Origin of the sequence: Microvirga aerophila (genome assembly GCF_003332305.1) — a bacterium.
GTDB lineage: Bacteria > Pseudomonadota > Alphaproteobacteria > Rhizobiales > Beijerinckiaceae > Microvirga > Microvirga aerophila.
The window spans coordinates 1-57085 of sequence record NZ_QOIO01000034.1; the positions used below are offsets into that span (position 1 = coordinate 1).

Genomic DNA, 57085 nt, shown 5'->3' on the forward strand with positions numbered 1-57085 from the left:
GCCCACACCTTCTTCTCAGCCATCTGCATCGCAGCGGCCGTCGCCTTCTACCTCAATTAACGAGTCCTGAGCCTAGACTTGGCAATTTGGACGGCAAGGCGAAACCGCCGAAAGTCTAAGCCAGCGCTCGCTAACCTCATACGATTGATAGCCTTTCCGCTACGTCATCCGCGAATCCCGCAGGAGTGCCTGATGGAACGCTGCGCTTGTCCCGCCCACCGAACTGATCTACAAGCAAGATGTCTCACGGGGAGCCCAATACGAGGCTGAGAGACGGCATGGCCGTCGACCCGTCGAACCTGATCCGGATCATACCGGCGGAGGGAATGAGCATGCGATACCGCAGATCTAGCTGCGCCCCTGCAAGTTTGCCGCCGATCCGGCTTGTCTCAAGCATGGGAGCATCCTTAGATGTTACGCCGCCTCCTCCTTGCCTGTCTTTCGCTGTGCTTCGCGACGGGCATCGCCCACGCGCAGGCCAAGCCGACTTTGACGGTCTACACCTACGGCTCCTTCGCGGGGAAATACGGTCCCGGCAAGACCATCAAGGAGCGCTTCGAGGCAACCTGCTCCTGCGAGCTCGTCTGGGTTACGGCAGAGGACGCAGGCAGCCTGGTCGGACGTCTGCGCCTCGAAGGCGAGACCACGAAGGCCGACGTCGTCGTCGGCCTCGACATGAACCTCGCGGCCGAAGCAAAGGCCCTTGGCGTCTTCGCCCCACACGGTGCGGACGTGAAGGACCTGTCGCTCCCCATCCGGTGGGCCGACGACACTTTCATCCCCTTCGACTGGGGGTATCTGGCCTTCGTGTACGACTCCACCAAGCTTGCCAATCCGCCCAAAAGCCTGAAGGAGCTCGTCGAGAATCCCAACGGCCCCAAGGTCGTGCTGCAGGATCCGCGCACCAGCGCGCCGGGCCTCGGCTTCCTGCTGTGGATGCGCCAGGTCTACGGAGACAAGGCGGACGACGCCTGGGCGCAGCTCAAGCCCCGCGTGGTCACTTTCACCAAAGGCTGGTCGGAAGCCTACGGCCTCTTCATGAAGGGCGAAGCCGACATGGTCATGTCCTACACCACGTCTCCCGCCTATCACGTGGTGGCGGAGAAGAAGGATCAATATAAGGCAGCGGCCTTCTCCGAAGGTCATTACCTGCATGTGGAGCTTGCCGGCGCGACCCGCACGACGAAGCAGCCCGAGCTGGCCCGCACCTTCATGGTGTTCGTCCTGAGCGAGCCGTTCCAGTCGGCGATGCCGGAGGGCAACTGGATGATGCCCGCAAAAACTCCGCAGGCGGGTTTGCCGGGCGCCTTCAAGGACCTTGTGCAGCCAAGCAAGGCCCTTCTGTTCACCCCGGAAGAAGTCCAGCAGAACCGCCGCGCCTTCCTCGACGGTTGGCTCAACGCCGCGGCGCGCTGAGCTTCATGAAATTGCGATCCAGGCTGCCCCATCCCGGGAACGTGACAGCGCTCGCCATTGCGGCGCTCGTTGCAGGCAGCTTCATCGCTCTTGCGACAGTCGATGGTGGAAAGCCGGCGCTTTTCTCCATCGGTCCCTATCTGATCCGCGTTCTGGCGTTCTCGGTGATTCAGGCCGGTCTTTCGACGATCCTGTCCCTGGCGCTCGGCGTTGCCCTGGCGCTGGCCTTGGCGCGGCGTCGCTTCTTCGGGCGCGATGTGGTGCTCTCACTGTTGAGCATCACGATGGTGATGCCGACCATTGTGGCGGTGTTTGCCGTATTGGCCGTTTATGGACGCAGCGGATGGCTTGCAGAGGCGCTTGGGGCGCTTGGCTGGAACGGCAGCTTCACCATCTTCGGTTATCCGGGCATTCTCATCGCGCATGTCTTTCTGAACGCGCCTTTCGTGGCGCGCATCACGCTCGATGGCCTTGACCTTGTGCCGGCCGAGCAATGGCGTTTGGCCGCCTCTCTCGGCTTCACCCCCGCCCAGACTTTCCGTCATCTCGACTGGCCGGTCCTGCGAGCGGAGCTGGCAGGCCTCGCGGGCCTCGTGTTTTTGATGTGCTTCAAGAGCTTCGCGATCGTGCTCGCCCTCGGCGGGGGCCCAAGTCGCGCAACGCTCGAAGTGGCGATCTACGAAGCCCTGAAAATCGATCTCGATTTCGGCCGCGCGGCCTGGCTTGCGCTCATTCAGCTCGCGATCTGCCTGTTCATGATGTTGGTTCTCGACTGGGCGTTCGCAAGGCCCCCTGCCACCCATACGATGCGCGCGCAGGTGCGCCGACCCGACGAAGCCAATCGCCGCTTGAAGATCATTGATGCGCTCATCCTGGTCGGTGGCGGGCTGTTCATCGCGCCGCTCGCCCTGAGCGTCTTGAGGGGGCTTCGAAACATCTTCGATGTGGTCGATGCCGATCTGCTCCAGGCGTTCGCGACCAGCGCCGCGATCGCTACAGCGGCTGCCTTGGTGGCATGCGGCCTCGCCCTCTCGCTGGCCAGTGCGGCCCGCCGGCGGATGATTTCACGCTCGCGTCGCCTTGCGGCCGTCTATGATTTCCTGCCCAACTCCTTGTTGGCAGTGCCCCCCTTCGCACTGACGGCGGGCCTCTTCCTGATGATCCGGCCTTTTGTCGATCCAGCGATGGCGGGATTGATCCTCCTGCCGCTCATCAATGGGCTTGCGGCCCTGCCATTCGCCTACCGGTATATCGCTCCCCGGCTGATGACGACCGAGGAGCGCTACGGCCGCCTCGCGGCCTCCCTGGGCATGACCGGCCTGACGAAGCTGAGGATCGTGGACTGGCCGGTGCTGAGACGGCCCCTTGTTGCGAGCTTCGCGCTGGCTATGGCTCTTTCCTTCGGGGATTTCGGCGTCATCGCGCTCTTCGGCGGCGCAGAGCTGCGCACCCTTCCTTATCTTCTCTATGAGCGCCTTGGATCCTACCGTCTGGATGAGGCCGCGGCCGTCGGCCTTATCATCGTTCTGGCGGCCTTCCTTCTTGCTCATGTGTCCGGTCGGATGTCCCATGCTGCTGATTGAAAGCTGCCGCCTCACCTGGCCCGACTTCACGGCCAATTACTCCCTGAAGGTGCCGACAGGCCATCTATGCGCAGTCGTCGGTCCTTCGGGGGGCGGAAAGACCACCCTGCTGCACATGATTGCCGGCTTCGAGGTGCCCGAGAGCGGAACGTTGGCTTTTGCAGGCCAAGACCTTCTGCCGCTCACGCCGGCGGAGCGTCCCGTCGCCATCGTCTTCCAAGACCATAATCTGTTCCCGCACCTGACCGCGTCGCAGAATGTCGCTCTTGGCCTGCAACCGTCGTTGCGTCTCACCGGCCGGGAGCGCGCCCTCGTGACCGATATGCTGGATGCGGTTGGGCTGAGCGGGTTCGATCAACGCAGACCCGGGGAGATGTCGGGCGGGCAGCGGCAACGCGTCGCCTTCGCCAGGGCCCTGATCTCAGGACGTCCGCTCATCCTTCTCGACGAGCCCTTCAGCGGCCTCGATCCTGGGCTGCGCCGCGACATGGTGCAGCTTGTGGACGAGCTGCGTCGCAGGCGTCCCGTCACTATCGTGATGACGATCCATACGCCGGAGGATGTTGCCGATCTGGCCGACCAGATGGCTTTCGTAACCCACGGGGAGGTCGCGGCGTCTGGAACGCCTGCGGATATCCTCCAAGGCCCGCTCGCCGCAAGAGTCGCCGCATCCATTCTGGATGAGTGACGGGTCATATATCGCCGATCAAGCCGTCCACGGCCCATACCTCGTCATTATCGACACAGGGCAAAGTTTCGGCCGAGGCAAACTTTATATCCTTGGGCGGGTCCTCGGACATCCGATAGGATTAACGTTCCTCGGCAGAGACGATCGTTAACGAGACCTTCAGCCCTGTGTCATATTATGACGTTAATGTCCTCACCCAATCTGACACCTTTTGGCGGCGAGTTTCTCGACCCTACGCGCGAAGCGGCGTTTCAGTCCGAGCGCCTGCCCGAGACCCTTCGGCATGTCCGGCTCCTGTTTCTCCTCTCGGCCATTCTCAACACGCTTTTCTTCATCAGCGACTGGCGGTTCTATGGAGAGCCTCATTTCTATATCGCCGTACAGGCACGCTGCATCGTCGTGCTGGTCGCGCTCGGGTGTTCGTGGATCGTTGGGCGGGCGACCACTTTTCAGCAGGCCCAGGCGACGATGATAGCCTGGGAGTGGATTAACGCGGCGGCGGTCGCGGTTCTTGTCAGCTCCCACAGCGATCTGGCCCTCTTCGTCGTGCTGATGTTGCCGTCGATCTATTATCTTGCGGTTCCGACCTCATTCCGCTGGTCAGTCGCATCCGGTGTCGGATGCAGCGGCATGATGCTCATCGGGTATCTGTTCCATGACCATACAAGCCCGACGACGGCCGGGCTCATCCTTGCGATGATCATGCTGAACGTGGCCTTATTCCTGGTGGTGGCGCGCTCGAACCGTCTCCAGCGCATGGAGTGGTCGGCCACTCAGGCCCTACGGGATGCCAACAAGGACCTTGCCGACAGCAGGGCAATGTTCGAGATCATGTTCAAGACGGTGCCGATCCCGCTGCTCGTCACGAAAATGGACGGCAGTCTGGTTGCAACCAACGACGCTACCGCGCGCTACGTAGGAGCCGCACTCGAGACCCTCGGCATTCGATCAACGGACGAATTCTACGTCAATCCCGATGATCGGAGCGCGTTTCTCGCCCGCGTGATGAAGGACGGGCAGACGAGCAACTTCGAGACGCAGATCCGCTTGGCCGACAACTCGGTTCATACGGTGCTTCTCGCTGGCATGCCGATTTCCTTAAGTGGCGTCACGCATATCCTGTCGGCGGTGGTCGATATTACGGATCGCAAGTCCGCCGAGGAGCGGGTCTGGCGCGTGGCAAGCCATGATCCCCTGACGGGTCTTCCCAACCGAGCCTTCTTCCAGAGCCGGTTGGAGCAGGTTCTGGCTCAGGCCGAGCAGGGCGGCTCCAGCGTGACGCTCCTTCTTCTCGACCTGGACCGGCTGAAGAGCATCAATGAAACGCTTGGTCACGATGTGGGAGATGCTCTCCTCAGGCATGCGGCCAGCCGCATAAGCCTTCTGGCGCGCGATTACGACATCGTTGCCAGACTGGGCGGCGACGAGTTCGTCATCATCCTCACCGGCTCGGCAAAGCCAGAGGATGCGCAGGCTCTGGCGGACCACATCCTGACGGACCTGAAACAGCCCTTCGAGCACGGGGGTCGTGTCCTGACCGTACAGGCCAGCATCGGCATCGCTAGCTATCCGGACCATGACAGACAGCCCTCTGATCTCCTGAAGGATGCAGACCTCGCCGTTCAAGCCGCCAAGTCGCTCGGGCGTAACAGAGCCGTCGTCTACGCTCCCGGTATGCGGCAGCATCTCCAGCAGGAGACGGAGACCGACGAGATCTATGAAGCTCTGCGATCCGGGCAGATCGTTCCCTTCTACCAGCCCAAGGTGGACCTTATGACCGGCGAGGTCGTGGGCTTCGAAGCGTTGGCGCGCTGGCGGCATCCTGTCCAGGGCGTCCTGTCGCCAGCCTCGTTTCAGGCCGCTTTCGCAGACCCAGAGCTGTCGATCGCATTCGGCGAATATATGATCAGACGCATAGCCGCCGATATCCGGATATGGCTCGACCACAATGTCGAGTGCGGCCGGATCGCCGTGAATCTAGCGACGGCTCAGTTCAATTGGGTCGGCCTCACCAAGCGCTTTCTCGATATCCTGCAGGCAGCCGATATTCCATTTGAGCGTTTGGCGGTGGAAATCACCGAAACGGTCTTTCTGGAGCGCAATGCGTCGCACGTCCTCATGGCCCTGAAGCAGTTTCAGGAGGCTGGCGTGAGGATCGCGTTGGATGATTTCGGCACGGGCTACGCTTCGCTCATCCATCTCAAGCGCTTTCCGATCGACGACATCAAGATCGACCGAAGCTTCATCCAGGACTTGGCGGAGGACGCCGACAGCGCGGCCATTGTCCATGCAGTGATCGACCTCGGGAGAAGCCTGGGCATGGTCGTGGTGGCCGAAGGCGTGGAACGGCTCGATCAAGCCGAGCACCTGCGGTCCAGAGGCTGCCCGCAGGCGCAGGGAAACCTCTACTCCCCTCCGATGGAAGCCGCGCAGGTGCCGTTCTTTCTGGAGCGCAGAACGAGCAGCCACACCCAGCATTCACCGACATGAATGGCAGTGCCGATGAGGTCGCCCAGCCGGCGGGGCCCGCCCTTCGGAAGCGACCACGAGGTAGCCATCAAGACGTGCTTCTTGCTGCCACCCGGCTTTGGATCTGAACTGCCTGACCCGACGCATCGAACACATGCAGGGCGCCGACCGGAACATGAGCCGCGAACCGCTCTCCCGGAGATGCGTCGATGTCTCCGGACGAGCGCACGATGACATCGTCGCCGCCCGTCAGTTTCATATAAACGAAGCTTGCCTCTCCGAGCCGCTCGACGGCGTCGATCTCTCCCTCAAGAGGGATCGTTTGAGGTCCCTCGCTCGCCATATGCTCTGGTCGAATTCCCAAGGTGATCTCATCGCCTTTCGCAAGCCGGCCGTGAGCCTCCTGCACCAGGGCCTCGGTTCCCGCAAAGGCGATCAAGGCGCCGCGCTCATCCACGGATCGCACCTGCCCCTTGATGAAGTTCATCCGCGGCGAGCCGATGAATCCAGCCACGAAGAGGTTCTGGGGAGCATGATAGAGATCGAGCGGAGCTCCAACCTGCTCGATGCGACCATGGTTCAAAACCACGATCTTCGATGCCAGGGTCATGGCCTCGATCTGATCGTGGGTCACGTAGATCATGGTCGCACCCAGCTCTCGATGGAGCTTGGCGATCTCGAGACGGGTATTGACGCGCAACGCCGCATCGAGGTTCGAGAGCGGCTCGTCGAACAGGAAGACACTGGGCTCCCGCACGATCGCGCGTCCAATGGCAACGCGCTGCCGCTGGCCGCCGGACAATTCCCGCGGCTTGCGGTCGAGAAGATGGGACAACTTCAGGATCTCGGCCGCCTGGCGGACGCGACGGTCCACCTCCGCCTTGTTGGTCTTTGCGAATTTCAGCCCGAAGGCCATGTTCTTGTAGACGCTCATGTGCGGGTAGAGCGCGTAGGACTGGAACACCATCGCGATCTTGCGGTCGGCCGGCGGCATCTCGTTGACGCGTCTTCCGCCGATCCGGATCTCGCCTGCGCTCACCGTCTCAAGACCGGCGATAATCCGCAGCAGGGTGGACTTGCCGCAGCCGGAGGGTCCGACGAAAACCACGAACTCCCCGTCGTTCACTCTCAGGTCGATATCATGCAGGATTTCGACTGGACCAAAAGACTTTGCAATGCCGTGGAGAGAGACGTCAGCCATGAAGGTCGAACCTGTCAAGAACCGCCATCACTTGACCGCACCTGCCGTCAGGCCACGGACGAGATAGCGCGAGAAGAGAAGGTAGAGAACGAGAATGGGCGCGATGGCCAAGGTGAGAGACGCCAGCACGGCATTCCAATCCGTCACGTATTGGCCAATGAATTGCTGCACCCCCAAGGTGACCGTCTGCTTCCCGGCCCCGGGGGCAAGGATTAGCGGGAACCAGAGGTCGTTCCAGATCGGCACCATGGTGAACACGGCGACCGTCGCAATGGCTGGGCGGATGAGGGGCAGAATGATGCTGCCGAAGATGCGGTACTCGCTCACCCCGTCACAGCGGGCGGCATCGCGCAGGTCCTTCGGGATCTGCTGGATGAATTCGCCCAGGATGAGGATCGCCAGGGGCAGGCCTTGCGCCACATAGACGAGGATGAGCGCCGTCAGGGTGTTGACGAGATTGAGGTCCACCATCATCCGCAGGATGCTGACGCTGCCGAGGCGAATCGGCACCATGATGCCAATGGCGAGGTAGAGGCTCAAAATCGTGTTGCCGCGAAAGCGGTATTCGGTCAGCGCCCAGGCGGCCATGGCACCGATCAGGATGATCAGCCCTAGTGAGACCACCGTCACCGTAAGACTGTTGAGGAAATAGAGGCCGAAATCCGAGTTGGCGAAGACGCGGTCGAACCCGATGGCGGTGAAGGTTTGGCTATTTGGAAGACCGAGCGGGTCGGCAAAGATGGCGCGCCGGGTCTTGAACGCGTTGATGAGGATGAGGACGATAGGTCCGATGGCCAGGGCCAGATAAAGGATTAGAGCGATATGAACGGCGATGCGGCCCGGTCGTATGGTCGGCATTGTCGGGCCCTTAAAATGTATGCCGCTGCAGCCGCCGCTGCACGCCGAAGAGATAGATCAGTACGCCCAGCAGGATGACGATCAGCATGGCGGTGGCCACCGCCGCCCCCATGGTGGGGCTTCCGACCTGAAGCTGGTATCCGAAAAAGGTGCGGTAGAAGAACGTGCCGAGAATATCGGTGGAGAAGTTCGGTCCCGCCAGCGCGCCCTTCACGGCGTAGATCAGATCGAAGGCGTTGAAGTTCGCCACGAAGGTTAGGATCGACACGACGCCGAGCGTGGGCAGGATCAGCGGCAGCCGCACGAACCAGAACACGCTGAAGGGTCCTGCCCCATCCACGGTCGCCGCATCCATGAGGTCATCGGGAATATTGATCAGGGCCGCATAAATCAGCATCATCGGGATGCCGACGAACTGCCAGACGGAAATCAACGACACCGTCACGAGCGCGGTCGATTCCTGCCCGAGCCAGGGTCCAAAGAGGCTTCCCAGTCCAACAGCCTTGAGCAGGGTCGGGGCAATGCCCCAGAGAGGGTTGAGGATCAGCTGCCAGATGAACCCGATGATGACCACGGACAGCATGGTCGGCAGGAACAGGAGCGTGCGATAGATGCTGCCGCCGGTCAGGCGCGGCAGGCTGAGCAGCATGGCGAGTCCCAGGCCGATGCCGTTCTGCACCACCATGTGAATGGCGAAGAAAATGAGGTTGTTTCCAAGTGCGTTCCAGAACTGGCCCGACCAGGCAGGGTCGGTCAGGAGCGTCACGAAATTGCCCAGGCCGACGAAATGGCGCGCGCCGGTCTCGTCGCCCGCATAGAGGCTCAAGCGGATCGTATCGACCAGAGGGTAGATCGAGAAGATCGTGTAGATGATCAGAGCAGGCGCTAGGAACACTGCAATATGCAGAGGAAAGCGGGAGCGCTCCGGGACGCTTCCCGCCTGCACGTTCGTGGCCGCGATATCGGACATGCTGATCACCCGTCAGTGAAGCAGGAGGCGGGCTGCCTTGTGAGACAGCCCGCCCAAAACCTTACTTCTTGTGCGGCTCGTACCAGCTCGCAAGCCCGTCTTCCGCCTTCTTGGCGGCCTCTTCGGGCTTCATGGTGCCGTTGAGAACCTGAGCGCTTACATTCCAGAGCTCGTTCTCAAGATTGGGCGTGCCACGCGATAGGATCTGGTAGGAGTTGCGGATTGAGCTCTCGCAGGTCCCGCGCCAGCTTGCGAACTTGGCCGCAACCGGATCCTTGACGGTGATCTTCGCGGTCGAGAGCGGGAAGAAGCCCGGCAGCTCGTTCGCATAGATATCAGCGAACTCGGAAGACGCGATCCAGGTCAGGAACGTCTTGGCGGCCTCCTGGTTCTTGGACTTGGCGTTGATCCCGAGGGCGATGTCCGTGTGGTCGCTGATGTAGCACTTGCCGGCCCCATCCGGCACCGGCGGCGCAAAGGCGTCAAACTCGAAGTCTGCCTGCTTGCGGAAGATCGGAACGTCCCAGGAGCCTGCCGGATAGATCGCGGCGCGACCGAGCGTGAAGAGGTTCTGCGTGTCCGGATACTTCTGCGCCTTATAGCCGTCGCCCATATAGGGAGCCCAGCTGGCGAGTTCGGCGAAGGCTTGCACATAGGCCGGATCGGTGAACTTCTGCTTGCCCTCGATCAGAGCTTTTCGGCCTTCCTCGCCCTTCCAATAATTCACGCCGATGTTCTGGAAGCCCATGGTAGCGGCCTCCCACTGATCAGCGGTGCCCATGGCGATAGGGGTATACTTGCCGTCTGCCTTGATCTTGTCGAGAACCGCGTGGAATTCCTTCACGGTCTTGGGAGGCGTCAGCTTCAGCTCGTCGAAGATTTCCTTGTTATAGATGAAGCCGTGAATGACCGACGCCATGGGCATGCAGAAGGTGGTCTTGCCGTCATCCGTGGACCAGGCGCTCTTGGCCACCTCGGAGAAATTCTCGATCCCCTTCACGTCGTTGACGGAGACGAGCTGCCCCTTCTTGAACAGGTCGAGCGAGGCGTCGAAGGGACGGCAGGTGATGAGGTCGCCGGCGGTGCCGCCTGCAAGGCGCGCGTTGAGAGCGGCGTTATACTCGGTCGGGGGATCCGCCTTGAACTGAACCTTGATGTTCGGGTGCTGCTTGTTGAAGGCTGGAATGATCTTGGTGTTCCACACATCTGCGTCGTCATTGCGCCAGCTCTCTATCGTGAGCGTCTGCGCGGAGGCGGCGTTGGCAAACGCCATGGCGGCCGCGGCGAGCGAGGCCGTGGCGAGAAGGTGCCCTGCACGGCGCAGGACGGCTTTGGTGCGAAGAGGTCCCATCGTTATTCTTCCTCCATTCTCGATCTGACGGCGCCTGGAAACGCCCTGTTATGCATCCCTCGACTTGTCCCGCACGGCTTTTGCTGCGTTCTCGCGGGGTCTCCGGTTGTCCAACTCAACTGTTTCACCGGAAATGGCTGCGGACAAGTGACCTCATATTGGTATCGCCCGAAAGCGGGATCCACAAGATCCCCGCAGCTACGCCTTCTAGAACCATGATCCTATTCGTGGCCGCTTTACTCTTGAACGCCATGGTCCAGGCCCCACAAACCCAAGAAGGCAATTTCGATCCTGCGGCCCTTCCCGAACTGGACATTAAGTGGCATGGTGTCGTGCTCAAAACGACCCTCTTTTCCCGGGCAATCCACGACAGATCCATGAGAGAATCCCTGTTCCTCGGCATCGACGGCGGCGGCACCAAATGCCGGGCGCGCCTGCGCGACGCGCAGGGCCAGTTGTTGGGCGAAGGAACGGGTGGTCCCTCCAATATTCGCCTCGACCCGGAGCTGGTCTGGAACTCGATCCTGACGGCGTGCCGGGAGACGCTCGACCAAGCCGGGTTGCAGGAGACGGACCTTAAACGAATTCAAGCCGGTATGGGGGCTGCGGGAGCCGGGCAAGCCAGCGCTGTCGAATGGCTGCTGTCCCGGCAGCACCCCTTCGCGTCCTTTGCTATCGACACGGATGCCCATACGGCGTGGCTTGGCGCCTTCGGGGGTGGGGACGGAGCAATTCTCATCGTCGGCACGGGCTCGTGTGGATATGGCAGTGTCGGCGGCAAGCGCCATTATGTGGGCGGTTGGGGTTTCGAGATCTCCGACGAAGGCAGCGGCGCTTCCATCGGGCGCGAAGCTCTTCGCCGTGTGATCTGGGCCTATGACGGACGCATTCCCTCTACGCCCCTGTCCAACCTGATCCTAGCCGAGTTCGGCAACGATCCGGAGAGACTTGTCGATTGGGTCGGCAAGGCCCGTCCGAGCGACTATGCCGGTTACGCGCCGCTGGTTTTGAAACATGCCCTGCAGCGAGATCCGCTCGGCCTTGAGCTTATTCGAGGCGCAGCCGCCGAGATGGCCTTGATCGCAACACGCCTTCTGGATCTTGGAGCGCCGGCCCTGTGCATTTTCGGTGGGCTTTCCGATCCTTTGCGACCATGGCTTCCGCCGCCGCTGCAGCAGGTCATCGTGCCGCCGTCCGCGGATGCTCTCGACGGCGCTATCCTGCTGGCGCGCGCAACCGATCACGGAGGCGCCAATGGCCGAGCAAGCGCCTGAAATCCTGTCCCCGATCTCGCTCGATGAAGCAAACCCAACACCCCTTTATCTGCAGCTGCAGCAATCCATCGAGGAAGCAGTCCGGAAAGGCTCGATCAAGCCGGACGATGCTCTTCCGGGAGAACGGGACCTCGCCAAGCAGCTGGGAATTTCACGCGTCACGGTCCGCAAGGCGATTACCGGGCTCGTCAAAAAGGGCGTTCTCGTCCAACGCTGGGGATCGGGCACCTTCATCGCGCCGCAGATGCGCCTGGAACAACCGCTCTCGCGCCTGTCGAGTTTTACCGACGACATGTCCGCCCGAGGTTTGCCGGCCTCCACTGTGTTGCTGAGCCGCTCCATGGGACAGGCCGCGCCGAACGAACTCATGGCGCTTGGCCTTTCGCCGGGAGAGATGGTGAGCCGGGTCAACCGCCTGCGTCTCGCGGATGGAATCCCGATGGCGATTGAGCACGCGGTGGTGCCGAGCCGCTTCCTGCCCGACCCGGCCCTTGTCAAGCAATCGCTTTACGCCGTCCTGCAGGAGCAGGGCATCGTGCCGAGCCGCGCCCTGCAACGGCTCCACGCGGTGCTTCTGTCGGAGGAGCAGGCCAAGCTCCTGAAGGTTCCTCCCTTAAGCCCCGCCCTCTATATCGAGCGTCGCTCGTTCACCACGGCGGGCGAAGCGGTTGAGTTCACCTCGTCCTATTACCGGGGCGATGCCTATGATTTCGTGGCCGAGCTGACCATCAGCCAGCCTGACCGAACACAGAGTGACGATGTCTGATACAAACGAAGCTACCTCCTCTATGACGGCCATGCTCCGTGAAGCCCGCGAAGCTCCGCAGGTTGTCGCCCGCCTGATTGAGAGCAACGCCAGCCTGTGCCGAGAGCTTGGGGAGCGCCTTCGCGCCTCGCCGCCTCCCTTCGCGGTGACCTGCGCGCGGGGCAGCTCGGACAACGCTGCGACCTTCGCCAAGTACCTACTGGAGATCCATTCAGGGCTCGTAACGGCCTCCGTCGGCCCCTCGGTCACGTCGGTCTACGAGGCGCGGCCCCGGATGCGCGATGCGCTGTTCCTGGCCGTTTCGCAATCCGGCCGTAGCCCGGACATCCTCAATCTTGCCAATGCGGGACGCGAGGACGGCGCGCTGACGGTTGCCCTCGTCAACGACACGACGTCTCCCCTCGCGTCCACCTGCGAAGTGGTACTGCCGCTTCACGCCGGACAGGAAAAGAGCGTTGCGGCCACGAAGTCATTCATCGCAGCGCTTGCGGCAGGCCTCCAGCTCGTCGCCCATTGGTCGCAGGATCGGGAATTGCTCGCCGCCGTCGAGACGCTGCCAGGGGTGCTCGAACAGGCGTCCAACACGGACTGGTCAGAGGCGCTCCCGCTTCTGTCAGATGCCAACAACCTCTTCGTGGTCGGACGCGGCGTGGGCTTTGCGGTCGCTCAGGAAGCGGCCCTTAAACTCAAGGAAACCTCGGGCGTTCATGCCGAGGCCATGAGCGCCGCCGAGCTGATGCACGGACCCTGGACCCTGGCCGGCGATCACTTCCCGATCCTGGTGCTCAGCCAGCGGGACGAGACGTTGGGCGGGGTGAACGATCTGGTGACCAAGCTCAACGAGCAGGGCGTCCCTGTGGTGGTCGCCGGCGCGGCCGAAGGCCCGGCGTCCGTCATGCTGCCGTCGATCGAAAATATCCATCCGTATATCGCGCCGATCGCCATGATCCAGAGCTTCTATCCGCTCGTGAACGCCATTGCGTTGGCGCGTGGACGCAATCCGGACAACCCTCCCCGCCTGCGCAAGGTGACGGAGACCGTGTGATGACCTTCGCGCTCACGGGAGCTCGCGTATTCGACGGCAATCACATCCTCGAAGTACATGCCGTCGTCGTCCGGGAGGGGCGCATCGTCGGCTTGGCGCACGAAAAGGATCTCGGCGCCGGCATCGAGCAGCGTCGCGTCGATGGCCTCCTGGCGCCTGGCTTTATCGACGTGCAGGTGAATGGCGGGGGCGGCGTTCTATACAACGACATACGCACGGTCGAGGGCCTGCAAACCATTGCCGAAGCGCATCGGCGTTATGGCACCGTGGGATTGCTGCCGACCTTCATCACCGATACCCGCGAGCGCATGGCCGAGGCCGTGGACGCCATGCGTCAAGCGCTGGCCATGGGCGTTCCTGGCGTTCTTGGCATCCATGTGGAAGGCCCCTTCATCAATCCCGAGCGCAAGGGCGTCCATAACCCCGACTACATGCGCCCATTGGATGATGAGGACATCGCCATCCTGACCTCTCTCAAGGAGGGCCGCACCCTCGTGACGCTTGCGCCCGAGCGCATCAGCATGGAAGCCGTCTCCCGACTGGCCGCCTCCGGCGTCCTGGTCTGCGCCGGGCACACGGCGGGCGATTATGCCACGATCATGGAGGCCTGCCGCAATGGCCTGCGGGGCTTCACGCATCTCTTCAACGCCATGCCGCCCCTCGCCGGACGAGACCCCGGTCCGGTGGGCGCAGCGCTCGACAGCAACGGAACCTGGTGCGGCCTGATCGTCGATGGTCATCACGTGAGCGACGCGGCTCTTCGCATCGCCATCGCGGCCAAGGGCACGGATCACATGATGCTCGTGACGGATGCCATGTCGGTGACTGGAACGGATCTCACAAGTTTCGAGCTGCATGGTCGGACGATCTACCGGCGGGACGGGAAGCTGACGACGGCGAACGGAACGCTCGCAGGCTCCGATCTCGACATGGCGAGCGCTGTAAGAAACAGCGTCAACCGACTGGGCCTCGGCCTGCCGGACGTGCTGCGCATGGCATCCCTTGTGCCAGCCACATTCCTGCGGCTCGATCATGAACTCGGCCGAATCGCGGCGGGCTACCGGGCGAGCCTCGTGCTCCTCGATGAGGGCTTGCATGTGCGGCAGACCTGGATCGACGGCGAAAGCGACTGAGGCAAAGGATTGTCGATGAGTCCTAAGAAAGTTCTGGTTGTCGGGCTGGGCAACATGGGCATGTCCCATGCGCTTGCTTATTCGCGCATCGAAGGCTTCGAGGTCGTGGGCCTTTGCACGCGCAACATCGAGGACCTATTGCTCCCGGCCGACCTGCAGGGCGCAAGGCGCTTCACGGAGTTCGAGGAGGCGCTTGCCACCCTCAAGCCCGACGTGGTGTCGATCAACACTTGGTCCGACACACACGCCCCCTACGCCATCAAGGCCATGGAGGCGGGAGCGCATGTGTTCGTGGAAAAGCCCCTGGCCGACACTGTGGCGGATGCGGCGCGGGTGGTGGAAACGGCCGTCCGGTTGAGACGCAAGCTCGTTATCGGCTATATCCTGCGCCATCATCCCTCCTGGATGAAGTTCATCGAGATCGCCCGGACGCTCGGGACGCCGCACGTCTTTCGCATGAACCTCAACCAGCAATCGAGCGGACCAGCCTGGGACGCTCACAAGCGCCTGCTGCAATCCCTGTCGCCCATCGTCGATTGTGGCGTGCACTATGTGGACGTGATGTGCCAGATCACCCGCGCCAAGCCTGTTCAGGTTCATGGGGTCGGAACGCGGCTCACCGACGACATGCCGGACGGCATGTACAATTATGGCCACCTGCATGTAACCTTCGATGACGGCTCTGTCGGCTGGTATGAGGCAGGATGGGGCCCGATGATGAGCGAGACGGCCTATTTCGTGAAGGATGTAATCGGCCCGAAGGGCAGCGTCAGCATTGTCATGGCCGAGACCGCCGGCGATATCAAATCGGCGGACATCAATGCCCACACCAAGACCAACCAGATCCTGCTGCACCACGCGGATTTGAAATCCGACGGCACCTTCGCCCGGGCGGATGAGCGGATCGACACGGCCGACGAGCCGGACCATGACGCGCTGTGCGAGCGGGAGCAGCGTTACCTGCTGCGCGCCATCAATGAGGACCTGGACCTGACGGACCACATGAACGACGCGGTCAGATCTTTGAGGATCGTGTTGGCGGCCGACGAGGCAGTGCGCACTGGACGCGTCGTCACGCTCTAGAGTGGCGCATCGTTTGGCGCGGGAAACCGGGATTCATGTTTCCGCGCTATGCGTTAGGACTGCCCCCGTAGACGCGGATCGAGGGTGTCGCGCAGGGCATCGCCCAGCAGGTTGAAGCCGAAGGACAGGAACAGGATCGCGAACCCGGCAAAGACCGCGCTCCAGGGCGAAAGCTGGAGGAAGTTGCGCCCTTCCGACAGCATCAGTCCCAGCGACGGCGTCGGCGGCTGCGTGCCAAGGCCTAAGAACGACAGGGATGCCTCGACCAGAATGGCGGCGGAGAGCAGAAGGCTTGTCTGGACCAGAATGACCGAGGCGAGGTTCGGCAGGATGTGCAGGAAGATGATGCGTGCATCCGACGCCCCGATGGCCCTTGCGCCGGCCACATACTCGCTCTCGCAAAGCACAAGCGCGGGGCCGCGCAGGAGTCTGGCGAAAATCGGCGTGTAGACAACCGCGATGGCCGCCGCCGCGCTGTAAGTGTGCGGCCCTAGGACCGCGATGATGCCGATGGCCAGCAGCATGACCGGGAAAGCGAAGAGCACGTCCATGATGCGCATGATGATCCGGTCGAGCCAGCCTCGGTAATAGGCCGAAACCAGCCCGAGCGTGCCGCCTGCCAGCAGCGCAATGCTCACCGCCAGCAGGCAGGCGATGAGGGAGGTGCGATAGCCATAGAGGATCCGGGTCAGCACGTCCCGGCCCAGCTGGTCGGTGCCGAGCCAGTTGAGTTCCGTCGGCCCGCGCAGGCGACGCGCGACGCTCTGCGCCATGGGGTCATAAGGAGCAAACAACGGCGCCCCGATGGCGAGCACCAGCTGGAGTGCCACGAGAAGAAGCGCAAAGGCTAAAAGCTTGTTCTTGGCCAGACGCGACACGGCTTTAGGCCCTCACGCGAGGATCGACGAGAATGTAGAGCAAATCCACCAGGAAATTCACGATCACGAAGCCTGCCGTCACCACCAGGATGGTGGCTTGGATGACTGGATAGTTGCGCTCTGCGATGGCGCCGAGGATGAGGCGGCCGAGGCCCGGAATGGCGAAGACCTGCTCGACCACGATAGCACCGCCAAGCAGATAGCCGGTCATGATGCCGACGCTGGTAAGAAACGGGATGAGCGCATTGCGCAGCGCGTGCTTGTAGACCACCTGACGTTCGGCAAGGCCCTTGGCGCGAGCGGTGCGAATGTAGTCCTGCCCCAGGGCATCAAGCATTGCCGAGCGCACCAGGCGCGACAGGTTCGCAAGGATCGGCAGGGCGAGAGCCAGGGACGGCAGCAGCATGCGCTGGAGGTTGCCTACGGGATCTTCCGAGAACGGCACGTACCCGAGCGACGCGAAACTTGGGGCAAGACTGGAGAGAAGAAGGATCAGCACGATGCCGAGCCAGAAGGACGGGATCGTCAGGCCTGCAATCGCGCCGACCCGCATAGCCACATCCGCCGCCCCACCCCGGGTTTGCGCCATGAGACATCCGACCGGAACCGCCAACACCGCGCCGACCAGAAGGGACAGGAACGTCAGCTCGAGGGTCGGCCAGAGATGCGTCATGATTTCCGTGGAGACGGGCCGGCCTGTCCAAAGGGACGTGCCGAAATCGCCTCGCAGGGCCGCACCCGCCCAGAGCAGGTACTGCTCCACCATGGGGCGGTCGAGGCCCACGCGGCTCTTGAGTTCCGCCATGCGCTCAGGGGTGATTTCCGTGTTGGCCCCGAGCATGATCGCGACCGCGTCGCCCGGAATGAGCCGGATCATCAGGAACACGATGATCGAGACGCCGAACAGGACGACGACCAGATCGACAAGGCGCGAGAGCAGGGCTCGGTTCATCGGACAAAGGACTTCAATGAAACCTCCGGCGTCGTGCTGACACGACGCCGGAGCGATGGCTTAGAGGATTAGTACGCGGCCTTGCCGAGGCTCATGAGCGAGCGGTTCGGCATGACCTCGTATCCTTGCAGCTTGTCGCGCATGGCGGAGAACAATGTGCCGTAACTCACATGGACGGCCGGTCCGGAGCAGGCGAGCTTGCGCTGCACCTTGTCATAGGCCGCCTTGCGGGCTGCCTGATCCTGCTGGGTGCGGGCGCTGTCGAGAAGCTGATCGATTTCCTGGTCCGAGTACTTGAACACGTTCGTCGAGCCGCCGGTGCGGAAGGTGCGGTAGAAATACTCGTCCGGATCGGCATTGCCCGCATTGAGCGAGGCGAACATGTCGAAGTTGCTGTTGCGCCAATCCTGAATGAACTGGCCCTGCTCCTGGTTCTTCAACTCGACCTTGAAGCCCACCTTGTTGAGCTGTTCCTGCACCACCTGCGCAACGTCCTTGATATCCTGGCGCGGCAGGACGTTCATGGTGACGGTGATCGGCAGCGCGACGCCCGATTCCTTCAGCAGCGCCTGCGCCTTCGCCGGATCCGGGGTGTAGCAGGGATATTCCTTCACATCGAGCGCCCACGATTTGAGGGCCGGTGAGAGCGGACCACCCGGGACGCCTGCTCCGAAGAGCGCCGCATCCACGATCTCCTGCCGGTTGACGGCGTAATTCACGGCCTCGCGCACCTTCGGGTTATCGAAGGGCGGTTTCGAGACGTTCATGCCGATGAGCGCATAGGCGAGATCGAGCGTCTCTCCGAGCCTTATACCCGGCTTACCCTTGAGTTGCAGGGCGGTCGCCGCGTCGATGTGCGGCAGAAGCGCATATTGGCCGTTGGTCAGACCCACCTGACGGGTGGCGGATTCCGGCACGATGTTGAACTTGAGACCTGAGAGCTTCGGCAGGCCCTGCTGCCAATAGGCTTCGTTCTTGGCGAGCAGGATGAAGCCGTTGGGCTGCCACTCCTGAAACTTGAACGGGCCTGTGCCGACCGGCTGCTTCTGAAGCGCATCCTTGTTGGTTTCGACCGAACTCGGCACGACCGCGATCGTGGCGAGCGATGCCAGGAGCGGCGCTGACGGCTCCTTGAGCTTCAGCTCGACGGTCTGCGGATCGACCGCATTGGCGCTCTCAATGGCCGAGAGGCGGCTAGCGAGGGGCGAAGCGATGTCCTTGCTCTGCACGCGCTTGATGGTGGAGACGATGTCCTCCGCTTCCAGGGCGGAGCCGTCATGGAATTTCACACTCGAGCGCAGCTTGAACGTATAGGTCTTGCCGTCCGGCGAAACGGTCCAGGATTCGGCGAGACCGGGAACGACCTTCAGGTCCTTGTCGATGGATGTGAGGCCCTCATAGATATTGCCATTCACCACCATGAAGCTCGGAAACGCGGTGATGAGATGCGGATCGAGGCCGGTCGGCCCAAGATCGGCTCCAATCTCCAGAACCTGAGCCGAGGCTGAGGCCATTGCCGCCGCCATGAAACCTGCGCCCATGGCGCCGCGCAGTGCTGACCGGAACATGCGTGTTTTCTCCCTTTCAAGCCGCCCGGAATTTATAGGGCATCATAGCAGGCCTGTCATGGTCCAATATCATACCACTCTGGACCACCTGAATGCCTGTGGTATGGTCGCCTGAAATGCCGGATCTACTGGAGGAACTATGGTGCAGCGTTCGACTGTGAAAGCGATTGGCGTGATCAGCGGCACGTCGATGGACGGCATCGACGTTTCCATCGTGGAAACGGACGGCGATACGATCGTCAAGCCGGGGCCGGGGCGGACCTTCTCCTATGCGGACGATCTAAGAAGGCGTCTCCAGGAACTGATCGCCGAGCCGGCGCGGGCGCAAAGCGAGCCCCTGGACGATCTCGACCAGGCTGTGACCGACGCGCATATCGAATCGATCCGCCGCTTCATGAACGAGGCCGGCATTGCGCCGGCGGACGTCAGCCTCATCGGCTTTCACGGCCAGACGGTCTATCACCGCCCTGAGATCCGCTTCACGCGCCAGCTCGGCGTTGGCGCCCGCGTGGCGCGGGAACTCGGGATCGATACGGTCTCGCGCTTTCGCCATGCGGATGTGGCGTCCGGCGGCGAAGGAGCTCCCTTCGTGCCGCTCTATCACCGGGCGCTCGCAAGCGACCTCGCCCAACCAGTGATGATCCTCAATCTCGGCGGCGTCGGCAACGTGACCTACATCGACGGCGATGTGGTGATCGCATTCGACACAGGACCCGCCAGCGCCCTGCTGGACGATTTCGTGCTTCGCAGGCGCAGACTGGCCTTCGACGAGAATGGCCAGCTCGCGGCCTCCGGCGTCGTGGACGAACAACTTGTGGCCGAGTTCATGCGCAATCCCTACTTCGACCGCCCTGCCCCGAAATCCCTTGACCGGCAGGATTTTCACGCACGCGCCAAGGGTGTGGAAGCGCTCTCCGACGAGAATGGCGCTGCGACTCTCGCGGCCTTCACGGTGGAATCCGTCATCGCGTCCCTGCGCCATGTTCCGCGCCCGCCGCAGCGATGGCTCGTCACTGGAGGCGGGCGACGCAACGCGCATTTCATGAAGCGCCTGCACGAGCGATTGGCTGTGAGCGTCGATCCTGTCGAAGCTGTCGGATGGGATGGCGACTTCCTCGAGGCCCAAGCCTTTGGATATCTTGCGGTGCGCTCCACTCAAGGATTGCCTCTGAGCCTTCCGACCACGACGGGCGTACCCCATCCCATGCCGGGGGGCGAGCTGCATCGCGCCGCGTAAAGCCTTAAGACAATGTCACTCACGACCATCATCGAGCAGGCGTTCGGGCCTGCCGCTACGTCCGTTCAGGACAACCTGATCCCCTGTGCGGTTCTCGGCGCTGTAACGGCGCGAGGCGAGCGCGCGGTGCGCTGGGCCGGGTGTGCGCAGATCGAGCCGAAGCGCGAGGAGGCATCCCGTGAAACCTGGTTCGACCTCGCGTCGCTCACCAAGGTGATCTTCACCACGACAAGGGTCCTGAAGCTTGTCGAAGCGGGCCGGATCGGCCTTGACGACACGCTGACGACAGTCATTCCGGATTTGCGCCAGTACGACATGAATGCCGCCGAGCGGCGTCTCACGTTCCGGCAGTGCCTCGCCCATCAGACCCATCTTCCGGCGGTCGAGCCGCTGTATACCTATGGCCAGGATCCTGAGACGCTTCGCGCCTTCATCCTCCAGCGTGTGTGGCAGAGCGGGCCGGCCGTCTACTCCGACATCAACTATATGCTGCTCGGTATCGCCATCGAGCGCATCACTGGCAAGCCGCTGATCGACCAGCCGCTGCCTCCCGGCTTCTCGTTCCAGCCTGATCCGAACCGGTGCGCCGCGACGGAAAGATGCACCTGGCGTGGCCGTGTGATTCGCGGCGAGGTGCATGACGAGAATGCATTCGCGCTCGGCGGAGCCGCAGGGCATGCGGGACTCTTTGGCACCATCGACGCGGTGCTCGATTATGCGTTCTCGCTCCTCGATGGCTCCGGCCTCTCGGGCGAATCGCTGAAAGCCATCAAAACACGCGAATCGGACAAGCGCACCGTCGGCTGGGAGGGCTCCTATCCGGGCTGGCATGGCGGCGATGCCTGCTCATCCGTCACCATCGGTCATACGGGCTTTACAGGCACCGGGCTATGGATCGATTTTGATCGCGGAATTGCGTGGTCGCTTCTGACGAACCGGGTTCATCCGTCACGCCACAGGGATACCGGGATTATGGCCCTGCGCCGGGCAACGGGCGAGCAGGTGACCGCGTTCTTCGATGCGCGGCCCCAGTCTTAATCACGTTGCTTGAAAGGCCGTGAACAGTGCCCTCAGAGGGTTCAGGAATCGTTGCTGACGTTTGAAACTGGACCTATACTGGTCTGCAAGAAAGCTCATCATAATGACCACCGAAAATTTCAGCACACGCTTCCAGGGGCTCGATTCCTGGCCCAGCCTCGACATTCTTTCCGCATTCTACGAGGGACAACTCTCCGCCGTCGCCGCTGTCAGGCCTGCGCTTCCGGCCATCGCGGCTGCGGCCGAGGAGGCTGCGGCGCGGCTGCGCCAGGGTGGACGCCTCGTCTATGTGGGCGCTGGCACCTCGGGCCGCATCGGCGTGCAGGATGGCACGGAACTCCCGCCTACATTCAATTGGCCGGATGACAAGCTGATCTATCTGATCGCCGGCGGCGAAGGGGCCATCATACGCGCCGTCGAAAACGCCGAAGATTCCATCGAAGAGGGAACTGAAGGGATCAGGAAAGCCGAGATCGGCCCGAACGACGTGGTCATCGGCGCTGCGGCGAGCGGCAGCACGCCCTTTACCATCGCGGCGCTCAAAGAAGCCGGTTCGCGCGGGGCCCAGACCATCGGCGTTTCGAACAACGCCGGCGCGCCGATCCTTGAGGCCTGCTCGCATCCGATCCTGGCCGAAACCGGCGAGGAAGTGATTGCCGGCTCGACCCGCATGAAGGCCGGCACGGCCCAGAAGGTGATCCTCAACCTGCTGTCCAGCCTGATCATGGTGCGCCTGGGCCGTGTCTATGGCGGCCTCATGGTCGACATGCGCGCGACGAACGCCAAACTGCGCCGTCGCAGCGAGATCATGGTGTCCCAGATCACCGGCTGCGACGACGCCACCGCTATCGAGGCTCTCGGCCAAGCCGACGGAGACCTGAAGACGGCAGCCCTCATCGCCCTGGGATCGCAAGCATCGGACGCCCAGGCGACCCTGACCCGCCACGGGGGCAACCTGCGCGAAGCATTGGCAGAGATCGCCAAGACGAAACCCTGACGCTGGGCAACTGAGCGAGAAAGCAGGAATGTCATGGCGCTGGGGCTCGGCATCGACGCAGGGGGTACGGCGACACGTTGGCGACTGGTGGAGTCGAGCGGCGAATGCGTCGCCCAAGGGTCGGTCGAGCCGCTGACGGGTCACCTCTTTTCGCCCACCGCGGAAGAGCGCGCACAGCAGATCGTTTCTGGAATGGCCGTGACGGTCGCTAGGGCCGGCAAGCCCCTAGGGATTATCGCAGGCATTACCGGTCTGACGCAGGAGACGCCCGCCCAAGCCACGATGCGCGGCATCCTGTCGAGGGCGTTCCGGCTGCCCGAGGAGAAGGTATTCGTCGCGGAGGACATGTGGATCGCCTACCTGTCCTATTTCGCCCTGGGCGAAGGCATCCTGGTCTATAGCGGCACAGGCTCCATCGGGTACTACCTGTCCGACACCAAGGAGGTGATCCGGGTCGGCGGACGCGGCAACCTGATCGACGATGCGGGTTCGGGCTTTTGGATCGCTCGGGAAGCCTTGCGGGCTATTCTTCGAGCCGAGGAGGAACGGCCTGGAGACGGCTGGGAGACTGGTCTCGGCACCGCCGTGGCCGAGGCCCTCGGCGGCACGGATTGGAATACGGTGCGTTCCTTCGTGTATGGGGGCGATCGCGGGAAGATCGGCTCCCTGGCCCGCGCGGTCGGGGAAGCGGCCGTCAAAGGCGACCCAACGGCACTCCATATCCTGGAGGATGCCGGCGTGGAACTGGCCCGGCTCGCCAACTGCCTGCTCAAACGCCTCGGCCCGCGCCCTGTCGCCCTAGTGGGCGGCAGCTCCCGACTTCACGGCGTCCTCACGGACGCGTTTCGCCGACAGCTCGTCGCGCCCGTGGAGTTCATCTCCAGCGAGATCGATGCTGCCCTAACGGCAGCTCGCTTGGCCGCGACCCTCAACCGGGCATGAGGCGTGAAGCGTTACCGGAGCGGGTTGCGCAATCCTCCAACCTCGGCCAAGACTCGTGTCGGTGAAGCTCACGTTTGAATGAAATTTGCGATGCACGCTCTCTTTGTCGGCCAGACCTATATCGATGTGACGTTCCTGGCGGATGAGATCCCCACGGGCGATGAGAAGACCGTGGCCCGGGATTATGCCATCTCGTTCGGCGGCAACGCGGTCACGGCTGCTTTTGCGTGCGCCAAACTCGGCATCGTGCCCGACCTGCTGACTTCCATTGCCGATGACTGGCTGGGCCGCATGTTCATCGACATGGCGGCGAAGTACGGCATCTCCGTCCATCACCGGAAAGTCGCCGAATCGTCCCTCTCGTTCATCATGCCGAGGGGCGGCAAGCGCGCCATCGTCCGGTGCCGCGACGACCATTACCTGCATCCGGTTCCGCCTCTCAATCTCGAGGGCTGCCGGGGGCTGCATCTCGATGGCCACCAGACCGATGCCGCCATGCACTATGCCCGCGCCTGCCGCGAGGCGGGCATTCTCACGTCCCTCGATGGCGGGGGCTTGCGCTCCAACACCCATGAGCTGCTGGAATTCATCGACGTAGCCATCGTGGCCGAGCGCCTGTGCGAGCAAATGAACCTGTCCCCGTCCGAGATGCTTGGCTATCTCAAGAGCCGGGGCGTCAAGATCGGCGGCGTGACTTTGGGGGAGCGCGGCCTCGTCTGGTACGACGAGAAAGGGCATGAAGGCACCTTGCCGGCACTTGCCGTTCCGTCGGAGGCCGTGGTGGACACCAACGGGGCCGGCGACATCTTCCACGGCGCCTACGTGTATTCCGCCATGGCGCGGCCGGAGCTTCCCTGGCGCGAGCATTTCATCTTCGCCCGCGCCGCCTCGGCCTACGCAATCCAGCATCTCGGCAACGAAGCCAGCATCCCGACGCTTCAGGATGTGACGCGCACGCAGGAGCAATTCGCGGAGCGGCGGCTCGCGGCCTAGCCGACGCTTTTCGGGTGTCATCACCGGCCTTGTGCCGGTGATCCCGCTTCCGTTGCGCTTTTCCCAATCGAGATGGCCGGGACATGCCCGGCCATGACAAGCGTTGGCTAGTTACGCCGCCTTCTTCTGATAGTCCTTCACGTCCGAGAATTGGATGCCCTTGTAGCGGTCCATCTCGTATTGAAGGTTGAAGGTGTTGGCCGCCATGAAGACCGGCGCGTCGTCGAGATCGCGGGCCATGGACGATAGGTGGCTGTCGATGAACCGGTCGAGCTCGGTGCGATCCGCCGCCGTGATCCAGCGGCAGATGGTGAAGCGGGTCGCATCATAATCGATCGGAAGGCCGTATTCTCCGAGCAACCGTTCCTTCAGCACGTCGAGCTGCAGCGCGCCCACGACGCCCACGATGGCGCCCGATCCGTCCTGCGGCACGAAGAGCTGCACCACCCCTTCCTCGGCCATCTGTTGCAGCGCCTCGCGCAGCTTCTTGGCTTTCATGGCGTCCTGCAGCTTGATGCGACGCAGGATTTCCGGCGCGAAGCTCGGCACGCCGCGGAACACGATGTCCTCGCCCTCGGTGAGGGTGTCCCCGATGCGAAGCGTTCCGTGATTGGGAATGCCCACCACGTCTCCCGCCCAGGCCTCGTCCGCGATGGCCCGGTCCTGCGCGAAGAAGAATTGCGGAGTGTTGAGACTCATGGGCTTGCCGGTGCGCACGAGCTTGGCCTTCATGCCGCGCTGGAGCTTGCCGGAGCAGATGCGCATGAAGGCGATACGGTCCCGGTGGTTCGGGTCCATGTTGGCCTGGATCTTGAACACGAAGCCTGTCATGCGGCCCTCGCCGGCCTCCACGAGGCGCTTGTCCGCCTCCTGGCCGCGCGGCGGCGGTGCGTAGGCGGCCAGCGAGTCGATCAGGTCGCGCACGCCGAAATTGCGCAGGGCGCTGCCGAAGAACACAGGCGTCAGATGGCCTTCGCGGAAGGCCGCGAGATCGAAAGGCTTGCAGGCCTCCTGGGCAAGAGCAACCTCCTCCTGCCAAGCCTCGGCTTCCTCCGGCGGAAGCAACGCGATGAGAGCCTGGTCGTCCGGGCCGGAAACCTCGGTGGGCTCCTCGTCCGTATCGATCCGGCGGACGAGATTGCGCCGCAGGTCGAAGGTGCCGGCAAAGCCGCGGCCCTGGCTGATCGGCCAGGTGACGGGCGCGGTGTCGAGCGCCAGGGTCTTCTCGATCTCGTCGAGGAGGTCGAAGGGGTTGCGCGCCTCGCGGTCCATCTTGTTGATGAAGGTCACGATCGGGATGTCGCGCATCCGGCACACCTCGAAGAGCTTGCGGGTGCGCGCTTCGATGCCCTTGGCGGCGTCGATCACCATGATGGCGGAATCGACGGCCGTGAGGGTCCGGTAGGTGTCCTCCGAGAAGTCTTCGTGGCCCGGCGTGTCGAGCAGGTTGAAGACGCAGTCGCCGTATTCGAACGTCATCACCGAGGTCACGACCGAGATGCCGCGCTCCTTTTCGATGCCCATCCAGTCGGAGCGGGTCGAAACGCGGTTCTTCTTGGCCTTCACCTCGCCGGCGAGCTGGATCGCGCCTCCGAACAGCAGGAGCTTTTCGGTCAGCGTGGTCTTGCCCGCGTCCGGGTGGGAGATGATCGCAAAGGTTCGGCGGCGGCTCACAGGAGCCGGAAGATCGGTCATTGTCTCAAATTCTCTGGGTTCGGAAGCGGGGGGCAAGACGCCGCAGGTCCCGCCTCTTAACGATTGGACTTCTCAACCTATATTGGGCTCTCCCGTCAATAACGAAAGGAGGTGATCAAGTGTCTCATTGTCATACCCTGCGGTCCCCGGTTGCTGCGACCTTGATCTTGGCCTCTGCCGAGGTTCGTGCGTAACGCACATAAAGGCGCGGCTCTCTCGGGGCCGCGGACCCGACAATGGAAAGGCCGCCTTCGGGCGGCCTTTCTTGTTTGCATCAGGCGCTCAAGAGCTTGCCCGTCCGGCGAGCCTCAAGGCCCGCAACCTTGGCCAGGCGCATTCCTTCCGTGGCGAACCGCAGCGACACCCGGGCGAACATCACCCCATCCGTGGGCGATGGAACCGGCGTGACCACACCTGTCAGGGGATCCACGATGTCGGCCACCACGTCGCCCTTCTTGAGCCGGTCGCCGACCTTGGCCTGGAACACCACGATCCCATAGGCGGGCGCCGGAACAGGCTCGGAGGCAGCAAGCGGCGTCGGCGCGCACAAAGCCTCGGGCACCTGGGGCTTCTCACCCGTGATGGCGCCCCGCAGGATCATGTAATCCACCAGCGCCGCCGCGTCCTGGCGGGCGGTCTCATGGCTCACGTCGCCCTCCCCTCGGAACTCCAGGGTCGTCGAATGGCAGCCGAACGGAACTGGATGGTCAGAAAAGCGGTCCGCGAGCTCGGCCCACGGCCGGCTGCAAGCTTCGTCGAAGGGCTCATCGCCGGACTCATCCGCCAGCAGGAACGCCTGAGCGCCGATGAGCGCCGAAAGCGGCGCGAGGTCGTCCGACGAGCGGGTGTGGGTATAGAGGTGCACGACGGCCTCACTGTCGCAGTGCATGTCGAGCACCAGATCGGCTTCAATGGCGAGGCCCAGCAGGGTCTTCTTGAGCGCGTCCGCGGCATTCGCCGCCTGCCAGTCGGCAAGTTCCGCCCGCAGGGCCTCGCGGATCAGCCGGACATTGGCCTCTGGAAAGGCCGTGAGTTTGCCGTCGAGGCGCTCGGCGACCTTCGGCACCAGATACGGATAGCCCCGATTGAAATTGACCCCGTTGGAGAGATCGAACCGGCCGACCGGCTGGCCGAGAACCTTCTGGGCGAGGCCGATGGGGTTGGCGGAGGGCACGAGGACGATCTCGCCCTTGATCCTTCCCTCGGCCTCGAGGGCAGTGAGGCGTTCCCGCAGGTGATAGGCAGCAATCATGCCGGGGATTTCGTCCGCGTGAAGCGACGCCTGGATATAGATCAGGGGACGTGCGCCTGCCTCGCCGAAGCGATGAACGGTCAGACTAAGGCTTGCGCCGGGGGCGAGCGGCGAGAGGGCGATCTGTTCTGTTCTCATGGGGACCTGGAAACGGTGGCGGCTTGCGTGGGAGCCGCCGAAGTACCAGTCATCGCGATCTTTGAACAGGCAAAGGCGTTCAGCCGGCCACCCATCCCTGCGACTGGAAAATGAAACGCTCCGGTTTCGTCACCAGGGCCGCCAGCCCTTCGAGGGCCGGCTCCGGATTGACGATCACATAGACCGGGACGCTGCGGGCCCAGGCATCATGGGGGGCCTTGCGGTCGAAAGCCTCCCGGAAGCCGCCGCTTTGCAGGATGTCGACCATGCGGGGCGCAATGCCGCCCGCGATGAAGACACCGCCCGATGCTTCGAAGGTCAGGGCCAGATCCCCCGCGAACCGTCCGAGCCAGCGGGCGAAGACGTCGAGCGTTGCGCTGGCGAGCCCGTCGCCTTCGCGAGCCGCGGTCAGGACGTCATTGGGCAGGGTGAACGGGCATTCCACCGCGCGGTGGGCCGCGAACGCCTTCGAGAGCCGGAACAGGCCGGGACCTGACAACACGACCTCGGCAGACACGCGGCCCCCGACCCGCTCCAGATGGCGAAACAGCGCCGCTTCCTCATCCACGGTCGGGCCGAATTCCATATGGCCCGCCTCGGTGGCGAGGATCGCAAGGCGATCCTCGACCGGAACGATGGCCCCGGCGCCGAGTCCGGTTCCGGGCCCCAGCACCACGCGGGCGCCGGGCTTGACGGGCATCACGTCGCCCAAAGGAGCGAGATCTCCCCGTTCCAGGTCAAGCACGGTTACCGATGCAGCGACCGGCGTATAATCGTTCACCAGGGCGACCCGGTCGAGGCCGAGTGCCGTGCCGATGGCCTTCGCGTCGATGGTCCATTCCGCATTGGTCAGGCGAATGACGGGTTTGTCCACGCGGGTCGCAACCGCGATCATCGCAGAACGCGGAGCAGGCCCATCGTACCCTTTGAGCGCGATCCTGATCGCCTCCACGGGCTCCGGCGTCTGCGCGGTGAGGGTACGTGGCAGGAGCTGAAGCGGCTCCCCCGGAGAGCGCAGAACGGCGAACCGGGCATTGGTGCCGCCGATATCGCCGAGCAGAACAGGAAACGCGAACATCAAGCTTAATAGACCTTTCTGCTTCTTGCCCGGATTGGGAGCGTCAGAACGCTTCCTCCCAGCTCCGGCTCAGGCGTACGGCAGAATTGATGAGACCCACCATGGAGTAGGTCTGGGGGAAATTGCCCCATAACTCGCCGGTCGTGAAGTCGGCATCTTCGGAAAAAAGGCCAAACGAGTTGCGAAGTTCGAGAATGTGCTCGAACAGCTCGATCGCCTCCTGCTTGCGGCCGATGGCGTTCAGGGCATCCACATACCAGAAGCCGCAGATCATGAAGGCCGTGTGCATCATTCCGAAATCGTCCTCCACGTCGTAGCGCAAGAGAAGATCGCCCCGCCGCAGGGTCTTGCCCACGGCCTCCACCGTCGCGACGAACCGCGGATCACTCGGCTTCACGAAGCCTAGTTCGGAGAGCAGCAGCAACGTCGCGTCCAGATGCTCCCCCTCGAAGGAAGACACGAAGGTGCCGGTGCTCTTGTTGAAGGCACGCTCATCGATGACTGCGTGCATGCGGGAGGCGTGCTCGCTCCAGAAGGCGGCCTTGTCCTCGCGGCCCATGGCGCGGGCGATCTTCACGAGACGGTCGCACGCGGCCCAGCACATCACGCTCGGAAAGGTATGCACGGCTGCTTTGGTTCGCAGCTCCCAGGGACCCGCATCCGGCTGGTCGAACACCTCGATGGCGCGCCGGCCGAGCTGTTCGAGATGCTTGAACAGGGCCTTGTTGCCGGTTCGGATCAGGCGACGGTCCAGGAACGCATGAGTGGAGGCGAGCACGATGCTGCCATAGGCGTCGTTCTGGATCTGCGTATAGGCCGCGTTGCCCACGCGGACAGGCCCCATGCCGCGATAGCCCGCAAGCGCCTTCGCTTCGTACTCCTCGAGATTGGTCGAGCGCGTGATGCTGAACAGCGGAGCGAAATCCTTCTGGCTCGGATGGGCGTCGGCGTCGTCGACGATGTTGGCGATATAGGTGAGATACGCCTCCATGGTCTTGGTCGTTCCGAGCCGGTTGAGAGCCTGGATGACGAAATACGCATCACGCAGCCAGCAATAGCGGTAGTCCCAGTTGCGCTGCGTGTTGGGCGCTTCCGGCACCGAGGTGGTGAGAGCCGCCACGATGGCGCCCGTCTCCTCGAAGTTGCAGAGCTTGAGCGTGATGGCGGCGCGGATCACCGCCTCCTGCCAGTCGTAGGGAATCGAGAGCGCACGGACCCAGTCGCGCCAGAAATCGATGGTCCTGTCCAGGAATTCCCGCGCGGTGGAATCCGCCTCCGACCGCAGCGGCTCATCCTCTCCGAAGAAGAACGACATGGGTCGGTCGACCACGAAGGGGCGTTCTTCGGCCACGTAGGAGATGGGCGCATCCGTGGTCAGGCGCAGGGAACTGTCCGGGCCCACGAACCGCAGATGGTTGCTTCCGCGGGTGGTGGTCGGCTGATGCGCCCCCCATTCGAAATGCGGACGAAGCCTGACCCGGATGCGCGGGCGGCCTTTCACCGGACGCACGCGCCGGATCACCTGCGGTGGACGGAAGGTGCGGTCGAAATGCGTGAAGCGCGGCACGAAATCGGTGATCTCGACGATGTTGCCGGACGAATCCGTCATGGTGGAAACCAACACGGCCGTATTCTCGATATAAGCCTGCTCGCAGGTTTGCATGCCGATCTGATCGATGGCGAAAACCCCGCGCTGCTCCGCGTCCGTGCGGCCCTCCGGGCTGTCGAGCAGGGCCGAGAAGACCGGGTCTCCGTCGAAGCGGGGAAAGCAGCCCCAGACGATCTGCGCGCGGCGATCCACCAGGGCGGAGATCATGCAGTTGCCGATGACGGCAAGGTCGAGAGAACTCATGTGTCGGACGTCCAGTTGAATGGGAGGGAGCCCTCACGGGCCCATCGGGACAGGGACTTCCTCAGGTCGGAAGGTGTTCCCAGGCGCTCCCTCGCGACGGTTTCCCCTGCGCCGATGCGGACCGAGAGGCCGCCCAGGGCATTGACCATCTTGAAGCCGTTCTCGTCGGTGAGATCGTCCCCGATGAAGATGGGACGGCGACCCCGATACGGCGGATGCTGAAGAAATTTCTCGATGACTGCGCCTTTGCCGGCGGCGGCGGGAAGGATCTCGGCCACGGCCTTGCCGTGCTGAACGCGGTAACTGCTGCCCAGCGCCTCAACGGCCGCATGGGCCGTCGCGAGGGCGAAATCCTTTTCCTGGGGCGCCTGACGCCAGTGAACCGCCACCGAGCAGCCCTTGTCCTCGATCAGGACGCCCGGTTTGGACGAGACGACCTCCTCAAGGCGCTCGATGGCCGCACGAAGGTCCGGATGATCGTCCGGATCGCACAGCATGAGCCGGCCGGCGATTCGATGTTCGAGGCCATGGAGGCCCGCGGTGTCGAAGAGGGAGGCGCCGAATTGGCCGTCCAGGAAGTTGATCGGACGTCCGCTGATGATGGCGAGCGCGCCGCCAAGGCGCTCCTCGAGCCGCGTCAGGACCTCAGGCAGCGCCGGATCCAAGACGACCGCATCCGGGCGCTCTGCGATGTCGACCAGAGTTCCGTCGAAATCGAGGAAAAGCGCACATTCGTCGTTCGTCACCGGCAACATGGATTGGGTCAACAAAGCCTCACGCATGGTCAGCGCACGCCCCCGGTGCTACCAGGCCCGACCGCCATACGCTGACGCCCGCAGAGGCGTAACGCCGACGGCTACCACTTGGGTGCTGTCCCCCTGTACGAGCCGCCACCTGAACAGGGACGAAACGGCCCTTTGGTTTCCCACGGTCGGACAAGACGCGCAACAGTCGCCTTCATGGGTTTGGGGACGCCCCGGCTCTCGAACGATCTTCAACCTTAATTCCTTCGCGGCGCTCATATATTCGGCCGAACGGCTAAGCTTTAACTCTCCGGGAGACCTAAAGTTTCTGCCTGGCAGCGGGCGGCCTGATTCGCACCGGCAACGACACGCTTCCTCGGCGCTGCGCCGGTCGCCGACCCATAAAAAAGCCGCTGTCGGCTCAAGTCCGACAGCGGCATGATCTAGGTCGAGAGGCAGGAACGTCTAGTGCTCGCGGAACGCGCGGGCAACCTGCTCCTCAAGAGGCTTGAGGAAGTACTCGAACGGCGTGCGCTCGTTGACCTGCACGAAGACCTCCGCCTGCATGCCGGCGATGAGCTTGAGATTGCCAAGGCGCTTGAGCTCATCCAGCGGGAGCCCCACACGGATGGTGTAGAAGGTGGCGCCGGTCTGCTGGTCGCGCGACACGTCGGCCGACACCCGGGTCACGGTGCCGTGCAGTTCGGGTGTCGAGCGCTGGTTCGACGCATGGACGCGCACGGTCGCCTTCTGGCCGATGGCGACCTGATCGATCTCGTTGGGCAGAACCTTGGCTTCGAGGTCGAGCGTGTCGTTGGTCGGGACCACGAACATAACCGGCTCCGCGGGCGAGATCACGCCGCCGACCGTGTGAACGGCGAGCTGGTGAACGAAGCCGTCGCTGGGCGATCGGATATCGATGCGCTTGAGCTGGTCCTCGGCCGCCACCTTTCGCTCGGTGTATTCAGCAATCTTACCCTGGATGTCGCGCAGCTCCTGCATGGCTTCGGCGCGCATCTGCTCGTCGATCTGGATGATCTGGAACGACGTCTCGGCGATGCGACCCTCCGCCTGCGCGATGCCGGCAATGAGCTGGCCGCGCTGGCCCTCGATGCTGGCCGCGTCGCGTTCCAGAGCGTTGAGGCGCGGAAGCTGCACCAAGTTCTTCTGGTAGAGCTCGCGCACGCCTTTCAGCTCGTCGACGATCAGCTCCGCCTCGCGGACCTTGGCGCCCTGCTGGGCCCTGAGGCCGGTAATTTCGTCCTGCGACTGGGAGATGCGCTTGCGGAGCTGGTCCTTCTGAGCCTCCCGGGTGGCCCGGCGCGCCTCGAACAGGGTCCGCTCGGAAGCCATCATGTTCTTGATGGCGGGCTCCTCGAAGCGACCGGCGAACTCGGCCGGGGTCTTCACCTCAGAGGCGCCATCCCGCTCCGCCTCGAGGCGGGCCTGACGGGCCAGATACTCGTCGAGCTGCTTCGACACCACCTGGAGGTTGGCGCGGGTCACGGTCTCGTCGAGACGAACCAGGAGCTCGCCCTCCTTGACGCGCTGACCCTCACGGACCTTCAGCTCGCCGACGATGCCGCCGGTGGCGTGCTGGATCTTCTTGATGCTCGAGTCGACCACGAACTGGCCGCCGGCTACGACCGCGCCCGACAGGGTGGCGGTGGCCGCCCAGAGTCCGATGGTGCCGCCGAACAGGCCGATCAGGGATGCGCCGAGGATGGCCGAGCGACGCAGGGCCGCTTGGTGCCGAGACGGCTTCGGTGCTGGCTTCATGACTAACATTTATCCGACCTCCCGCAGCGAGGCGCCCTGAGGCGCGCCCTGCGCGGCCGGCGCTGCCTTCGCGGGTGCCGGCGTGGTGTTGCGTTTCATGACGGACTGCAGGACCTCGTCCCGCGGCCCCATGGCCTTGATGCGCCCCTCTTCCATGATGGCCACGAGATCCACGTTCCCGAGAGCCGCTGGACGATGGGTGATGACGATCACGATGCCGCCGCGTTTGCGCACCGCCAGAATGGCCTGGTTCAGGGCTTCGTCGCCAGCCCCGTCGAGGCTGGCGTTCGGCTCGTCGAGCACCACCATGAAGGGGTTACCATAGAGGGCGCGGGCAAGGGCGACGCGCTGGCGCTGGCCGCCCGACAGGGAGGTGCCACTTTCGCCGATGCGGGTGTTGTAGCCCTCGGGCAGGCCGAGGATCAGCTCGTGAGCGCCGGCCGTCTGGGCGGCCTCGATGATGGCCTCCGGGTTGGCCTGGGGCTGGAAGCGGGCGATGTTCTCGGCAACCGTGCCGTCGAACAGCTCCACGTCCTGCGGCAGGTAGCCGATATGGCGTCCGAGCGCATCGGATTCCCACTGCTCGATGGCGGCGCCGTCGAGGCGGATGTCGCCGCGCAGGGTCGGCCAGACACCCACGAGAGCGCGGGCGAGGGTCGACTTGCCCGAGGCGCTGGGCCCGATAAGGCCGAGGCCCTGGCCGGCGCGAAGCTGGAGCGAAGCCGCCTGGACAATTGCCCCGTTGGAGCCAGGCGCACCCACATAGATGTCCTGGGCCACCAGCTCGGCCTTCGGGGCCGGCAGGGGCATCTGCTGCTCCTGGGCCGGAACGACCGAGAGGATGTGTTCAAGGCGGCGGTAGCCCTGGCGGGCGGCCGTGAAGCCCTTCCAGTGGGCGACGGCGATTTCGATGGGGGCCAGCGCGCGGGACATCATGATGGACGCCGCGATCATCGCGCCGCCCGACACCTCGCCTTGGATCACCAGATAGGCCGCGAGACCGAGGATGCCCGACTGGAGCACCATGCGGAACACCTTGGCGAAGGCGCTGATGCCGGAGGTGGACTCGCTGGCGCGCAGGCCGTCATCCACGTGCCGGGTATGCACCTCCTCGTAGCGGCGCCCCAGGAAGTTCACCATGCCCAGGGCGCGGATGACCTCCGCGTTGCGGCGGCTGGTCTCGGCCATGGAGTGGCGCTCAGCGGAGCTTTTGGTGAGCTCGTAGGAGGGGCCCTTGCTCTTCGCGTCCGTGTAGAGGGTCAGGGCGATGATCACGACGCCGCCGCAGACCGACATGATGCCGAGCCAGGGATGGATGATGAAGCAGCCGATGAAGAAGATCGGCATGAACGGCATGTCGAACAGGGCCGTGGGGCCCAAGCTCGACAGGAAGCCGCGGATCTGGTCGAGATCCCGGATCGGCTGCAGGCTTTCAGCCTGCCTGGCGCCCTTCAGCGGCATTGCGGCCACGAGGTCGAAGATCCTGCGGGAAAGCAGTTCGTCGAAGCGGGCGCCGATGCGGGCGAGCATCTTGCCCCTGATGGCGTCGAGGCCGCCCTGGAGCATGTAGGCCGCAAGACAGATGAGCGAGAGACCGATCAGGGTCGGGATGCTACGGCTCGACAGCACGCGGTCGTAGAGCTGGAGCATGTAGATCGACCCGGTCAGCGCCAGGATGTTCACGACTGCCGAGAAGGCCGCGACGCCGATGAACGCCGGGCTGCTGGCCTTCAAGGCGTCGTAAACCTCGTTGGTGTCGTCTCTTCTTCTCGATGCCTGCTTCATGTGCTCTTCCATGGGCGGACCGAAACCAGCGGCGCCGCACGTTCGTATTACGGTGGCCTCGTGCAAAACGATCATACAGCACGAGACGTGCCGTCGCGAGACGGCTGCGATGTTGGGCTGATGCTATGAGAGCGTACCTCCGCCGCCACGCGAGAGGTGGTTGATGTCGGCTCGCATAGTAACGAAAGGCCCCCAAAGCCCCGGCGCTTTCCCTTACGCCATGCTATTTGTAACCCTATTCCATGTAACTATGTCAACTAAAAGGCATAAGGGCATGCCTCTTTTATTGATTTCCTATATAAATGAAGGGGGTACGAAACGTGACCGCCCAGCTTTAGCGTAACTCTTCGGTAAATTTTTATAGTTAAGACTGATGTGTCTTCAGATGAGGTCACATCATGGACTTGCGAAACCAATCCCCCGAGACATCCGCCGTTCGCAGTCAAACGGCCGAATCAGCTTCCGCAAAGGAAACTGCCAGCATCGTCCGGATCGATCCTCAGGCAAGCGCCGCCCTGGCATCCGCCATCAACAGCGCAAAGCAGGGAGTGAACCTGGAGGGCGCAGCGGGTTCCACGGAACCGCAGGAAACCACGCCGGACGCGATGCCTCTCGCAGGGGCCCGCAAGGGTTACTCGAACACGTACTTGAGCCGCGCCGCGATGGGCCTCGTGCTGATCGGGTCATGCTGGGTCGCTTCCTATGCCGGAACGCTCGCCAGCCGCGATTCGATTCAGCAGTTCGGAACCGACGCTGCGCGGAGCGAGGTCGCTCTAGGCAGGATTAATGGCGAAATCGAGGCCCTGAAATCGGAACTTACCGCCTTCCGGGAGGCCATAAACGCAGCATCGGCGGCGGAGCGCCGCCAGAGCGCCAAGCTTGGCGAGAAGATCGACGGGTTCAGTCAGGCCCTGCGCAGCGCGGATGCAACGCGAAACTCCGATGCCAAGTTCGCGGCTCTCGATGCCCGACTCGGGAAGATGGAAGGTCAGATCCTGACCACTTTGGCCGGCATGACGGCCAAGCCGGCCGCGCCGGCGACCGACCCCGCCTCCACCGCTTCGGTGGCTCCGACCCCAGTCGCAGCGCCTGTTCCGCCTCCGGCGCCGGCGCCGGCGTCTACGCCTGCGGTCAAGCCTGCCAAGAATGACCCTGCCAAGAACGAACCCGTGGACGGCTGGGTGGTGCGGGAAGTCTATGACGGCGCAGCCCTGGTGGAGGGCCGCAACCGGCGCCTCTACGAGGTCGTGCCCGGCGGCGTCGTCCCCGGCGTGGGCCGGGTCGAGTCGATCGAGCGACGGGGCCGGAGCTGGGTGGTTCTCACGGACAAGGGCGTGATCGGCACCTATCGCTGACGCCTATTCCGCGCCTCAGCGCGGGATGATGGCGCGCAGGCCATAAGTGAGCGCGGTGAAGGCCGCTAGGCTTGCGGCATAGATCAGCACGAACCAGAGCAGGCGCTTTGAGCGCCTGCCCGACGGAGGATTTGATCCCGCCCTCATCAATGGAGCCCGTAGCCCCCGCCCCTGATTTCCTCAGCGACCTTGCCGCGGAAAACATAATAGGCGTAGGCCGTGTAGGCGAAGGTCATCGGCATGGCGATGCCAAAGCCCACCAGGGCGAAGAGTTGGGAATCGACCGTGTTGGCCGTTTGCCAGACCGTAAGAGCCGGCGGAACGTTATAGGGAAAGAGACTGATCCCGAGGCCCAGATAGCCGAGCAGGAACAGGCCGATCGCCAGGAAGAACGGCCTCACGTGGCGGCCCTCCTCCAGATCGCGGAACAGCCGGTAGGCCGTGTAGGCGGTCACGAGCGGAATCGGCGCCAGGAACGCGATGTTGGGCCACGAGAACCAGCGCGCCTCGATATGTCGCTCGAGGAACGGCACCCAAATGGACACGATCGCCATGGCGATGATGGTCCCGATCAGGAATCGGACGGCCATGCGCCGCGCCCAGATTTCGAGCTCGCCCGTGGTCTTCATTACGCACCAGGTTGCCCCGAGCAGCCCGTAGCCGAAGATGAGGCTGACGCCGGTGAGCAGGCTGAACGGCGTCAGGAAATCCCAGGTGCCGCCGGTGAACTGCCGTCCGTCGTTGGAAAATCCCTGGATGAACGCGCCCAGCACGATGCCTTGGGCGAAGGTGGCGATGAGCGAGCCGAAGTGGAACGCGTAGTCCCACAGGAATTTCGACCTCTCGGATTTGAACCGGAACTCGAAGGCCACGCCCCGGAAGATCAGCGCGATGAGCATGAGGATGATCGGCACGTAAAGCGCCGGCATCAGGATCGCGTAGGCCACATGGAAAACCGCGAAAAGCCCGCCTCCGCCGAGGATGAGCCAGGTCTCGTTCCCGTCCCAGATCGGCGCCACCGAGAACATCATTCTGTCGCGCCAATTCTCATGACCAGCGGCCCTGAAGAGGATCCCGACCCCTAGGTCGAAACCGTCGACGATCACGTACATGGCGATGGCGACTGCAATGAGCGCCGCCCAGATCAAGGGAAGCCAGAAAGCCAGTCCTTCGTATTCCGTCCCGAAACCGAACATGATGCTGTCCCCTTACTCGGCGGGCTGCGCGCGGTGGCCGGGCCTGCCCTCCAGGCCTTCGTCCGGCACGGAGAACGGGCGCTTGGGCTTCTTGCCCAGATCGTCGCCGCGGATGTCTTCCACCGGATCCGGGCCGCGCCGCAAAAGCTTGGCGAGATAATAGGAGCCGAAGCCGAACACGAACGCATAGACGACCACGAAAGTGGCCAGCGAGGCCGTCACGGCTCCGGCGGTAATCGGTGAAACCGCGTCGGCGGTGCGCAGGTGTCCGTAGACCACGTAGGGCTGCCGTCCGATTTCGGCCGTGAACCAACCGAACAGGATGGCCCCGAAGCCGGAAGGAGTCATGATCATGGTGGCCGTCAGGAAGAGCCTGTTGGAAAAGAGCGTGCCCCTCCAGCGCATGTAGAGGCTCCACAAGCCGAGCCCCAGCATGGCGAAGCCGAGGCCCACCATGATGCGGAACGAGAAGAAGACCGGCCAGACCGGCGGACGCTCATCGGGCGGCACCTCCTTGAGGCCCGGCACAACTCCGTCGAAGGCATGGGTTAGAACCCAGCTGCCGATCTTCGGAATGGCAATCTCGTAATGGTTCGTCTCCGCTTCCTCGTCGGGGATGGCGAAGAGCCGAAGCGGCATGTTGGCCATGCGGTCCCAGTTGCCCTCGATAGCGGCGAGCTTGGTCGGCTGGTATTTCAGCACGCCCAGGCCGTGCAGATCGCCAATGATGATCTGGATGGGCACGAAGATGGCAGCGAACCACAGGGCCATGGACATGGAGCGCCTGGCGCCCACGAGCTTGGCTTCAGGCGCGTCGTGCGGATGGCGCAGCAGCATCCAGGCGGACATGCCGGCGACCGCGAAGGCCGTCGTGAGATAGCACCCCAGAACCATGTGGGCGTATCGCAGCGGGAACGACGGGTTGAACACCACCTTGAACCAGTCGACCGGAACGGCCTTGCCGTTTTCGATGGCGAATCCGTCCGGCGTCTGCATCCACGAATTGGCGGACAGGATCCAGAAGGCGCTCAGGAGCGTTCCGAGCGCCACCATGCAGGTGGCGAAGAAGTGGAGCCGGTCGCCCACGCGCTCCCAGCCGAACAGCATGATGCCCAGAAAAGCCGCCTCAAGGAAGAACGCCGTGAAGACCTCATAGGCGATCACCGGCCCCAGGACGTTGCCGGTGAATTCGGAGAAGCGCGACCAGTTGGTGCCGAACTGGTAGCTCATGACGATGCCCGACACGACGCCGAGACCGAAAGAGACGGCGAATACCTTCACCCAGAAGCGAAAGAGGTTGCGGTAGAGCGGATTGCCCGTGCGCAGCCAGTTGAACTCCAGCGCCATGAGCCAGCTGGCAAGGCCGATGGTGAAGGCCGGAAAGATGATGTGGAAGGCAATCGTGAACGCGAACTGGATGCGCGACAGCATCAAGGCATCGAATTCCATGAACCTTCCCCTTTGATAGCACCTCTGCTTTTAGGGCGCGCTCAGGCCCGGACCAGGGTCGGCGCGTTCGCAGAGGCGTGGAACAGAACGTCCATGCGGCCTAGAACGGCTGCCATCCAGTGTTCAGGCGGGCCAGTGCTTCGAGCTCGATCGGGTCGTGGCTGCAGAAGATCCGCACATTGCTGCGCCGGTCGTTCGCAAGAGCCCGCAGCCTATCCTGATTGCGAAGGCGCGTGGGACGGTCCATCTCCATCAGGCGCTGATAGGCCGCAAGACCCGGCGTGCAGCGGGGCTCGGGGTCCATCTCGTGGCGGTAGAAATAAGCGTCGCCGGCGTTGAGCAGCCACCCGTCCGGCGTGTCGATGGCGACGCCCGCATGGCCATAGGTGTGGCCCGGCAGGGGAACCATCAGGATCTCCGGCGGCAATCCGTCGAGATCGCGCACCGCGTCAAAGCCGAACCAGCGCCCGCCTCCCTCATAGAAGCGCCAATCATGGACCTCGTCCCATTGTTCGGGACGATAGCGACGGCGGTTGATGAAGCCTCGCCTGATCTCAGCGACATCGACCTCCGGCTGCAGCACATGGACTCGGGCCTCGGGAAAGTCCTCGAGGCCGCCGGCGTGGTCGAAGTCGAGATGCGTGAGCACGATGTGGCGCACGTCGCGGGGCGAGAAGCCGCGGCTGCGCACCTGTTCGAGCGCTGTGTAGCGGTGTTCGAGCTGGATGCGGTTGGTGTGAATGAAAAACGGGCTCAGCCGGTCGTAGGGCCGCTCCACGTCCTGGGAGCCAAAGCCCGTATCCACCAGAACCAGGCCACTATCCGTCTCGACCAGGAGGCAGTGGCAGACGAGCTGCCCCGTCAAACCCCGGCTCACCCCATCCCAAAGCCTGCCGCCCACGGGGCACATGCAACCGCAGTTGAGATGGTGAATGCGCATGGAGATCCTCACGAGGTGAATGTGGCCGAACCTTAACGTCAGCCAAGAGGGAAATGTTCGGCTGTCTCAGACCCGCATCTCCTGAGCCGCGTGGTCTGCGCGGGGCTTGCGCTTCTTTTGCGGATTGCGCTCCTTCGCGTCGATCTCGCGGGACAGGCGCTCCTGAAGGAGGGACAGAACCGCCGCCTCCTCGGGCTTGAGGCCGGACAGGTTCTCCCGCAGCTCGGCCTGGACCTCGTCCTGAATCTCCAGAAGCAAAGCGCCGTCGAGATAGCAGGTGAAGACCTCCGGATGCACATAGCATTTGCGGCAGATGGTCGGCGTGTTGCCGAGGCGCGACGACACTTTCTCGATGGCGGCGCGGATGTTCTTCTTGGCCTTCGCGTCGCTGTCGAACTCCTCGAACTCGGACAGCGCCAGCGCCGCCAGCACCGTTCCGGACCAGGTCCGGAAATCCTTCGCCGTGATGTCGCGCCCGGTGATTTCCTTCAGATAGGCGTTCACGTCCGCCGACGTGACGGATTGCTGCTGGCCGTTCTCGTCCATGTACTGGAACAGATCCTGACCCGGCAGATCCTGACAGGCCTTCACGATCCGGGCGATGCGCCGGTCCTTGACGGCAAGCCGCCAGGTCTTTCCGCTCTTGCCCTTGAACTGGAAGCGCAGCTCGGCGCCCTCCACCTTCACGTGCGGATCGCGTAAGGTCGTGAGCCCGTAGCTCTTGTTCTGCTTGGCGTAGTCCGCGTTGCCGACGCGGATGAGCGTATTCTCGAGAAGGTGCACAACCGTCGCCAGCACCTTCTCGCGCGACAGGCCGCGCAGGCTCATATGCTCGTCGATGGTCTTGCGGATCGCCGGGAGCCCGCGGGCGAATTCGAGCATGTGCTCGTATTTCGTACTCTCCCGGACCTCGCGGAAGGCCAGATGGTAGCGGTATTGCTTGCGTCCCTTGGCGTCGCGCCCGGTCGCCTGGATGTGCCCGTTCGCCCTGGCGCAGATCCACACATCCGTATAGGCCGGCGGGATGGCGAGCGAACGGATGCGCGTGAGGGTTTCCTTGTCGGCCACCTTCTTGCCGTCCGGGCCAAGATAGGTGAAGCCCTTGCCGGATTTCTTCCGCCGGATGCCGGGTTCCTCGTCCGAGACGTAGCGAAGCCCAGCCGTCTCCGCCGCATCGCGCGGATCGACGATATTGTCGGGAGAGGAGTTCGGATCCAGCAACATGGCGCGCCTTTACGTCCGGCAGAGGAAGGTCAACCGGTCCCTGCCATGCCGGGTTCCCTGTGCGGAGGCGAGGCATGGCCGTCGCGCCGGTCGTTGCGGATCTTCAGGAACAGGACGGCGCCGCTCAACGCGAGGCTGAGCAGATTGAAGATGATGATGGGAAGGTTGCCGATCATGAACCCGTAGACCGACCACAGGATGAAGGCCGAGACGGTCACGCAGTACATGCGTTTGGAGATGGCCGCCGTATCGCGCTCCCGCCACGCCTTGAGCACCTGGGGGATGAAGCTCGACGTGGACAGAAGTCCTGCGATCACCGCCAGGGTTGTGGGCAGCCAACCATCCATGCCTGTCTCCTGCTCTGCTGGTCATCGGCAACGGTGGGCGAAATGGGAGGTTCCCTCCCCGGGCAGCGGCGTTTAGAAGGGCCTGCCCGTCATCCTGGAACGCCCGTGTCATCTTCGCCGAATTCCGATCTCCATGGCCGCAAGCTGGTCTTCATCGTCACCGAGGACTGGTTCTTCGCGTCGCACTTCCTGCCCATGGCTCGGGCCGCGCATGAACTCGGCCTCTCGGTCGCGGTGGTCACGCGGGTCCGCTCCCACCGCGAGGCTATCGAGGCCACAGGCGCGCGGGTGATCCCCCTGGAGGCGGAGCGCAGCAGCCTCAATCCCATGACGGCGGGCTACGCGGCGGGCCAGCTTGCGGCGATCCTCAAGGCCGAGAACGCCGACATGGTCCATTGCATCGCACTCCGGAGCATCCTGGTCGGGGGCTTCGCGGCCACCATGGCGGGGATCAGCCGGCGGGTCTTCGCCCTCACGGGCTCCGGCCTCCTGGGTGCCCGGGCTGACCTGACGGGGCGCCTGGCCCGGCGGGCGGTGCGCCTGCTTGTGCGCGGCCTAGAAACCCGCCAGACCCGCTACCTTTTCGAGAACACCGACGATCCCCGATCGCTCGGCCTCGATCCGGCAGGCCCCAACGTCACCATCGTGGGCGGAGCCGGGATCGATCCGACGATGCTGCAGCCCTCGCGTCTGCCGCCTCATCCGCCGCTCAAGGTGGCGGTCGTCGCGCGCATGCTCTGGTCCAAAGGCGTCGATCTCGCGGTCGAGGCCGTGCGGAGCGCTCGGGCAAGCGGGGCCGCCATCGAGCTTTCGCTCTACGGCGCACCCGACCCGTCGAACCCGAAGGCCATTCCGGAAAAGACCCTGAAGGCCTGGGATGCGGAGCCCGGCATCGCCTGGCACGGAGCCACCCGGGACGTGGCTGCGGTCTGGCGCGAGCACCACGTCGCCTGCCTGCCCTCCCGGGGCGGCGAGGGGCTGCCCAGGACCCTCCTCGAAGCGGCGGCCTGCGGCCGCGCCATCGTGACTACCGACGTTCCAGGCTGCCGCACCCTGGTGCGCGACGGCCAGGAAGGAAGGGTCGTGCCTGCCGACGACGCGGCCAGCCTGGCGGAGGCTCTCAAAGCCCTCGCCAACGACCCGGACCTCGCCGCCCGCATGGGTGAGGCCGCCCGCGCCCGCGTTCTCGACGGCTTTACGGAGCGGGACGTGATGGACGGGATCAAACGGCTCTACGCTTCCATGCTGACTTCATGATCCTGGACCCCGTCGCCTTCATCCGGGCTGAGACGCGCCTGCTTCCGGTGCCTCATGCCCCGGAGCTGTCCCTGCACGTGGCGGACGAAGCGACGGAGCTCTGGCAAAGGACCGAGGAAGAACTGGGCGAGATCGGCCTTCCGCCTCCGTTCTGGGCCTTCGCCTGGGCGGGCGGACAGGCGCTGGCCCGCTACATCCTGGACAACCCGCACATCGTGCGCAGTCGGCGGGTGCTCGATTTCGCGTCCGGCTCGGGTCTGGTGGCGATTGCCGCCATGAAGGCGGGCGCGGCCAGCGTGGCGGCCTGCGACATCGACCCGTTCGCCATTGCGGCCATTGGCCTGAACGCCCAGGCCAATGACGTAACGGTCGTGGCCGTGCAGCAAGATCTCGTCGGAGAGGATCAGGGTTGGGACGTCGTTCTGGCCGGGGACATCTGCTACGAGCAGGATCTGGCCCTCAGGGTCACGGATTGGCTTTGTGCCCTGAGTCGCCGGGGCGCAACCGTCCTCATCGGCGATCCGGGTCGAACTTATCTCCCAAAAGACCGTCTGGAAAAGGTCGCGGCCTATGAGGTGCCGGTCACCCGAACGCTGGAGGATGCCGACATCAAGAAGTCCAGCGTCTGGCGCTTCCGTAGCGTTTCCTGAAACCTCCTCCCTCTTTGCACGTTTGCAGAGCGCAAAGATATTTCATTGCGCATTTTCCCCATGAAAAAGTAGTGATATAACCTATATGGATAGGGTGAATTACGAAAAGTTATATCGCTTCGAACGCCCGACGAGGAGGAATAACCATGCCCCATACTGCAGCCTACAAGCACTACCAGCCAGGCGAGAGCCCTGCGCGATCCCCTTCACGGTCCGAACAGACCGCAAGAGCCCTAGCCCAATCCGAGGCCATGTGCCGGGCCAATGGAGCAAGGCTCACGCGCATTCGACGCAACGTGCTGGAAGTCCTGTACACGTGCCACAAGCCGCTCGGGGCCTACGAACTGGCCGACCTCCTCTCGCCGGGCGCCCGGCGCATGGCCCCCATCACAGTCTACCGCGCCCTCGACTTCCTGATCGAGCAGGGCCTGGCCCATCGCCTGGCAAGTCAGAACGCCTATATCGCGACCATTCATGGCCACGGCGGCGAAACCTGCGCCTTCCTGATCTGCGAGGAATGCGGCGACGTGAGCGAGGCGACTTCCCGGGACTTTGCAGATACGGTGTCGGGCCTCGTGTCCCAGGCAGGGTTCAGGCCGCGCGCGAAGGTTCTAGAGATCACCGGCCGGTGCGCCCATTGCCAAGGCGCGGGACGCCACTAAGCCGCGCTTGACGCAGCGGGGATTTGGCATCAGCTAATCGGCGGCAGCCCGGAGCTGCCGCCGTGGATGACCGCATGCCCTTCGAATCCCTGTCTGCCGATACGTCGTTAGTCCAGCCCGAGGCCGAGCTCTCGGCCGGACCTGCTCCGCGCCACCGCACCGTAGGCGTGCGGGTCGGCTCCGTCATGGTGGGCGGAGGCGCACCGGTCGTCGTGCAGTCGATGACGAACACCGACACGGCGGACGTGGACGGGACTGTCGCCCAGGTGGCGGCGCTGGCCCGAGCCGGGTCCGAGATCGTGCGCATCACCGTGGACCGAGACGAGGCGGCAGCCGCCGTGCCGAAGATCCGCGAGCGGCTCGACCGCCTCGGCGTCAGCGTGCCGCTCGTAGGCGACTTCCACTATATCGGCCATCAGCTCCTGGCGGATCACCCGGCCTGCGCCGAAGCCCTCGACAAATACCGGATCAATCCCGGCAATGTGGGCTTCAAGGACAAGAAGGACCGGCAGTTCGCCGCCATCGTCGAAATGGCCATCCGCTACGGCAAAGCCGTGCGCATCGGCGCCAACTGGGGCTCCCTTGACCAGGAGCTCCTCACCCACTTCATGAACCGGAACGCCGCTTCGGCCGCCCCGCGGGACATGCGCTGGGTGACCCGCGAGGCGATGATTCAGTCGGCTCTCCTGTCGGCGGCCCGCGCCGAGGAGATCGGCCTGAACCGGGACAGGATCATCCTGTCGGCCAAGGTCTCGGCCGTGCAGGATCTGATCGCCGTGTACCAGGAGCTGGCCCGCCGCTCCGATTACGCCATCCATCTGGGCCTCACCGAAGCCGGCATGGGCTCGAAAGGCATCGTGGCCTCCTCGGCTGCCATCGGCATCCTGCTCCAGCAGGGCATCGGCGACACGATCCGCTTCTCCCTCACGCCGGAGCCGGGGGGAGACCGCACCGTCGAGGTGAAGACCGCCCAGGAACTGCTGCAGACCATGGGCTTTCGCACCTTCGTGCCGCTCGTGGCCGCCTGCCCGGGCTGCGGACGCACCACCTCGTCGGTGTTCCAGGAGCTCGCGCGGGACATCCAGTCGTGGATTTCCACCTCCATGCCCGAATGGCGGCGCGAGTATCCAGGCGTCGAGAACTTGAACGTGGCCGTCATGGGCTGCATCGTGAACGGGCCCGGCGAGTCGAAGCATGCCAATATCGGTATTTCGCTCCCCGGAACGGGCGAGCAGCCGGCGGCCCCCGTCTTCATCGACGGCCGCAAGGCCATCACGCTTCGCGGGCCGACTCTGGCGCAGGATTTCCAGAAACTCGTGATCGACTACATCGAAAAGAATTATGGGCAGGCTGGGCGTGACGCCGCCGAATAGGTGGAGTACAAGCCCTGACGAAACTCGATGGAACCCTAACATAGATTCCGTTTTAAGCTTGAGCGCGATGTGCTAGAGAGCCCGCCGCGCCAGCACCGACGGCCGCCGCGTCTCACGAGGAGGGGGCCGCCCTTCGTCGCCTCGCAACGCAGTTGAACAAGGGCCGTCCGCGGAAACATCCGCAAAGAAAATCACAATGGCAGATCAACACGCCGTCGCCCCTGGTCACGCCGATTCCGTGGCTCCGGAGGCCACCTTACCGGAAAGCCATACTCATGCGGGCTTCGGGACCCTCGTGCTCGGCGCCATCGGCGTGGTCTTCGGGGACATCGGCACGAGCCCTCTCTACGCCTTCAAGGAATCCATGGCCGCGGCCGCCGGCGGCGGTCCCGTCACCCGGGACATCATCCTGGGCGTTCTGTCGCTGATCCTGTGGTCGCTCGTCTTGGTGGTGACGGCCAAATACGTCTTCATCCTCCTGCGGGCGGACAACAAGGGAGAAGGCGGAACGCTCACCCTCGTGGCCTTGGCGCAGCGCGCGATCGGGCACCGGCGGGGCTTTGTCCTTGTCCTGGGCATCGTCGGCGCGGGTCTCTTTTACGGCGATGCGGTTCTCACCCCGGCCATTTCGGTCCTGTCGGCCGTGGAAGGTTTGAAACTCGTCGCGCCGACCCTCGAAGACTATGTGGTGCCTATTACCCTGGCGATCCTGACAGCGCTGTTTCTTGTCCAGAGCCGAGGCACAGGGCGGGTCGCGGCCTTCTTCGGACCCGTTATGCTGGTGTGGTTCGCGGCCCTGGCCCTCGCCGGAGCGCTTCACATTGCGGACGATCCGACCGTGCTGACGGCGATCAACCCGCTCCACAGCATCCTGTTCTTCTTTAATCATCCCACCGTATCGCTTGCGGTCCTTGGAGCGGTCTGTCTCGCCGTCACCGGCGCCGAGGCGCTTTATGCGGACCTCGGGCATTTCGGCGCCAAGCCGATCCGCAGCGCCTGGCTCTACCTCGTCTTTCCGGCCCTCGTGATCAACTATTTCGGCCAGGGTGCACTCGTGCTTGCCCATCCCGAAACGGCCGAATCGCCCCTGTTCCGCCTCGTGCCCGACTGGGCGCTGGTGCCCATGATCATCCTGGCGACGCTGGCCACCATCATCGCAAGCCAGGCGGTGATCACAGGCGCATTCTCCCTCACCCGGCAGGCCGTCCAGCTCGGCATCCTGCCGCGTCTGGAGATCCGCTTCACCTCGGAGACCCACCAGGGGCAGATCTACCTGCCCAAGGTGAACATGTTCCTGCTCTTCGGCGTCATCGTGCTCGTGCTGATCTTCGGATCTTCGAGCAACCTGTCCCACGCCTACGGCGTCTCGGTTTTCGGCGCCATGTCGGTGGACGCGATCCTGGCCATCATGGTGATCTGGAAGGGCTGGCGCTGGTCCTTGGGCGCGGCGCTCGCGCTCATGCTTCCGTTCCTGTTCATCGACCTCGCGTTCTTCGGCGCGAATCTCCTCAAGCTGTTCACCGGCGGCTACGTGCCGGTCATCCTCGCGTCGGTTCTCATCACCATGATGTGGACCTGGGTGAAGGGAACCAACATCCTGTTCGAGAAGACTCGCAAGATCGACGTACCCTTCCTCGAACTGGTCAGGATGCTCGAGAAAAGCCCGCCGCACCGGGTGAAGGGAACCGCCGTGTTTCTCACCAGCGATCCCGATACGGCTCCGGCTGCTCTTCTCCACAACCTCAAGCACAACAAGGTGCTGCACGAGAAGAACGTGATCCTGACCGTGTGCAGCGAAGATGTTCCGCGCGTGGAGGACGAGGACCGGGTGAGCATCGAGGATGTGGGCGACTCGTTCTGGCGGATCCGGCTGAGCTACGGCTACATGGAAACGCCCAACATTCCGCGCGGTCTCGCGATCCTGCGCAAGCAGGGCTTCAAGTTCGACATCATGGCCACGTCGTTCTTCCTGTCGCGACGCTCCATCCGTCCGGCGGCCCATTCGGGCATGCCCCTCTGGCAGGACAAGCTGTTCATCAGCCTCGCGAAGTCGGCCAGCGACGCCACGGACTTCTTCCAGATCCCCACCGGGCGTGTGGTCGAGGTCGGCACGCAAGTGACCGTTTAAGACGGCAGGCGCGTAAGGCCGTTGCCGTCGGGGCGGCCCGGTGCCACTCTTTGGCCGTCATGAGTCAGACGATCGCCCTCATCCGCCCCAGCCTCGATTGGCTGCCTGCCTACGAGCAGGCCCTCGCCCGGGGCTGGTCGCCCAACACCGATCAGGATGTCAGCCGCGAACAACTGCAGCAGCTTCGGCGAAACCCCGAACGCTTCCTGCACAATCTCTATCACAGCCTTATGATCCGCCTGCCCGACGGCCGGGATGTCCCGCGCCTGCCGGCGCACGATTTCTGGATCAGCGACGGGGAGTTCTGCGGCCGCATCGGCTTCCGGTTTCAGCGTGGGACGGAGGAGCTGCCGCGCACGGCCTACGGCCATATCGGCTACACCATCGTGCCGTGGAAGCAGCGCCGGGGCTACGCCACGCAGGCGCTGCGGCAGATCCTGCCCGTCGCCCGCCAGGAAGGCTTCTCCCGGGTGCTGGTCACCTGCGACGACGACAATGAGGCGTCCCGAAAGGTCATCCTGGCCAATGGAGGAACGCCTGCGGGAACGGTCTCCCACGACCGCCGCCCGGGCCACGTGAAGCTCTGCTATTGGGTACCGACGCCCGAGATCTGATCACGACCTCAAACCTGCCGCTCCACTACGAAGCGCACGGCCTCGCGCAGGGTATCGGCCTCCGGGCCGAACCCCTCCAGGGATACGTGCGCGCTCTCCACGAGGAGTTCGCATTCGCGCCGTGCTCCCTCCAGCCCCAAGAGATCCACGAGGGTAGCCTTGCCCTTCTCGAGGTCCTTGCCGGTCCGCTTGCCCAAAGCCTCGGAAGAGGATTCCCGATCCAGAATGTCGTCGGCCACCTGGAAGGCGGCGCCGAGGGCGCGGCCGTAATTCACCAGGTTCTCACGCGCCGCCGGATCCGCCCGGCCGAGGATCGCTCCGGCCTCGACCGAGAAGGTCAGGATGGCGCCTGTCTTCATCATCTGAAGCTGGCGCACGTCGATCTCCGACAGTTCGGCCGCTCCATAGCGTCCCTCCGCCGCAAGATCGAGTAGTTGCCCGCCCACCATGCCGCCGGGACCGGACGCGCGCGCGAGCCCCAGGACCAGGTCGGACCGGATGGCCGGATCCCTGTCGGTGGCCGGATCCGCCAGAACCTCGAAGGCAAGGGTCTGAAGGGCGTCACCCACGAGAATAGCCGTCGCCTCGTCGAAAGCCTTGTGCACGGTCGGGCGGCCCCGGCGCAGGTCGTCGTCGTCCATGGACGGGAGGTCGTCATGGACCAGGGAGTAGCAGTGCAGAAGCTCGACCGCGCAGCCCGCCCGCAGGGGCCCCTCACCTTCCTGCCCCAGTAGGCGGGCGGTCTCGATGGTCAGGAAGGGCCGCAGGCGCTTGCCGCCTCCCAAGGCCCCATGCCGCATGGCGGCCATCAGACGGTCGGGCCGTGCAATCTCGCCGGGACCCGGTTTGTCTGATAGCAAGGCCTGGAGACTTGCTTCGACGATCCCTGCGGCCCGGTTGAGCCGCTCCGTGAAAGTGTTGGTGGATGGCGTCATGATGGGCCTGGATTCGGACGGTGCGGCGGCCCCGTCCGGTGAGAACGCTGGTGAAAAATCCAGGCCGGGATGGACATTGCGCTCGGAAGGCTCGCGGACGCCGCTGACGGCTTCGCGCCTCCTTCGCCGCTTCGTTCAGATCGGCCTGGGGCTCGTACTCTTATGGGTCGGCGCGGTCTTTTGGCTAGGCCTCATGTACTGGGTCGTGCCCCCGGTCTCCACGCTCATGCTCGGCCGGTGGATGATTCTGCAGCCCGTCGAGCGTGATTATGTCAGCCTGGAAGAAATATCCCCTCATCTGCCGCTTGCGGTGATGACCTCGGAGGACAGCCGGTTCTGCCAGCACGGGGGTGTGGATTGGGAGGTCCTGCGGGACGTGGTCGAAGCCGCCGACGAGGACGGTCCGTCCCGGGGCGCCTCGACCATTCCCATGCAAACCGCCAAGAACCTCTTCCTGTGGCCGAGCCGATCCTATGTGCGCAAAGGCCTTGAGCTTCCGGTAGCGCTTTACCTCGACCTGATCTGGTCGAAGCGCCGCATGATGGAGAACTATCTCAACATCGCCGAATGGGGCGAAGGCGTCTTCGGCGCGGAGGCGGCAGCCCAGCGCTATTTCCGCAAACCCGCCAAGGCCCTGACCCGCCGGGAGGCCGCCCTCCTGGCCACCGCCCTGCCCAACCCCCTCGTGCGAAACCCGGCGCGGCCGACCCGCCGTCATCAGGCCTTGGCCGGACGGCTGCTCGCGCGCATGGAGGTGGCGGCCCCCTTCAGCGAATGCCTTAAAGGCTAGGGATGCGGGCCCGGGTTCGTGGTATATTGGGGCTAGATATTTCCCCAAATACCCTGTATGAGGCGCAACCTCATCAAGATTCAGATGTGAGCGTTCCCGGTTCGAGCGGACGCTCCGCTATTGACCGGAGACGAAGAAAATGGCCGTTCCAAAGAGAAAAACGTCGCCTTCGCGGCGCGGCATGCGTCGCTCCGCCGATGCCTTGAAGGCCCCGACCTACATCGAGGACAAGGATTCCGGCGAGCTGCGCCGCCCTCACCACATCGACCTGAAGTCCGGCATGTACCGTGGCCGTCAGGTTCTGACGGTGAAGTCGGACGCGTAAAAAACGCGACATGCGACAATGAGGACCGGCGCCCCAAGCGCCGGTTTTTTTATGCCCGCGCGTGTGCAAAAGCCTGACTTTCTCGAGAGCTTTTTAGAGATCATTAAGCCTGAGGCCTGATCCTGTTTCCTTGTTTCAGGGCATGCCGACGGTCATGAGCGTTCCAGCGCCGCCGCGCTGCCCTGGGTGATCGTGTGTCCGAGGGTGTGAGTGATGGCGACGAAGCGGCCGGGCCGGGCGGGAATTTTCAAGAGCGCATCCCGGGCTTCGCGCAAGCACACCCCCACCGGACCGCAGGCCGCCCTGGCGACCCTCGAGGGCGTGACCTATGCGTGGGACAGGCAAACCGACGCCCTCGCCTGGGGGCCTAACGCATCCGAAGCGCTGGGCCTTGCGCCCGACGCTCTTCCCCGAACAGGCCAAGCCTTTTCCCAGATGGTGGAGCCATCCAGCGGCATGAGCCGCGACGCGGCCTTGGCGGCTGATGGCCGATGCCAGGCTTACGACACGCGGTATGCCCTGCGTTTCGGGGCCTACAAGGTCGTCATGGTTCAGGACGCCGGGCGCTGTCTGCCGGATCCGGAGGGGAAGCCGGGCCTTGTCCGTGGGCTCCTGCGGGTCGACGCGGGGGCAAGCGCGCCGGATCTCCTGCCGGCCGCCGTGAAGGACCGCTCCGCCCTGCTTCGCCGCATCCAGGACGACATCGACGAGGCCGTGCGCTTCTCCCATACCTGCACCCTCATCCTCGGCGCCTGCGAGGGTGACGAGGTCACCCTGGGGGAGACAACCCGAGGGCTCCGGCCGATCATGCGCCGGGGCGACCACATCGCCGCCCTTGGACCAAACCGCTTTGCCCTGATCCTTGCCTCCTGTCCGGCCAAGGAAGCGACGAACGCCATGAGACGGGTGGCCGCCCTGTTGCAGGACCTGTGCCCGGACGGTTCGCTGCATCTCGGAGCCGCCTGCTCGCCCGACCACACCTTCGAGGCGGCCAAGCTTCTTCGGTTCGCGGAAGGAGCGCTCGCGACTGCAAGCAAGCGGTCCGAGACCGCCGTGCTGCACAAAATTCGTCACAATGCCCCGGCGCAACCGAGTGGGCACGCGCCCTACGATCTCGTGGGAGCCTTGAACGACCGCCGCCTGACCCTGATCCTCCGGCCGGTCGTGGATGGATCGTCGCGCCGCCCGGCCCTGGTGCAGGGCTACGCCGGCGTGGTTGGCCGCAACGGAGGGGCGACGCCGCTCGGCAACCTTCCGGCGTTGGATCAGGCCAATCTGTCCCTCCTGGTGGACGGGCGCATGCTGGGGCTGGCGGCGGATCACCTCGTCCAGAACCCCGAGGACCGCCTCGTCCTTCCCATTGCGCCCGCGACCCTTCAGGATCGAGAGTGGCTTCCGATGCTTGCAGCCCACCTCGGAGCCCGACCCGGCATCGCATCGCGCTTTATCGTGCAGGTTCCGGAAACGGTCCTGCTCGACACGGAAGCCGCCAAGGGCCGCCTGGACGCCATGAAGGCCCTCGGCCTGAACATCGGCGTGACGGGTTTCGGAACGGGCCATGCCTCTCAGACCGCCCTGCAGGCCCTGCCAATCGATCTCGCGACGATCGACGGCGTGTTCATCCAGTCCCTCAAGCGCTCGACGGCCGACCGTCTCTTCGTCCGCACCTTGAGCGACATGGCGCACCATCTGGGCATCGCCACCATGGCCGAATGGGTGGACGACGCGACGACCGCCGATTGGCTCACGGCCTGGGGCGTCGACTACATGCACGGCGACCTTTTCGGCGCAGCCGAGGCAATGGTGGAGCCGCAATCGATCCTGCGGCGGCTCAAGCGCGCCTGAGGGGCGTCACTTGCGGGCGAGCTTGTCGAGCTTGGCCTGCATGTCGGCCATCTGGCGTTTCAGGGTCTCGAGATCGCCCGCACCCTCCGCCGGCTGCTCGGATTTTGTCTCGAGTGCGCCGCCCGGCGTCTTGGCGAAGGGCGCGAACATGCGCATGGCATCCGTGAAGAAGCTCATGTTCTTGCGCACCTGCTCCTCCATGGCCTGGAAGGCCGAGGGGCCGAAGGCCTGGGTCATCTGGTCCCTGAGCTTCTGCTGCTCCTGGGACAGGTTGTTCATGGAGAACTCAAGGTAGCTCGGCACCAGGGCCTGAAGGCTGTCGCCGTAGAAGCGGATCAGCTGGCGCAGGACCGTCACCGGAAGGAGGTTCTGCCCCTCCTTGTTTTCCTGCTCGAAGATGATCTGCGTGAGCACGGAGCGGGTGATGTCGTCGCCGGACTTTGCGTCGTTGACGATGAAGTCCTCGCCCTTGCGCACCATTCCGGCGAGGTCCTCCAGGGTCACGTAGGTGGACGTGCCCGTATGATAGAGGCGACGATTGGCATATTTCTTGATGACCGTCGGTTGTTTGTCCGTCGCCATGTGGTTCCAATACGTTCCCGTCGAGCCGAAATGGTCGAAAGGGCGGCGTGGCTCGATCCCGTCGTCTCAGGTTTCATCCGCCCTAATTTGATTATAGTCGTTTGATCGACTGATCAAAGCGTCAAAAGTCTAAGGCGTCTCTCGAGGGGTTGGCGAGCCACGCCATCGAGCGCTTGACTTCCCGCCGGCGCAAGCTTTGATCAACTCATCAACAGGGCTGCCGCAGCGTTCGGCAACGCCAGAAGAGGAGACACGCATGGCCCAAGACAGCATCGTCATCGTCGGAGCGGCGCGCACCGCCGTCGGTTCGTTCAATGGCGCCTTCGCCAACACCACCGCGCACGATCTGGGCGCCGTCGCCATCAAGGAAGCGCTCGCGCGCGCCAAGGTGGACGGTTCGGAAGTGGACGAGGTGATCCTGGGCCAGATCCTCACGGCGGCTCAAGGCCAGAACCCCGCCCGGCAGGCCGCCATGGCGGCGGGCATTCCGCACGAGAAGACCGCCTGGGGCCTCAACCAGCTCTGCGGATCGGGCCTGCGCACCGTCGCCATCGGCATGCAGCAGATCGCCAATGGCGACGCCAACATCATCGTGGCGGGCGGCCAGGAATCCATGTCCCAGGCGCCCCACGCCGCCTATATGCGCAGCGGCACCAAGATGGGCGACTTCAAGCTCGTCGACACCATGCTCAAGGACGGCCTGATGGACGCCTTCCATGGCTACCATATGGGCACCACCGCCGAGAACGTGGCCCAGCGCTGGCAGCTCACCCGCGAGGAGCAGGACCAGTTCGCCGTTGCGTCCCAGAACAAGGCCGAGGCCGCCCAGAAGGAGGGCCGCTTCAAGGACGAGATCGCGCCGGTGACGATCTCCACCCGCAAGGGCGACACCGTGGTGGACCAGGACGAATACATCCGCGCCGGCACCACCATCGACGCGGTTGCCAAGCTGCGGCCCGCCTTCTCGAAGGAAGGCACCGTCACGGCCGGCAATGCCTCGGGCATCAATGACGGCGCGGCCGCCATCGTGCTGATGACGGAAGCCGAGGCCCAGAAGCGCGGCCTGACGCCTCTCGCCCGCATCGCCTCCTGGGCGACCGCCGGCGTTGATCCGGCCATCATGGGCACCGGCCCCATCCCGTCTTCCCGCAAGGCGCTCGAGAAAGCCGGCTGGAAGGTCCAGGACCTCGACCTCGTCGAGGCCAACGAGGCCTTCGCGGCTCAGGCGCTCGCGGTCAACAAGGACATGGGCTGGGATCCGTCGATCGTGAACGTCAATGGCGGCGCGATCGCCATCGGGCATCCCATCGGGGCGTCCGGCGGGCGTGTCCTCGTCACCCTGCTGCACGAGATGGCGCGCCGCGACGCCAAGAAGGGTCTCGCAACGCTCTGCATCGGCGGCGGCATGGGCATCGCCATGTGCCTCGAGCGATGAGCCGCGAGATTATCCAGAAAAGCATCGCGCCGGAGCTAGGCTCCACGAGCGGTCGTAAGCTATGATTCGAGGCGGTCCGATTTTCGGGCCGCCTCAATCACATGATGGGTCCGACAGAGACCCGCTTGAGAACGGCTCTGGGAAGGAGACAAACATGGCGCGCGTTGCATTGGTCACCGGCGGAACCCGAGGCATCGGAGAGGCGATCTCAATCGCCCTGATGCGGGCCGGCTACAAGGTTGCGGCGAACTACGGTGGCAACGACGAGGCCGCGAACAAGTTCAAGGACGAGACGGGCATCCCGGTCTACAAATTCGACGTATCGGATCCTGCTGGCTGCGAGGCCGGCATTCGGGCGATCGAATCGGAGCACGGTCCCGTGGAGATCCTGGTCAACAACGCCGGCATCACCCGCGACGGCATGTTTCACAAGATGACCTTCGACCAATGGTCGGCCGTTATCCGCACCAATCTCGATTCCATGTTCACCTGCACCAGGCCGGTGATCGACGGCATGCGCTCGCGCAACTTCGGCCGCATCATCATCATCTCGTCCATCAACGGTCAGAAGGGCCAGATGGGACAAGCGAACTACTCCGCCGCCAAGGCCGGCGTGATCGGTTTCGCCAAGGCGCTCGCGCAGGAGAACGCCAACAAGGGCGTCACCGTCAACGTGATCGCGCCGGGCTACATCGGAACCGAGATGGTGCGCGCCGTGCCGGAGGAGGTGCTGAAATCCAAGATCCTGCCGCTCATTCCGGTGGGCCGTCTCGGCGAGGCCGAAGAGATCGCCCGCAGCGTGCTCTTCCTGGCGGGCGACGATGCGGGCTTCATCACCGGCTCGACCCTGTCGGTGAATGGCGGCCAGTACATGGCGTAACCGATTGAGCGTCATCCCGGACGCGGCGAAAGCCGCGATCCGGGATCCCGTGCAGAATAGAGTTCCGTTCATCGGCCGACACAGGATCTTCGCTGCGCTTCGCCCGGGATGACGTTTCGGCCAAAAGGGATTCCACATTTCTCGCCCGATGCTTTAGTGGCGGTGCCCATGACCACGCGCACCGCCACCACCATCGGCTTCACGGCCGTTCTCTTCTGGTCCCTGCTGGCCCTGTTGACCGCCGCCACGGGCAAAATCCCACCGTTTCAGCTTGCCGCCATGACGTTCCTGATCGGCGGGCTCGTGGGCATCACGAGCTGGATCGCGCGTCCTCAAGGCATCCGGACCCTGCGTCAGAAGCCCGTCGTGTGGGCGCTGGGGCTTGGCGGCCTGTTCGGCTACCACGCGCTTTATTTCGCGGCCCTGCGCATGGCGCCACCCGCCGAATCGGGGCTGATCAACTACCTCTGGCCGCTCCTGATCGTGCTGTTCTCGTCGCTTCTGCCCGGCGAGCATTTGAGGCGCGCTCACATGATCGGCGCGCTTCTCGGCTTTGCGGGCGTGGCGTTGCTCATCGCCGGTCGCGGATCGTTCGACGCAAGGGCCGAATACATGCCGGGCTATCTCTGCGCCTTCATCGCGGCCTTCGTCTGGGCGGGCTACTCGGTGCTGTCGCGGCGCTTCGGCGAGGTGCCGACGGACGCGGTGGCGGGCTTTTGCCTCGTAACCGCTTTCTTGAGTCTCGTGTGCCACCTGGCCTTCGAGACCACGGTGTGGCCGGAGACCCAGCTGCAATGGCTGGCGCTTCTGGCGCTCGGGATCGGCCCGGTGGGCGCGGCCTTCTATGTGTGGGACATCGGGATGAAGCGCGGCGACATTCGGCTGCTGGGCGTGGCGTCCTATGCGACGCCCGTCCTGTCGACCCTCGTGCTGGTTCTCGCAGGCTACGCCGAGCCGACCCTGACCCTCGCCCTCTCATGCGGGCTGATCGTGCTCGGCGCCCTGGTGGCGACGCTCATGGGGCGGAAGAAGGCGCCGGCATGACCCGGTGGGTGTAGCGGTAGGCGGGCTGGAACCCGAGCGCGCCATAAAGCGAGATGGCGATCTCGTTTTCCTCGCGCACCTGGAGATAGGCCGTGTGGGCGCCCTCCTGGCAGCCCCAGCTCATGAGGCTCGTCACCACCCGGCGGCCCAACCCGATTCCGCGCAGGTCCGGCGCGACGACGATGTCGTAGAGGCCCACATAGCCCCGCTCGATGACCCCGAGGCCCCAGGCCACCGGCTTGTCGTCGAGATGCAGCGTCGCAAAAGCCGCCTTCTGGTGGATCCGCGAGACGATCTTCATCAGGGTCGCGTCGTCGGCCTTGTCGCCGCCATAGGACCCCGCAGCCTCTCGGACCCATTGCTTGGAAACCTCCGACTGGAGCTTGACCTCGGGATCGGCCACGCAATCTCCATCGACAGGGCCCGCGAGCACCAGGGTGGGCTCGATCTCCTGGAAGCCGCGCGAATCCAGCATCGCGTCCACGTCTGACGCCTGCAATCCATTCAGCCGAAAGGTCGGCCGGACATTCGCCTCGACGAATCGCGAGACCATGTGGTCGATCAGAGCCTCGTCGAGGGCTGCTGCCGGAAGAAGGGGCGTCGCCGAATTGGCCCGCTTGGTGTAGCCGCCGGCAAGCCGCAGGATCCAGCCGTCATAAGCCTGGTAGTCGAATGACGGCCAGGCGTTCATGAGGCGGCTCTCGAGCCCGAGGATGAGTCTGTGATCGTCCATAGGCTCCTTATACTCCTGACCGGCCGCTGCGGGCTTCAAAACCTGTTCTTCCATTCACGCAGGGCCTGGAAAACCTCCACGGGTTTCGCTCCCTCCTTGTGAACGGCCTTTGCCAATGACGGTTCGCCCGCCCGCAGAAACGGATTGGCGGCCTTCTCCTGGCCGATGGTCGTGGGCACCAGGAAGCGCCCTTGCGCCTTGGCCTCCTCGGCCTCCGCGGCTCGCGCCTTCAGGGCCTCGTTGTCGGGATCGACCGCCAGGGCGAAGCGGGCGTTGGATAGCGTGTAGTCATGGCCGCAGAAGACTCGCGCCTCCTCGGGCAGGGCCGCCAGCCGCTGCAGGGACGACCAAAGATCCCCGTAGCTTCCTTCCAGCACCCGTCCGCATCCAAGGGTGAAGAGAGTGTCGCCGGCGAAAAGATCGCGGTCCGCCGCAAACCAGTAGGACACGTGATCGGCGCAATGCCCGGGCGTCTCCCACACATGCGCCTGAAGGCTTCCCACATGCACCGTGTCGCCCTCCCGCACATAGGCGTCCGCATGGGGCACCTGCTCCCG

51 protein-coding genes and 1 riboswitch (1 of these 52 cut by a window edge) are annotated in these 57085 nt (G+C 64.0%); of the genes, 27 read left to right on the forward strand and 24 right to left on the reverse strand.

Translation table 11 applies throughout. The annotated features are described in order from the left end of the window. Positions 1-237 precede the first annotated feature (237 nt). Positions 238-344, forward strand: a riboswitch (TPP riboswitch). A gap of 67 nt (positions 345-411) precedes the next feature. The 4 genes from thiB (at position 412) to DRB19_RS18320 (ending at position 6177) form a co-directional block, all read left to right on the forward strand. Continuing rightward, complete coding sequence (gene thiB / locus DRB19_RS18305; protein WP_114187471.1) at positions 412-1416, forward strand: thiamine ABC transporter substrate binding subunit; 1005 nt, start codon at positions 412-414, stop codon at positions 1414-1416. Positions 1417-1421: 5 nt separating this feature from the next. After that, positions 1422-2999, forward strand: a complete 1578-nt coding sequence (locus tag DRB19_RS18310) for an ABC transporter permease subunit (protein WP_147021856.1) — start codon at positions 1422-1424, stop codon at positions 2997-2999. Then, the gene (locus DRB19_RS18315; RefSeq protein WP_114187473.1) at positions 2986-3687 is read left to right on the forward strand and encodes a thiamine ABC transporter ATP-binding protein; all 702 of its coding nucleotides are present in this window, start codon (positions 2986-2988) and stop codon (positions 3685-3687) included. Before DRB19_RS18310 ends, DRB19_RS18315 begins: the two co-directional genes overlap by 14 nt. Positions 3688-3873: 186 nt before the next feature. Then, the gene (locus DRB19_RS18320; RefSeq protein ID WP_162815749.1) at positions 3874-6177 is read left to right on the forward strand and encodes a putative bifunctional diguanylate cyclase/phosphodiesterase; all 2304 of its coding nucleotides are present in this window, start codon (positions 3874-3876) and stop codon (positions 6175-6177) included. A gap of 67 nt (positions 6178-6244) precedes the next feature. Here the strand turns inward: DRB19_RS18320 and DRB19_RS18325 are convergent, their stop codons facing one another. The 4 genes from DRB19_RS18325 to DRB19_RS18340 form a co-directional block, all read right to left on the reverse strand. Next, on the reverse strand, positions 6245-7357 hold the full coding sequence (locus DRB19_RS18325) for an ABC transporter ATP-binding protein (protein ID WP_114187528.1): 1113 nt from the start codon (positions 7355-7357) through the stop codon (positions 6245-6247). A 27-nt stretch (positions 7358-7384) separates the two neighbouring features. Then, the gene (locus tag DRB19_RS18330; RefSeq protein WP_114187475.1) at positions 7385-8215 is read right to left on the reverse strand and encodes a carbohydrate ABC transporter permease; all 831 of its coding nucleotides are present in this window, start codon (positions 8213-8215) and stop codon (positions 7385-7387) included. A gap of 10 nt (positions 8216-8225) precedes the next feature. Next, a complete protein-coding gene (locus DRB19_RS18335; protein ID WP_114187476.1) occupies positions 8226-9185 on the reverse strand; it encodes a carbohydrate ABC transporter permease in 960 nt (319 codons plus the stop codon). Between the two features lie 61 nt (positions 9186-9246). After that, positions 9247-10536 (reverse strand): ABC transporter substrate-binding protein, encoded by a 1290-nt coding sequence (locus DRB19_RS18340; protein WP_114187477.1) that lies wholly within the window; start codon positions 10534-10536, stop codon positions 9247-9249. 227 nt (positions 10537-10763) lie between these two features. Here DRB19_RS18340 and DRB19_RS18345 point away from each other — a divergent pair, with 227 nt between their 5' ends. The 5 genes from DRB19_RS18345 to DRB19_RS18365 are packed head-to-tail and all read left to right on the forward strand — an operon-like array spanning position 10764 to position 15837. Then, a complete protein-coding gene (locus DRB19_RS18345; protein ID WP_245439641.1) occupies positions 10764-11810 on the forward strand; it encodes a glucosamine kinase nucleotide-binding domain-containing protein in 1047 nt (348 codons plus the stop codon). Continuing rightward, positions 11791-12576: a GntR family transcriptional regulator gene (locus tag DRB19_RS18350; protein WP_114187478.1), complete on the forward strand. Its 786-nt coding sequence runs from the start codon at positions 11791-11793 to the stop codon at positions 12574-12576. Before DRB19_RS18345 ends, DRB19_RS18350 begins: the two co-directional genes overlap by 20 nt. Further along, positions 12569-13621, forward strand: coding sequence for an SIS domain-containing protein (locus tag DRB19_RS18355; protein WP_245439643.1), 1053 nt, complete (start codon positions 12569-12571; stop codon positions 13619-13621). The genes DRB19_RS18350 and DRB19_RS18355 overlap by 8 nt, the downstream gene beginning before the upstream one ends. Next, a complete protein-coding gene (gene nagA / locus DRB19_RS18360; protein ID WP_114187480.1) occupies positions 13621-14754 on the forward strand; it encodes an N-acetylglucosamine-6-phosphate deacetylase in 1134 nt (377 codons plus the stop codon). The genes DRB19_RS18355 and nagA overlap by 1 nt, the downstream gene beginning before the upstream one ends. Positions 14755-14769: 15 nt before the next feature. Beyond that, positions 14770-15837 (forward strand): Gfo/Idh/MocA family oxidoreductase, encoded by a 1068-nt coding sequence (locus tag DRB19_RS18365; RefSeq protein ID WP_114187481.1) that lies wholly within the window; start codon positions 14770-14772, stop codon positions 15835-15837. A gap of 53 nt (positions 15838-15890) precedes the next feature. Here the strand turns inward: DRB19_RS18365 and DRB19_RS18370 are convergent, their stop codons facing one another. From DRB19_RS18370 to DRB19_RS18380, 3 genes are all read right to left on the reverse strand, one after another. Then, positions 15891-16715, reverse strand: coding sequence for an ABC transporter permease (locus DRB19_RS18370; protein ID WP_114187482.1), 825 nt, complete (start codon positions 16713-16715; stop codon positions 15891-15893). 4 nt (positions 16716-16719) lie between these two features. Further along, positions 16720-17667, reverse strand: coding sequence for an ABC transporter permease (locus DRB19_RS18375; protein ID WP_114187483.1), 948 nt, complete (start codon positions 17665-17667; stop codon positions 16720-16722). A gap of 68 nt (positions 17668-17735) precedes the next feature. Further along, the gene (locus tag DRB19_RS18380; protein WP_114187484.1) at positions 17736-19235 is read right to left on the reverse strand and encodes an ABC transporter substrate-binding protein; all 1500 of its coding nucleotides are present in this window, start codon (positions 19233-19235) and stop codon (positions 17736-17738) included. Positions 19236-19374: 139 nt separating this feature from the next. On the opposite strand from DRB19_RS18380, the gene DRB19_RS18385 reads away from it, so the two are divergent. From DRB19_RS18385 to DRB19_RS18405, 5 genes are all read left to right on the forward strand, one after another. Further along, positions 19375-20472: an anhydro-N-acetylmuramic acid kinase gene (locus tag DRB19_RS18385; protein ID WP_114187485.1), complete on the forward strand. Its 1098-nt coding sequence runs from the start codon at positions 19375-19377 to the stop codon at positions 20470-20472. A 12-nt stretch (positions 20473-20484) separates the two neighbouring features. Further along, positions 20485-21510, forward strand: coding sequence for a serine hydrolase domain-containing protein (locus DRB19_RS18390; protein WP_114187486.1), 1026 nt, complete (start codon positions 20485-20487; stop codon positions 21508-21510). Positions 21511-21613: 103 nt separating this feature from the next. Further along, positions 21614-22507 carry an N-acetylmuramic acid 6-phosphate etherase gene (locus tag DRB19_RS18395; RefSeq protein ID WP_114187487.1) on the forward strand — a complete coding sequence of 298 codons (894 nt, stop codon included), beginning with the start codon at positions 21614-21616 and terminating at the stop codon, positions 22505-22507. A gap of 33 nt (positions 22508-22540) precedes the next feature. Beyond that, on the forward strand, positions 22541-23449 hold the full coding sequence (locus DRB19_RS18400) for an N-acetylglucosamine kinase (RefSeq protein ID WP_114187488.1): 909 nt from the start codon (positions 22541-22543) through the stop codon (positions 23447-23449). 90 nt (positions 23450-23539) lie between these two features. Further along, positions 23540-24442, forward strand: a complete 903-nt coding sequence (locus DRB19_RS18405; protein WP_114187489.1) for a sugar kinase — start codon at positions 23540-23542, stop codon at positions 24440-24442. 111 nt (positions 24443-24553) lie between these two features. On the opposite strand, the gene DRB19_RS18410 is transcribed toward DRB19_RS18405, so the two are convergent. The 7 genes from DRB19_RS18410 to DRB19_RS18440 all read right to left on the reverse strand — a co-directional run bounded on the left by DRB19_RS18410 (position 24554) and on the right by DRB19_RS18440 (position 34764). Beyond that, positions 24554-26137, reverse strand: a complete 1584-nt coding sequence (locus DRB19_RS18410; protein WP_114187490.1) for a peptide chain release factor 3 — start codon at positions 26135-26137, stop codon at positions 24554-24556. 274 nt (positions 26138-26411) lie between these two features. Continuing rightward, positions 26412-27527: a succinylglutamate desuccinylase/aspartoacylase family protein gene (locus DRB19_RS18415; RefSeq protein WP_114187491.1), complete on the reverse strand. Its 1116-nt coding sequence runs from the start codon at positions 27525-27527 to the stop codon at positions 26412-26414. Between the two features lie 79 nt (positions 27528-27606). Further along, positions 27607-28587: a glucokinase gene (locus DRB19_RS18420; protein WP_373867374.1), complete on the reverse strand. Its 981-nt coding sequence runs from the start codon at positions 28585-28587 to the stop codon at positions 27607-27609. Positions 28588-28648: 61 nt separating this feature from the next. Next, the gene (locus DRB19_RS18425) at positions 28649-30457 is read right to left on the reverse strand and encodes a glycoside hydrolase family 15 protein (protein WP_114187493.1); all 1809 of its coding nucleotides are present in this window, start codon (positions 30455-30457) and stop codon (positions 28649-28651) included. Next, the gene (otsB, locus tag DRB19_RS18430; protein WP_114187494.1) at positions 30454-31212 is read right to left on the reverse strand and encodes a trehalose-phosphatase; all 759 of its coding nucleotides are present in this window, start codon (positions 31210-31212) and stop codon (positions 30454-30456) included. Before otsB ends, DRB19_RS18425 begins: the two co-directional genes overlap by 4 nt. Positions 31213-31665: 453 nt before the next feature. Next, positions 31666-32979: an HlyD family type I secretion periplasmic adaptor subunit gene (locus tag DRB19_RS18435; RefSeq protein WP_308494308.1), complete on the reverse strand. Its 1314-nt coding sequence runs from the start codon at positions 32977-32979 to the stop codon at positions 31666-31668. 9 nt (positions 32980-32988) lie between these two features. After that, the gene (locus DRB19_RS18440; protein ID WP_114187496.1) at positions 32989-34764 is read right to left on the reverse strand and encodes a type I secretion system permease/ATPase; all 1776 of its coding nucleotides are present in this window, start codon (positions 34762-34764) and stop codon (positions 32989-32991) included. 398 nt (positions 34765-35162) lie between these two features. Here DRB19_RS18440 and DRB19_RS18445 point away from each other — a divergent pair, with 398 nt between their 5' ends. Then, a complete protein-coding gene (locus tag DRB19_RS18445; RefSeq protein ID WP_114187497.1) occupies positions 35163-36119 on the forward strand; it encodes a hypothetical protein in 957 nt (318 codons plus the stop codon). 15 nt (positions 36120-36134) lie between these two features. Here DRB19_RS18445 and DRB19_RS18450 read toward each other — a convergent pair whose 3' ends face one another. From DRB19_RS18450 to DRB19_RS18475, 6 genes are all read right to left on the reverse strand, one after another. Then, the gene (locus tag DRB19_RS18450) at positions 36135-36266 is read right to left on the reverse strand and encodes a DUF2474 family protein (protein WP_114187498.1); all 132 of its coding nucleotides are present in this window, start codon (positions 36264-36266) and stop codon (positions 36135-36137) included. Further along, a complete protein-coding gene (gene cydB, locus DRB19_RS18455; RefSeq protein WP_114187499.1) occupies positions 36266-37315 on the reverse strand; it encodes a cytochrome d ubiquinol oxidase subunit II in 1050 nt (349 codons plus the stop codon). Before cydB ends, DRB19_RS18450 begins: the two co-directional genes overlap by 1 nt. A 12-nt stretch (positions 37316-37327) precedes the next feature. After that, a complete protein-coding gene (locus DRB19_RS18460) occupies positions 37328-38764 on the reverse strand; it encodes a cytochrome ubiquinol oxidase subunit I (protein WP_114187500.1) in 1437 nt (478 codons plus the stop codon). Positions 38765-38864: 100 nt separating this feature from the next. After that, positions 38865-39704, reverse strand: coding sequence for an MBL fold metallo-hydrolase (locus tag DRB19_RS18465; protein WP_114187501.1), 840 nt, complete (start codon positions 39702-39704; stop codon positions 38865-38867). Positions 39705-39770: 66 nt separating this feature from the next. Then, the gene (locus tag DRB19_RS18470) at positions 39771-40928 is read right to left on the reverse strand and encodes a DNA topoisomerase IB (RefSeq protein ID WP_114187502.1); all 1158 of its coding nucleotides are present in this window, start codon (positions 40926-40928) and stop codon (positions 39771-39773) included. 29 nt (positions 40929-40957) lie between these two features. Beyond that, the gene (locus DRB19_RS18475) at positions 40958-41275 is read right to left on the reverse strand and encodes a SemiSWEET family sugar transporter (protein WP_114187503.1); all 318 of its coding nucleotides are present in this window, start codon (positions 41273-41275) and stop codon (positions 40958-40960) included. Between the two features lie 105 nt (positions 41276-41380). Between DRB19_RS18475 and DRB19_RS18480 the strand changes: the two genes are divergently transcribed. The 6 genes from DRB19_RS18480 (at position 41381) to DRB19_RS18505 (ending at position 47959) form a co-directional block, all read left to right on the forward strand. Beyond that, on the forward strand, positions 41381-42532 hold the full coding sequence (locus DRB19_RS18480) for a glycosyltransferase family 4 protein (protein WP_245439645.1): 1152 nt from the start codon (positions 41381-41383) through the stop codon (positions 42530-42532). Further along, positions 42529-43182 (forward strand): class I SAM-dependent methyltransferase, encoded by a 654-nt coding sequence (locus DRB19_RS18485; protein ID WP_114187505.1) that lies wholly within the window; start codon positions 42529-42531, stop codon positions 43180-43182. The genes DRB19_RS18480 and DRB19_RS18485 overlap by 4 nt, the downstream gene beginning before the upstream one ends. Positions 43183-43328: 146 nt before the next feature. After that, a complete protein-coding gene (locus DRB19_RS18490) occupies positions 43329-43844 on the forward strand; it encodes a Fur family transcriptional regulator (RefSeq protein ID WP_114187506.1) in 516 nt (171 codons plus the stop codon). A gap of 74 nt (positions 43845-43918) precedes the next feature. Further along, positions 43919-45217 (forward strand): flavodoxin-dependent (E)-4-hydroxy-3-methylbut-2-enyl-diphosphate synthase, encoded by a 1299-nt coding sequence (gene ispG / locus DRB19_RS18495; RefSeq protein ID WP_114187507.1) that lies wholly within the window; start codon positions 43919-43921, stop codon positions 45215-45217. 196 nt (positions 45218-45413) lie between these two features. Continuing rightward, entirely contained in the window at positions 45414-47345 is a 1932-nt protein-coding gene (locus tag DRB19_RS18500) for a potassium transporter Kup (protein WP_114187508.1), read from the forward strand. 59 nt (positions 47346-47404) lie between these two features. Next, a complete protein-coding gene (locus DRB19_RS18505; protein WP_147021857.1) occupies positions 47405-47959 on the forward strand; it encodes a GNAT family N-acetyltransferase in 555 nt (184 codons plus the stop codon). Between the two features lie 8 nt (positions 47960-47967). Here DRB19_RS18505 and DRB19_RS18510 read toward each other — a convergent pair whose 3' ends face one another. Then, entirely contained in the window at positions 47968-48894 is a 927-nt protein-coding gene (locus DRB19_RS18510; RefSeq protein WP_114187510.1) for a polyprenyl synthetase family protein, read from the reverse strand. Between the two features lies 1 nt (position 48895). Here DRB19_RS18510 and mtgA point away from each other — a divergent pair, with 1 nt between their 5' ends. From mtgA to DRB19_RS18525, 3 genes are all read left to right on the forward strand, one after another. Continuing rightward, positions 48896-49684: a monofunctional biosynthetic peptidoglycan transglycosylase gene (mtgA, locus tag DRB19_RS18515; protein WP_174799975.1), complete on the forward strand. Its 789-nt coding sequence runs from the start codon at positions 48896-48898 to the stop codon at positions 49682-49684. 139 nt (positions 49685-49823) lie between these two features. After that, positions 49824-50009 carry a 50S ribosomal protein L32 gene (rpmF, locus tag DRB19_RS18520; RefSeq protein ID WP_114187512.1) on the forward strand — a complete coding sequence of 62 codons (186 nt, stop codon included), beginning with the start codon at positions 49824-49826 and terminating at the stop codon, positions 50007-50009. Between the two features lie 213 nt (positions 50010-50222). Next, positions 50223-51854: an EAL domain-containing protein gene (locus DRB19_RS18525; protein WP_114187513.1), complete on the forward strand. Its 1632-nt coding sequence runs from the start codon at positions 50223-50225 to the stop codon at positions 51852-51854. A gap of 6 nt (positions 51855-51860) precedes the next feature. Here the strand turns inward: DRB19_RS18525 and phaR are convergent, their stop codons facing one another. Further along, the gene (phaR, locus tag DRB19_RS18530) at positions 51861-52436 is read right to left on the reverse strand and encodes a polyhydroxyalkanoate synthesis repressor PhaR (RefSeq protein ID WP_114187514.1); all 576 of its coding nucleotides are present in this window, start codon (positions 52434-52436) and stop codon (positions 51861-51863) included. 256 nt (positions 52437-52692) lie between these two features. Here phaR and DRB19_RS18535 point away from each other — a divergent pair, with 256 nt between their 5' ends. The 3 genes from DRB19_RS18535 (at position 52693) to yddG (ending at position 55795) form a co-directional block, all read left to right on the forward strand. Continuing rightward, positions 52693-53871 (forward strand): acetyl-CoA C-acetyltransferase, encoded by a 1179-nt coding sequence (locus DRB19_RS18535; protein ID WP_114187515.1) that lies wholly within the window; start codon positions 52693-52695, stop codon positions 53869-53871. A gap of 154 nt (positions 53872-54025) precedes the next feature. Continuing rightward, positions 54026-54751, forward strand: coding sequence for an acetoacetyl-CoA reductase (gene phbB / locus DRB19_RS18540; protein ID WP_114187516.1), 726 nt, complete (start codon positions 54026-54028; stop codon positions 54749-54751). A gap of 168 nt (positions 54752-54919) precedes the next feature. Further along, positions 54920-55795 carry an aromatic amino acid exporter YddG gene (yddG, locus tag DRB19_RS18545; RefSeq protein ID WP_114187517.1) on the forward strand — a complete coding sequence of 292 codons (876 nt, stop codon included), beginning with the start codon at positions 54920-54922 and terminating at the stop codon, positions 55793-55795. Here yddG and DRB19_RS18550 read toward each other — a convergent pair. Beyond that, positions 55767-56528 (reverse strand): GNAT family N-acetyltransferase, encoded by a 762-nt coding sequence (locus DRB19_RS18550; protein WP_162815750.1) that lies wholly within the window; start codon positions 56526-56528, stop codon positions 55767-55769. The genes yddG and DRB19_RS18550 overlap by 29 nt on opposite strands. A 35-nt stretch (positions 56529-56563) precedes the next feature. Beyond that, positions 56564-57085: the 3' portion of a hydroxyacylglutathione hydrolase gene (gene gloB / locus DRB19_RS18555; RefSeq protein WP_114187519.1), read on the reverse strand. It continues 246 nt past the right edge of the window; the window shows 522 of its 768 coding nt (coding positions 247-768); its start codon lies beyond the right edge, outside the window; it ends in the stop codon at positions 56564-56566.

Excerpts from the sequence above, each read along its gene's own strand:
- thiB (WP_114187471.1), top strand. The coding sequence starts at position 412 with ATGTTACGCCGCCTCCTCCTTGCCTGTCTTTCGCTGTGCTTCGCGACG.
- DRB19_RS18310 (WP_147021856.1), top strand. The coding sequence starts at position 1,422 with ATGAAATTGCGATCCAGGCTGCCCCATCCCGGGAACGTGACAGCGCTC.
- DRB19_RS18315 (WP_114187473.1), top strand. The coding sequence starts at position 2,986 with ATGCTGCTGATTGAAAGCTGCCGCCTCACCTGGCCCGACTTCACGGCC.
- DRB19_RS18320 (WP_162815749.1), top strand. The coding sequence starts at position 3,874 with ATGTCCTCACCCAATCTGACACCTTTTGGCGGCGAGTTTCTCGACCCT.
- DRB19_RS18325 (WP_114187528.1), bottom strand. The coding sequence starts at position 7,357 with ATGGCTGACGTCTCTCTCCACGGCATTGCAAAGTCTTTTGGTCCAGTC.
- DRB19_RS18330 (WP_114187475.1), bottom strand. The coding sequence starts at position 8,215 with ATGCCGACCATACGACCGGGCCGCATCGCCGTTCATATCGCTCTAATC.
- DRB19_RS18335 (WP_114187476.1), bottom strand. The coding sequence starts at position 9,185 with ATGTCCGATATCGCGGCCACGAACGTGCAGGCGGGAAGCGTCCCGGAG.
- DRB19_RS18340 (WP_114187477.1), bottom strand. The coding sequence starts at position 10,536 with ATGGGACCTCTTCGCACCAAAGCCGTCCTGCGCCGTGCAGGGCACCTT.
- DRB19_RS18350 (WP_114187478.1), top strand. The coding sequence starts at position 11,791 with ATGGCCGAGCAAGCGCCTGAAATCCTGTCCCCGATCTCGCTCGATGAA.
- DRB19_RS18355 (WP_245439643.1), top strand. The coding sequence starts at position 12,569 with ATGTCTGATACAAACGAAGCTACCTCCTCTATGACGGCCATGCTCCGT.
- nagA (WP_114187480.1), top strand. The coding sequence starts at position 13,621 with ATGACCTTCGCGCTCACGGGAGCTCGCGTATTCGACGGCAATCACATC.
- DRB19_RS18365 (WP_114187481.1), top strand. The coding sequence starts at position 14,770 with ATGAGTCCTAAGAAAGTTCTGGTTGTCGGGCTGGGCAACATGGGCATG.
- DRB19_RS18375 (WP_114187483.1), bottom strand. The coding sequence starts at position 17,667 with ATGAACCGAGCCCTGCTCTCGCGCCTTGTCGATCTGGTCGTCGTCCTG.
- DRB19_RS18380 (WP_114187484.1), bottom strand. The coding sequence starts at position 19,235 with ATGTTCCGGTCAGCACTGCGCGGCGCCATGGGCGCAGGTTTCATGGCG.
- DRB19_RS18385 (WP_114187485.1), top strand. The coding sequence starts at position 19,375 with ATGGTGCAGCGTTCGACTGTGAAAGCGATTGGCGTGATCAGCGGCACG.
- DRB19_RS18390 (WP_114187486.1), top strand. The coding sequence starts at position 20,485 with ATGTCACTCACGACCATCATCGAGCAGGCGTTCGGGCCTGCCGCTACG.
- DRB19_RS18395 (WP_114187487.1), top strand. The coding sequence starts at position 21,614 with ATGACCACCGAAAATTTCAGCACACGCTTCCAGGGGCTCGATTCCTGG.
- DRB19_RS18400 (WP_114187488.1), top strand. The coding sequence starts at position 22,541 with ATGGCGCTGGGGCTCGGCATCGACGCAGGGGGTACGGCGACACGTTGG.
- DRB19_RS18405 (WP_114187489.1), top strand. The coding sequence starts at position 23,540 with ATGCACGCTCTCTTTGTCGGCCAGACCTATATCGATGTGACGTTCCTG.
- DRB19_RS18410 (WP_114187490.1), bottom strand. The coding sequence starts at position 26,137 with ATGACCGATCTTCCGGCTCCTGTGAGCCGCCGCCGAACCTTTGCGATC.
- DRB19_RS18415 (WP_114187491.1), bottom strand. The coding sequence starts at position 27,527 with ATGAGAACAGAACAGATCGCCCTCTCGCCGCTCGCCCCCGGCGCAAGC.
- DRB19_RS18425 (WP_114187493.1), bottom strand. The coding sequence starts at position 30,457 with ATGAGTTCTCTCGACCTTGCCGTCATCGGCAACTGCATGATCTCCGCC.
- otsB (WP_114187494.1), bottom strand. The coding sequence starts at position 31,212 with ATGTTGCCGGTGACGAACGACGAATGTGCGCTTTTCCTCGATTTCGAC.
- DRB19_RS18435 (WP_308494308.1), bottom strand. The coding sequence starts at position 32,979 with ATGAAGCCAGCACCGAAGCCGTCTCGGCACCAAGCGGCCCTGCGTCGC.
- DRB19_RS18440 (WP_114187496.1), bottom strand. The coding sequence starts at position 34,764 with ATGAAGCAGGCATCGAGAAGAAGAGACGACACCAACGAGGTTTACGAC.
- DRB19_RS18445 (WP_114187497.1), top strand. The coding sequence starts at position 35,163 with ATGGACTTGCGAAACCAATCCCCCGAGACATCCGCCGTTCGCAGTCAA.
- DRB19_RS18450 (WP_114187498.1), bottom strand. The coding sequence starts at position 36,266 with ATGAGGGCGGGATCAAATCCTCCGTCGGGCAGGCGCTCAAAGCGCCTG.
- cydB (WP_114187499.1), bottom strand. The coding sequence starts at position 37,315 with ATGTTCGGTTTCGGGACGGAATACGAAGGACTGGCTTTCTGGCTTCCC.
- DRB19_RS18460 (WP_114187500.1), bottom strand. The coding sequence starts at position 38,764 with ATGGAATTCGATGCCTTGATGCTGTCGCGCATCCAGTTCGCGTTCACG.
- DRB19_RS18465 (WP_114187501.1), bottom strand. The coding sequence starts at position 39,704 with ATGCGCATTCACCATCTCAACTGCGGTTGCATGTGCCCCGTGGGCGGC.
- DRB19_RS18470 (WP_114187502.1), bottom strand. The coding sequence starts at position 40,928 with ATGTTGCTGGATCCGAACTCCTCTCCCGACAATATCGTCGATCCGCGC.
- DRB19_RS18475 (WP_114187503.1), bottom strand. The coding sequence starts at position 41,275 with ATGGATGGTTGGCTGCCCACAACCCTGGCGGTGATCGCAGGACTTCTG.
- DRB19_RS18485 (WP_114187505.1), top strand. The coding sequence starts at position 42,529 with ATGATCCTGGACCCCGTCGCCTTCATCCGGGCTGAGACGCGCCTGCTT.
- DRB19_RS18490 (WP_114187506.1), top strand. The coding sequence starts at position 43,329 with ATGCCCCATACTGCAGCCTACAAGCACTACCAGCCAGGCGAGAGCCCT.
- ispG (WP_114187507.1), top strand. The coding sequence starts at position 43,919 with ATGCCCTTCGAATCCCTGTCTGCCGATACGTCGTTAGTCCAGCCCGAG.
- DRB19_RS18500 (WP_114187508.1), top strand. The coding sequence starts at position 45,414 with ATGGCAGATCAACACGCCGTCGCCCCTGGTCACGCCGATTCCGTGGCT.
- DRB19_RS18505 (WP_147021857.1), top strand. The coding sequence starts at position 47,405 with ATGAGTCAGACGATCGCCCTCATCCGCCCCAGCCTCGATTGGCTGCCT.
- DRB19_RS18510 (WP_114187510.1), bottom strand. The coding sequence starts at position 48,894 with ATGACGCCATCCACCAACACTTTCACGGAGCGGCTCAACCGGGCCGCA.
- mtgA (WP_174799975.1), top strand. The coding sequence starts at position 48,896 with ATGGGCCTGGATTCGGACGGTGCGGCGGCCCCGTCCGGTGAGAACGCT.
- rpmF (WP_114187512.1), top strand. The coding sequence starts at position 49,824 with ATGGCCGTTCCAAAGAGAAAAACGTCGCCTTCGCGGCGCGGCATGCGT.
- DRB19_RS18525 (WP_114187513.1), top strand. The coding sequence starts at position 50,223 with ATGGCGACGAAGCGGCCGGGCCGGGCGGGAATTTTCAAGAGCGCATCC.
- phaR (WP_114187514.1), bottom strand. The coding sequence starts at position 52,436 with ATGGCGACGGACAAACAACCGACGGTCATCAAGAAATATGCCAATCGT.
- DRB19_RS18535 (WP_114187515.1), top strand. The coding sequence starts at position 52,693 with ATGGCCCAAGACAGCATCGTCATCGTCGGAGCGGCGCGCACCGCCGTC.
- phbB (WP_114187516.1), top strand. The coding sequence starts at position 54,026 with ATGGCGCGCGTTGCATTGGTCACCGGCGGAACCCGAGGCATCGGAGAG.
- yddG (WP_114187517.1), top strand. The coding sequence starts at position 54,920 with ATGACCACGCGCACCGCCACCACCATCGGCTTCACGGCCGTTCTCTTC.
- DRB19_RS18550 (WP_162815750.1), bottom strand. The coding sequence starts at position 56,528 with ATGGACGATCACAGACTCATCCTCGGGCTCGAGAGCCGCCTCATGAAC.